Below are 56,652 nucleotides of genomic sequence, written 5' to 3' on the forward strand. Positions count from 1 at the left end.
TACAACGTGTACCCCAGGGAGGTCGAGGAGGTCCTGGTGCGCCACCCCGGCGTCGCCCAGGTCGCCGTCATCGGCCTGCCCGACGAACTGCACGGCGAGGAGGTGTGCGCCGTGGTCGTGCCCGCCGAGGGCGCCGTGCCCGACGCCGCCGGCCTCACCGAGTGGTCCAAGGAGCACCTCGGCCGGCACAAGTACCCGCGCCGCGTGGAGTTCGCCGACGCGCTGCCGCTGGGGCCGAGCATGAAGGTGCTCAAGCGGGAGCTGCGGGCCCGGTACACCGGCCGCTGAGGCCGGCTGGGCCCGGACCCGCCGGAGGCCGGGGCCCGGGAACCGAAGTCCGGCCGACGGATGTGTGCGCATAGCATCGGTCGCCGTATGAACACGATGACGCTGTGGCACATATCCGGCTGGGGGTTCACCGCCCTCGCCCTCGCGGCCCTGCTGGTGGGCTTCTCCAAGACCGCCGTCAGCGGGGCCAACACGGTCAGCCTCGCGGTCTTCGCGGCGGTCCTGCCCGCCCGCGCCTCCACCGGAGTGCTGCTGCCGGTCCTGATCGCCGGTGACGTGCTCGCCGTGCTCACCTACCGGCGGCACGCCCACTGGCCCACGCTGTGGCGGCTGTTCCCGGCCGTCGCGGCCGGCGTGGTGGCCGGCACCGTGTTCCTGCTGTGGGCCGACGACGCGGTCGTGCGGACCTCGATCGGCGCGATCCTGCTGCTGATGGCGGGCGTCACGGTGTGGCGGCGGCGCGGGGCCGGGACGGAGGCCGGGCCGGACGCGGTCGTCGGCCGGGCGGGCCGGATCAAGGCGCGCTCCTACGGCGTCCTCGGCGGGTTCACCACGATGGTCGCCAACGCGGGCGGCCCGGTGATGTCGATGTATCTCCTTTCCGCGGGCTTCCGCAAGCTCGGCTTCCTCGGCACGTCGGCCTTCTTCTTCCTCGTCGTGAACGTCTCCAAGGTGCCCTTCAGCGCCGGCCTCGGCCTGATCGACGGGCGCTCGCTGCTCCTCGACGCAGCGCTCGTGGTGTTCGTCGTGCCCGGCGCGCTGATCGGCAGATGGGCCGTGAACAGGATCAACCAGCGGCTCTTCGAACGACTGGTGATCGCGGCGACGGTCGTCGGCGGCCTGCAGCTGCTGCTGCGCTAGCCCGGACGGCGCCGGGACGTACGCTCGTCCCCATGTCGCAGCACGTCCTGGTCCTCGGCGGCACCACCGAGGCCCGCCGTCTCGCCGCGGACCTCGCCGCGCGCCCCGGAGTCCGGGTCACCACCTCGCTGGCCGGCCGGGTCGCCCGCCCGGCCCCGGTGGCGGGCGAGGTGCGGACCGGCGGTTTCGGCGGGCCCGGGGGTCTCGCCGACTGGCTGCGCGCGCACCGGGTGGACGTGCTGGTCGACGCCACCCACCCCTTCGCCGAGACGATCACGGCCAACGCGGTCCGCGCGGCGGCGGCCACCGGGACACGCGCCCTGGTGCTGCGCCGCCCCGGCTGGTCGCCGGGACCCGGCGACCGATGGCACTCCGTCCGCTCGCTCGACGCGGCCGCCGAGGCGCTGCCCGGCCTGGGCCGACGGGTGTTCCTCAGCACCGGGCGCCTCGGTCTCGCCGCCTTCCGCCACCTCACGGACCTGAGCTTCGTCGTACGCTCGGTCGACCCGCCCGAGCCGCCGCTGCCGCCGGACACGCGGGTGGTCCTCGCCCGCGGCCCCTTCACCGTGGCCGACGAGACCCGCCTGCTGCGCACCCACCGGATCGACGTCCTGGTCACCAAGGACAGCGGGGGCGCGGCGACGGCCGCGAAACTGACCGCGGCACGGGACCTGGGGCTGCCCGTGGTCGTCGTACGCCGCCCCGAACCGCCGGCCGGGGCCACGGTGGTGCCCGACGTGGCCGGCGTGCTGCTGCGGCTGGGCCTCAGCTCTCCGCGGGGTTCCGGCGGAGCAGATACGTGTCCATGATCCAGCCCTTGCGCTCCCGCGCCTCCGCCCGCACCCGCTCGATACGCGGGCCGGCCTCGGCGAGCGGGCCGGAGACGAGGATCTCGTCCGGGGTGCCTATGTACGCCCCCCAGTAGATGTCGATGTCCTGTCCGGCGTACCGCCGGAAGGCCTGGTGCGCGTCCAGCATCACCACCACGTCGTCCACCCCCTCCGGGAAGCCCTCGGCCAGCCGCCGACCGGTGGTGATCTGCACCGGACGCGCCACCCGGTTCAGCCCCGTGCGGTGCCGGGCCACCAGGGAGGAGACGCTGCTGATGCCGGGCACCACGTCGTACTCGAACCCGACCGTGCCCCGGGCCAGCACCTCCTGCAGGATGCCGAGCGTGCTGTCGTACAGCGACGGGTCCCCCCACACCAGGAACGCGCCGGTGCCGTCCTCGCCCAGCTCGTCGGTGATCAGCCGCTCGTAGATGTCCGCGCGCGCGACGCGCCAGTCCTCCACGGCCGGGGAGTACGAGGTCCCGCCCGCCGTGCGGTCCCGCTCCGGGTCACGTGCGGTCACCACCCGGTAGCCGCCCTCGGGCAGGTGCGCGTCGAGCATGTCCCGGCGGAGCCCGGTGAGGTCGCTCTTCACCTCGCCCTTGTCCAGCAGGAAGAACACGTCCGTGCCGCGCAGCGCCTTGACCGCCTGGAGGGTCAGCTGGTCGGGGTCGCCCGCACCGATACCGATGACATGAATCTTTCGCACGCCCCGAGTCTGCCGCATGCCGCCGACGGTGATCCCACCGCCTCCGCGACGGCCGTGCGGAGGCGGTCAGGACGTCAGCCGCGGCGCCTCGGCGGCCGCGTCGACGGGCTCCGGCCCGCTCTCCACCCGCCCGGCCAGCTCCCGCGCCCACGCGGCGAGCCCGGCCAGATCGATCCCGTAGGGCCGGTCCTCGCCCCGCGCTGCCTCCCACTCCTCGACCGCGCCCGCACCCCGCCGCAGCAGCCGCGCCCCGCCGGTGACGTTGCCCCGGGCGGCGTGCGTGAGCCCCACGGCGAGCTGGGCGAGGCCCCGCCACAGCGTCCGCTCGTCCGCGGGCCCCGACTTCCAGGCGTCCTCGAACACCTCGTGGGCGTGGAACGGCCGGCCCGCGTCCAGCAGCGCCTGCGCCTCGGCGACCGTCCCGGCGGCGGTCCGCACGACTCCTTCCGGCTGCCGCTCGACCCCCGCCGTCCCGTACGGCAGCGGCCGGCCCAGCCCGTCCCGGGGCCGGGCGTTGCGCGCCCGCCCGTCCGCGTCCCGGTCCCGGCCGTCCGCCGGCCGTCCCGCCGTCGTGTCCGCGTCTGTCATACGGCCCATTGTCCCGGTCGCGGCCCGGGGCCTCTTCGGCGCACCCCGGTGCGTGGGGTAAAGTGCTGTTCGCGCGATCACGCGGGTCACCGTGAGTGAGCGCACCGGGACGTGGCGCAGCTTGGTAGCGCACTTGACTGGGGGTCAAGGGGTCGCAGGTTCAAATCCTGTCGTCCCGACTTGCGAAGACGCAGGTCAGGGGTCGTTCGAGAGCAGTCTCGTTCGACCCCTTCGCCGTGTCCGGGCCCCGGACGCGTGTCCGCCCGTCGCGGCCCGGTCAGGCCGGGCGCTGCCGCCGGGCCGCCATCACCGCGTAGACGACGATCCCGGCGAACAGGAACAGCACCCCCTGGTACACCGCCGCGTAGCCGGCGCCCGCGACGAGCCACATCGAGAAGGCGGCCGCCACCGCGGTGACCACGGCGTCCCGCAGCAGCCGCGCCCGGTCGACCGACTCGCGCCGGCCGGAGACCAGGTGGAACACCTGGGCCGCGGTGGCCAGCAGGTACGGCACGGTCGCGGTGAACGTGGTGACGAGCACCAGCATGTCGAAGACCTTCGCGGAGCCCGCCGTGTAGTTGTACACGGTGAGCAGCGAGGCGAGGACGACGGTGACACCGACTCCGACGGTGGGCACGCCCCGGCGGCGGCGCGCGAAGGCGGCCGGGAACAGGCCGTCGCGTGCGGCGGCGTAAGGGGTCTGGGCGCTCAGCAGCGTCCAGCCGTTGAGGCAGCCGGTCATCGACACCAGCGCGGCGAGGGCCACGGCCCAGCCGCCCCAGCTCCCGCCGAACATGGCGTTCACGGCGTCCGAGAACGGCGCGGTGGACGCCACCAGACGCCCGTGCCCGACCGTGCCGAAGACCGCCAGGGTGCCCAGCAGGTACACCAGGGCCGCGCCGGCCGTGCCGATCACGGTGGCCCGCCCCACGTTGCGGCGGGCGTCCCTGACCTCGCCCGCGCTGACGGCGGCGGACTCCACCCCGAGGTAGGAGAAGAGCAGCAGGGCGGCGCACGCGGACACCGCGCCGATCGCACCGCCGCCGGTGGCGTTGAACGGCCCGAGCTTCGCCGGGTCGAAGAAGAACAGCCCGCCGACCGCGACCAGCAGCAGCGGTACGAACTTCAGCACGGTGGAGACGAGCTGCACGGCGCCCACGTAGCGGGTGCCGGCGAAGTTGGCGAGCGCGGGCAGCCACTGCAGCGTCAGGGCCGCGAGACACGCGCTCCAGCGGTGGTCGCCCACCGGGACCAGCACGTCGAGGTAGCCGACCGCGGCGACGGCGAGCGCGGCGTTCGACACCCAGGTGGTGATCCAGTACGCCCAGGCGGCGAGGAAGCCGGCGAAGTCGCCGAAGGCCTCGCGGGCGTAGACGTAGGGGCCGCCGGTGCGCGGGTCGCGTTCGGCGAGCCGGCCGAAGACCAGGGCGAGTGCGATGGCGCCGACGGTCAGGACGCCGAAGGCGACCAGGCTGACGGTGCCGTAGGGGGCGACGGAGGCGGGGAGCAGGAAGATGCCCCCGCCGATGATGTTGCCCATGACCAGCGCGGTGGCGACGGGCAGTCCGAAGCGGCGGGCGTGCCGTCCGGTGTCGCCGTTCGGGTCCTCGGCGGGAACGGGGTGGGTTCCCGAGGGGGCCGGAGCCGGCCGCGCAGCGGTCCCGGTGACGTGCATGGGTGGGTGTGCCTCTCGTCGAACGGGTGCTCCCGGGATCGCCGGGGACCCAGCCATGGTCGGGGATGCCCCGACCTGACGCAAAATCGCCGCTTTTTATCTCGTTGAACCCGTTCGATGATGAAAAAAGTGCTCGTGTGACGCCTTCGTACCGCGAGACGTCCGTCAGCCCTTGCCGGAGCCCAGGGTCAGACCGCTGACGAACTGGCGCTGCAGCGCGAAGTAGACGATCAGGGTGGGGACGGCGGTGAGCAGGGCGCCGGCGGCGACCAGGTTGGGGTCGGTGAAGTACTGGCCGGAGAGGTTGTTCAGGGCCGAGGTGATCGGCATGTTCTCACCGGTGGAGATCAGCACCAGGGCCCAGAAGAAGTCGTTGTAGATCCAGATCGACAGCAGGGTCGCCAGCGCCGCCATCGCCGGCTTGCACAGCGGCAGCGTGATCTGCCAGTACAGCCGCCACACCGAGGCGCCGTCGACCAGCGCCGCCTCGGTCAGCTCGTGCGGCAGCGAGCGCATGTAGTTGCTCAGCACGAACGCGCAGAACCCGGACTGGAACGCGACGTGGACGAGGACGAGGCCGAGCGCGGAGTCGTAGAGCTTGCCGCTCGCGGTGACGCCGGGCAGGTCCGTCAGCAGGTACATCCGGTACAGCGGCGTGATGATGACCTGCTGCGGGAGCAGGTTGCCGGCCGTGAAGACCAGCAGCAGCGCCAGGTTGACCCGGAAGTCGAACCGGCTGACGTAGAAGGCGACGCACGAGGACAGGAACAGCGTCAGCAGCACCGCCGGCACCGCGATGAACAGCGTGTTGACGAAGTAGTGCGTCATGTCCGACTGCTGGTACGCGTGGGTGAAGTTGTCCAGGCCGAGCTTGTCCGGCCAGGACACGTACCCCTTGGCGCTGGTCTCGCTGTAGGGGCGCAGGGCCGAGAAGACCGCCCACAGCAGGGGCGCCAGCCACGCCACGGCGGTGACCGAGAGGAAGACGTGCAGCAGGACCCGGGCCGGGCGCACGGGGGCGCGCCGCCTGAGCGCGGCGGTGGGGGCGCTCACGATCGCCGCTCCTTCCGGAAGGTGGCCACCAGGTACGGGACGATCACCGCGAGGGAGACGACCAGCAGGACCACCGCGATGGCGGAGCCGTAACCGATGCGGCTCGACTCGCCGATGATGTTGTTGGTCACCAGGATGGACAGCAGCTCGGTGCCCTGCGCGCCCTTGTTGAAGACGAAGACCAGGTCGAAGGCGCGCAGCGACTCGATGACGGTGACGACCAGGACGACCGTGTTGGTCGGGCGCAGGGTCGGGAAGACGACGTGCCGGAACGACTGCCACTCGCCCGCGCCGTCCAGCGCGGACGCCTCCCGCAGGGACGGGTCGACGCTCTTCAGGCCGGCCAGGTAGAGGATCATCATGTAGCCGGTGTGCCGCCAGGACGCGGCGACGAGCACCGCCCACAGATTGAGGTCGGGGTCGCCGATCCAGTCGATGTAGTGGCCGGGCTCGTTGGCCCCGGCGATGCTGTTGATCAGGCCGGTGTCCGGGTTGTAGACGAGCTGCCAGACGAACCCGATGCACGCCATCGAGATGACGACCGGCAGGAAGAACGCGGTCTGGTAGACCCGGCTGAACCGGATCCGCTTGTCCAGCTGCACGGCCAGGAACAGCCCGAACGGCGTCGGGAGGAGGATCAGGACCGCGAACCAGATGACGTTGTGCTGGACGGCGGGCCAGAACTGCGGGTTGTCGCTGAAGAGCTGCTTGAAGTTCTCCAGCCCCACCCACCGGATCGAGTCGAACCCGATGCCGTCCCAGGTGGTGAAGGCGAGGAGGACCGAGGCGAGCGCGGTGACCCAGACCAGGGCCACGTGCAGGACCGTGGGGACGCCCGCCATGAAGGCGAGCGTGATCCGGTCGCGGCGGGTCAGCAGGCGCCGGTGGCCCCGGGCGGCCCGCGTCGTCCCGGGTGCGGCGCCCGGAGGCGGCACGGCGGCCGCCTCCGGTGTCATCGTCGTCGTGTCGGTGGTCATCGGGCCGCTCACGAGGACGTGAAGATGGTCTTCTTCTGGCGCTCGATCGACGACAGCAGGCCGTCCACGCCCTTGGGGTTCTGGACGAACTTCTGCAGCGCGGGCTGCATCACCGTGGAGGTGAAGTCCGGCCGGCTGTCGCGGTCCATGAACTGGGTGAGGCTCTTGGCGCCGCTGATCATCGTGTACGCCTTCTTCTGCAGCGCGGTGTACGAGGAGGTGTCGGCCTTGCTGGAGGCGGCCACCATGCTGGAGTCGGCCTTGAGGTAGACCGCCTCCGCCTGCGGGGTGCCGAGGTACTCCAGCAGCTTCACCACGCCCGCGTGGTTCTTCGGGGACCTGCTGACCATGAAGCCGTCGGTCGGCGCCTCGACGGTGTCCTGGCCGTAGGCGGGGTTGATCTCGGGGAAGGCGAAGAAGTCGAGGTCGTCCAGGTCCGCCTTGGCCGTGAACTGCTGGCCCACGAACGAGCCGAGGAGGTACATGCCGGCCTTCTTGGCCACCAGGGTCTGCGCGGCGTCCTGCCAGGTGCGGCCCATGGCGCCGTCCTGGTGGTAGGGGAGCAGCTCGCTCCAGTGGTCGAAGACGGCCTTCACCTTCGCGTCGGTCCAGGACGCCTTGCCGGCCATCAGCTCGACGTGGAAGTCGTAGCCGTTGAGCCGGAAGTTGATCTGGTCGAAGGTGCCCATCGCCGGCCAGGCGTCCTTGTCGCCGAAGGCGATCGGGACCAGGCCGTCCTTCTTCATCCGCTTGCACAGGGCGACCAACTGGTCCCAGGTGGTGGGTATCTCGTAGCCGTGCCGCTGGAAGAGGCTCCTGCGGTAGAAGAGCGCCCAGGGGTAGGTGTACAGCGGCACGAAGTAGTACTTGCCGTCCTCGCCCTTGCTGAGCTTCCTCATCGCCTCGGGGAAGTTGCCCTCGATCTTCGCCCACACGTCGTCGATCGGCGTCGCCAGCTTCTTCGCCGCGAAGAACTGCATGCGGTAGCCGGCGAACCAGTTGAACACGTCGTCCGGGGTGCCCTGGAGGTAGGAGTTGATCTGCTCCTGGAAGGTGTTGTGGTCCTTGGTGTTCACGTCGACCGTGATGCCCGACCGTTTTCTGAAGGTCGCGTAGATCTCCGCGAACGCCTTCTTCGGCACGGCGTCGGAGGCGTTGGAGCCGAGGGTGACGGTCTTCGGGTCGGCGGCCGAGCCGCTGCCGCCGCAGGCGGACAGCAGGGGTGCGCCCGCACCGGCGAGGAGCGCGGTACCGCCCGCTCCGCGCAGCAGCGAGCGACGGCTGGGCCCGGGGACGGCGGGGGCGGAGGGGGAGAGGCGCATGGCGGCTCCTGAGGATTGCGGGGTCCGGCCAAGGGGATGAGTCGATCACCGACAGGTCCTCGAAACCGCTCAGAAATCAACTCGACCGAACAGCGTGGGCGTAATGACAGCCCCACCTCCGCCCGGCGTCAATAGGTCCCGCTCGCACCGGCGGTTCTCTTGCCCGAAACGTGACCGCGGCCGAACGGGCGCCTTGAAGTGATGTCTTGACAAAGTATTGACAGCGGACTCCGCAGGGGGGTTGGATCGCGTGCCAGCGCAACAGCGTCCTGTCCCCGTAGCACAGTGAGGTGCACGAACGATGGACCGCTCCGCTCACTTCCGCTCCCGCCGCCTGGTCCCCGTCGTGGCCGTGGCCGCCGCGGCAGCCCTCACCCTCGCCGGCTGCTCCAGCGGGTCCGGGGGGAAGAAGGCCGAGGAGGGCGGTTCGGGCGCCTCCGCGGGCAAGGCGAACACCCCCCGGATGACCGTCGCCCTGGTCACCCACCAGTCGCCGGGCGACACCTTCTGGGACATCGTCCGCAAGGGCGCCGAGGCGGCCGCCGCCAAGGACAACATCAAGCTCGTCTACTCCCACGACCCCGACGCCGGCCGGCAGGCCGGACTCGTCCAGAACGCCGTCGACCAGAAGGTCGACGGCATCGCCGTCACCCTCGCCAAGCCGGACGCCATGAAGGACGTCGTCGGCAAGGCGGGTGCGGCCGGCATCCCCGTCGTCGGACTGAACTCCGGTCTCAGCGACTGGAAGAAGCTCGGCCTGCTGCAGTTCTTCGGGCAGGACGAGACGGTCGCCGGCGAGGCGTTCGGCAAGAAGCTGAACGAGGTCGGGGCCGAGAAGGCCGTGTGCGTCATCCAGGAACAGGGCAACATCGGCCTCACCCAGCGCTGCGACGGACTGCGGAGGACGTTCTCCGGCACGACCGAGAACCTGTACGTGAACGGCGCCGACATGCCGTCCGTGAAGTCGACGATCACGGCCAAGCTGAAGCAGGACAAGTCCATCGACCACGTGGTCACGCTGGGCGCGCCCTTCGCCCTGACCGCCGTGCAGTCGGTGGACGACGCGGGCAGCAAGGCCCGGATCGCCACCTTCGACCTGAACAAGAACCTCACCGCCGCCGTCAAGAAGGGCACCATCCAGTTCGCCGTCGACCAGCAGCCCTACCTCCAGGGCTACCTGGCGATCGACTCCCTGTGGCTGTACAGGACCAACGGCAACTACAGCGGCGGCGGCGAGCAGCCGGTGCTGACCGGTCCGGCGTTCGTCGACAGGTCCAACGTCGACAAGGTCGCCGAGTTCGCCGCGAAGGGCACCCGCTGATGAGCGTGACACCGCACGCCGGGCCGGCCACGGAGCCGGCGCCGGCGCCCGGCCCCACCGCCGGCGACGGCCGCACCGCGCGGCGCCCGCTGGTGCTGCGGCTGCTGGCCCGCCCGGAGGTGGGCGTCCTCCTGGGCGCCCTCGCGGTACTCGTCTTCTTCCTGATCGCGGCGCCCTCGCTCCGCCAGGGCAGCTCGATGGCCACGGTCCTCTACCAGTCCTCCACCATCGGCATCATGGCGATCCCCGTGGCCCTGTTGATGATCGGCGGCGAGTTCGACCTGTCCGCGGGCGTCGCCGTGATCAGCTCCGCGCTCACCGCGAGCATGCTCAGCTACCAGCTCACGGTGAACGTGTGGACCGGAGTCGTCGTCGCCCTGGTGCTGTCGCTGGGCGTCGGGGCGCTCAACGGCTGGATGGTGACGAAGACCGGGCTGCCGAGCTTCCTGGTCACCCTCGGCACCTTCCTGATCCTCCAGGGCGTCAACCTCGCCGTCACCAAGCTGGTCACCGACAACGTCGCCACCGACGACATCAGCGACATGGACGGCTTCGGCCAGGCCAAGAGGATCTTCGCCTCCTCCGTCGGCATCGGCGGCGTCCAGGTGAAGACCACCGTGCTCTACTGGCTCGCCTTCGCGGCCCTCGCCACCTGGCTGCTGCTGCGCACCAGGTACGGCAACTGGGTCTTCGCCGTCGGCGGCAGCGCGCAGAGCGCCCGGGCCGTCGGCGTCCCGGTCACCTTCACCAAGATCACCCTCTTCATGCTGGTCGGCCTCGGCGCCTGGTTCACCGGCATGCACAACCTGTTCTCCTTCAACACCGTGCAGTCCGGCGAGGGCGTCGGCCAGGAGCTGATCTACATCTCCGCGGCCGTCATCGGCGGCTGTCTGCTCACCGGCGGCCACGGCACGGCGATCGGGCCCGTCTTCGGCGCCTTCATGTTCGGCATGGTGAATCAGGGCATCGTCTTCGCCGGCTGGAACCCCGACTGGTTCAAGGCCTTCCTCGGCGTCATGCTGCTCGGCGCCGTCCTGATCAATCTGTGGGTCCGGCGCACGGCCACCCGGAGGTGACCTCCCATGACCACGAACGGAACCGGAACCACCGGCACGGCCCGGCGGGACACCGCGCCCGCCGCGGACGGCCCGATCGTCGAACTGCGCGGCGCGGGCAAGTCCTACGGCAACGTCCGCGCCCTGCACGGCGTCGACCTCAGCGTGCACGCGGGCCGGGTGACCTGCGTCCTCGGCGACAACGGCGCCGGAAAGTCCACCCTCATCAAGATAGTGTCCGGGCTGCACCGGCACACCGAGGGCGAGTTCCTGGTGGACGGCCGCCCGGTGCGCTTCGGCACCCCGCGCGAGGCCCTCGACCGCGGCATCGCCGCCGTCTACCAGGACCTCGCCACCGTCCCCCTCATGCCGGTGTGGCGGAACTTCTTCCTCGGCTCCGAGCAGACCAAGGGGCCCTGGCCGGTGCGGCGCCTGGACATCGCCCGCATGAAGGCGACCTGCGACCGGGAACTGCGCGACATGGGCATCGTCCTGGACGACCTGGAGCAGCCCGTCGGCACCCTGTCCGGCGGCCAGCGCCAGTGCGTGGCCATCGCCCGGGCCGTCCACTTCGGCGCCCGGGTGCTCATCCTGGACGAGCCGACGGCGGCCCTGGGCGTCAGGCAGTCGGGCGTGGTCCTCAAGTACATCGCCGCCGCCCGCGACCGCGGGCTCGGGGTCATCTTCATCACCCACAACCCGCACCACGCCTACATGGTCGGCGACCACTTCAGCGTGCTGCGCCTCGGCACCCTCGAACTCAGCGCCGCCCGCGCCGAGATCACCCCGGAGGAGCTGACCGACCACATGGCGGGCGGCGCCGAGCTCGCCGTGCTGAAGCACGAACTGGCGCAGGTGCGCGGGGTGGACGTCGACGGGCTGCCGGAGGCGGGGGACCGCACCGCCCCGACGGCCGGCGCCCCGGAGGCGGGCGGCTGACGGCGCCGGCACGCGGAACGACGGACCGCTCCCGTGCGTTCATGAGGACGTACGGGTCCGTACGAGCACACGGGGAGACCGAGTTGACGAACGAGACGCACGAGCCCAACGACGCGCACGACCCGGACCGGCCGCACGAGCCGAACGACGCGCACGACCCCAACCGGGCGCACCGGCCGGACGGGAGCGGCGGGCGGCGGACGGCGCACCGGGAGCCGGACACGGCCGCGACCGCGCGCCGTGCCCGGTTCGGCACGCTGCCGGAGCGGGTCCGGCCCGAGGACACCGTGGAGACGCTCCCCGCCGCGCCGAGGGACCCCGCGCGGGACGCCTTCGACCCCGACGAGTGGCTGGTCCGCTACTGCCTCTGAGCGGCGCGGACCTGCTCCGCCGGCCGGGCCGGGCGGCGCCGCGCCCTCAGAGGGCCCGTGCCTCCGCTAGCGTCACCGGGCGGTGCTCGCGCAGGGACAGGGCGCACGCCTCGGCGATCCAGCCCGCCTCCAGGGCGTCCTCGACCGTGCAAGCGGAGGGGCGGGCACCGGCCACCACCTCGGTGAACGCGGCGAGTTCGGCACGGTAGGCGGCGGCGAAGCGGTCCATGAAGAAGCCGTGCGGGGGGCCGGACGGGAAGGTCGCCCCGGGCTCGGCCGACCGCAGCGGCAGTCTGTCCTCCAGGCCCACCGAGAGGGAGTCCTCGAAGCCGAGCAACTCCATGCGGACGTCGTGACCCCGGCCGTTGTGACGGGAGTTGGAGACCACCGCGAGCGTGCCGTCGTCCAGGGTGAGGATCGCGCCGGTGGTGTCCGCGTCGCCCGCCTCCCGGATGTGGGCGGCGCCCCGGTTGCCGCCGGCCGCGTACACCTCGGCGACCTCGCGGCCGGTCACCCAGCGGATGACGTCGAAGTCGTGCACGGAGCAGTCGCGGAAGATGCCCCCGGAGGCGGCGACGTACGCGGCGGGCGGCGGCGCCGGGTCCAGCGTCGTGCAGCGGACGGTGTGCAGCCTGCCCAGCTCACCGCCGCGCACGGCCGCGCGGGCGGCCGTGAACCCCGCGTCGAACCGGCGGTGGTAGCCGATCTGCACCGGCACCTCCGCACCCCGGAGGGCCTTGAGCACCTCCAGACCCTGCGCCATGGTGCGGGCCACCGGCTTCTCGCAGAAGACCGGGACGCCGGCCGTCACCCCGGCCCGGATCAGCGCCGGATGGGCGTCCGTCGCCGCCGCGACGACCAGGCCGTCAACGCCGGCTGCGAGCAGCGCTTCCGGCGAGTCCGCGATCCGGGCGCCGAACCGCTCGGCGGCGGCCTTCGCCGCGGCCGGGAACGGGTCGGCGACGACGAGCGACTCGACCACGTCCAGACCCGAGAGGGTCGCCGCGTGGAAGGCGCCGATGCGGCCCAGACCGAGGATTCCGATGCGCATGAGGCTCTGGCTCCTTAGTGCGGTGGTGCGGTGGTGCGGGGGCGTGCCGGGCGGGGCCGCCCGGTGCGCGTTCCGTCTCAACCCGGGCCGCCCGGTGGTCCGGGAGGCAGATCGACCCACCTGCGGGTCCCGGCCGACAGCACCATGGCGTCGAGCACCGCGGCACCGTGCACCGCGTCCGCGAGGGTGGCGCCGTACGGCCTGCCCTCCGCGACGGAGCGCAGGAAGCGGTAGGCCTCGACGACCTTCAGGTCGTCGTAGCCCATCGCGTTGGCCGCGCTCGGCTGGAACGCGGCGAACTCGCCCGCGCCCGGCCCGACGTACACGGTGCTCACCGGCTGGTCCTGGTACGTCGTGCCGCGGCTCACCGCCAGTTCGTTCATCCTGCGGAAGTCCCAGGAGACCGCGCCCCGGGTGCCGTGCACCTCGAAACCGTAGTTGTTCTGCTCGCCGACCGAGACCCGGCAGGCCTCGAGCACCCCGCGGGCGCCCGAGGCGAACCGCAGCAGGCAGCCGGCGTAGTCCTCGTTCTCGACCGGCCCCGGCTCACCGCCCAGGGCCCGCGCGTGCCCGGCGGTGGCGCCCGCCGGGCGGGCCCGCACGGGCACGAAGACGGCCGTGTCGGCGCTGAGGGAGGCGATGTCGCCGAGCAGGAAGCGGGCCAGGTCGGCGCCGTGCGAGGCCAGGTCGCCGAGGACTCCGCTGCCGCCGCGGGACCGCTCGTAACGCCAGGTCAGGGCAGCGTCGGGGTGGGCGGCGTAGTCGCTGAACAGCCGGAACCGGGCGTGGGTGACCGTGCCGAGCTCCCCGCCCGCGATCAGGTCGCGGGCGGCCTCCACGGCGGGCGCGTTGCGGTAGTTGAAGCCGACCGCGCCCTGGACACCCGCCCCCGCGACCGCGTCGGCGACAGCCCGGGCGTCAGCACCGGTCAGCCCCACCGGCTTCTCGATCCACAGGTGCTTGCCCGCCTCCGCCATCGCCACCCCGATCTCCCGGTGCAGGAAGTTCGGCACGGTGACGCTCACGGCCCGCACCCGCGGATCGGCGGCCACCTCACGCCAGTCGCGGGTGGCACGGGCGAATCCGAAGCGGGCGGCGGCCTCCTCGGCCCGGCCCGGCACCTCCTCGGCGACCGTCAGCAGCTCGGGGCGGAGCGGCAGTTGCGGATAGTGGTGGCCGACCCGGGCGTACGCCCGGGTGTGCACCCGGCCCATCCAGCCGAAACCGACGACGGCGACCCCGAGTGCGTCCACCATGAAGGCACCTCTGCTCATGCCCGGCCCGGCTCAACCCTGTCCGGATCACCTTTGTGCGGACATGGTGAGCGTGTCAACCGGGCCGGCGCACGTGTCGGCCGGACCGGCGGAGCCGGCCCCGCCGGGCGGCCTCCCTCACAGAGTGATCGCGTAGGCCTTGCGGAGCGTCTCGTGCACGGTCCACGTCGTGCGGTCGCCCGCACGCAGCACGGCCAGGTCGCCGGGGCCCACCCGCAGCGTGGGACCGCCCTCGACCTCGATCGTCGCCGATCCGCTGACCACCACGAACAGCTCGTCCGCCTCGGTGTCGGTGACCACGCCCGGCGTGATCTGCCAGACACCGCGGATCTGCCGGCCGTCCGCCGACTCCCACACCACCCTGCCCGTCACCTCCGGGTTCCCGGAGACGATCTGCTCCGGGTCCAGGGGCTCGGGTTCGAGGTCGGCGTCGGGGACGTGGAGAGCGAAGCTGTGCGTCATGCGGCGACCCTAGCCAGGGCGGCCGTCGCGCCGCCGTGGACAGTGTGTGCGGCATCGGTCCCCGCGGACGGACACTTCGTCGCGCCGTCCGCGGCCGGCGCCGCCCGGGCCGCACCGGCCGCCCGGGCCGGGCGACGGGGCGGGCGCGAGCGTCCGCCCGGGTGCGGTAGGGTTGACCTGCGTGATCACGCGGGAGCGCCCGCGTGGGAGGGCAACGGGACGTGGCGCAGCTTGGTAGCGCACTTGACTGGGGGTCAAGGGGTCGCAGGTTCAAATCCTGTCGTCCCGACTCATACGAGTCGCGGCTCAGGGCCGGTTTCGGAGCGATCCGGGACCGGCCCTCGGCCGTTTCTCCGGCGGATGTGCCGCGTGGCCGGGGCTCCGGCCCAGGCCCGGCGTTCCCACGTCACCGTCACAGCCACGTGTGGACCGGGCCGGGCAGGGGCGCCGGGGGCCGTCAGCCCGTCGCGGTCGCGGTCGGGGACGGCGTCTTCCCGGCGAGCACCTGCTGCAGACGCTGGGCGCCCTGCCGTACCGCCGTCTGTGTGGCGGCGTGGTCGACGCCGGACGGGCCGCCGTTGGTGACCACGATCCCGGAGGAGCCGGCCCGTACGGCGGCCACGTCCAGGTCGAGCGTGACGGGCGCACCGCCGGAGGTGCCCTGCACGGTGAGGGTGAGCCCCTGCCGGCCGTCCCCCACGGCGGGCAGCGGACTGCTCACGACCCGCACCGTCCGCTTGCCGCCGTCCGAGCCGGTCACGGTGAAGTGGCCGCAGGTCTGCGCCAGGCTCTTCATCCAGTCCAGGGACTTCTCCAGCGAGCCCTTGCCGTAGTCGCCCACCTGGTACAGCAGCCGGGCGTCGCCGTGCGTGAAGCCGGTGAGCGCCGACGCTCCCACCGGCCGGCCCAGCAGGGTGTCCGAGTACAGGCTGTCCAGCAGCTTCTGGCAGTCCTGGGACCCGGTCCTGCCGTTCAGGAACGAGGCGACGTCGACCTTGCCGGCCAGGAGCTTGTCGCGCCAGCTCGCCGCGTTGTTCACCTGGTTCCACGCGTCCCCGAGGTCGGCCCGGGTGATCAGCGCGGCCTGCGCCCCGCCGGTGGTCAGCGCCCGCGTGGGCCACGGGGAGGGGGACGACGGCGACGGGGAGGCCGGGGACGGCGAGGCCGGGGACTGCTCCGCCGCCGGGGAGACCGGCGCAGCCTCCGGGGTCCCGGTGCCGTCGGCGCAGGCGGCGGTGACGAGCAGGGTCCCCGTCGCCAGCGCCGAGGCGAGAACACGTGCGGGGCGGGACGGACGGTCCATCGCGGCGGCCTCCTCGGAGCGCGGTACGTCCCTCCACATCAGCACCGGCCCGGCCGGTGGACGAGCACAGCGTGGCGTTCGGGTGACCCCCGCGGTGGCTCCGTGCCGGCCCCGCGCCGCCCCCTCGCTCCATGCCGGCCCCGCGCCGGTCCGCCGTACGGACGTCCTCTCGACGTCGTGGTACGCCCGATCGACACTCCGGGAAAGGGAATCCGACGAACGGGCAGGAAATGAGGACGCGCCTCGGGACGGTGGCCGAGCGGCGGGGCCGCTCGGCGGACCGGGGCACGAGCCGCCCCCCCGGGCGCGACGGCGAGGCCGGAGGACGTCTCCCTCCCCCGAAGGCGACGTCCCCCGACCGCTCCCCCCGGTGCCCGGATGTGGCCTGGACCGACAGAGTGCCGTACCCGGCGGTCCGGGCGCCTGAGTCGGGGGGTACTCAAGTCGTCGTGTATCAGACCTGAGCAGGCGCGCTCCTGTTCGTGTGACGACTCACGATCAGGACGCGAAGACGCTGGAACTCCCTTGGCCGTTCACCGGGCGCGAGGACGAACTGGGCCTGGTGCGCCGGGCGTTGTCGGGCGGGCGGCCCGGCGTCGTGGTGACCGGACCGCCCGGCCGGGGCAAGACCCGGCTGATCACGGAAGCCGCCCGGGGCCTGGACTGCGCCCGGGTTACCGGCACTCCCGGGACCCGCGGCCTGCGCTTCGCGGCCTTCGCGCACCTGCTGCCCGACACCGTCTCGCTGCACCGCGCGGTGCGGCTCCTTTCCGGCGTACGCCTCCTCGTCGTCGACGACGCCCATCTGCTCGACGAGGCCTCCGCCGCGCTCGTGCACCAGCTCGCCGTGCAGGGCGGCACCCGGCTGGCGGTGACCGCCACCGACGGCGTGCCCGTGCCCGGCGCGGTCTCCCGGCTGTGGACGGGGGAGTTGCTGCCGCGCCTGCCGTTGCCGCCGCTGCCCCGTGAGGACACCGACCGGCTCCTCGCCACGGCCGGCCTCGAAGCGCTCACCATGAGCCGCCTGCACCGGTTGTGCCAGGGCGATCTGCGGCTGCTGCGGGACCTGCTGGGCGCGCTGCGCGGCTCCCGTGCCCTGATCCGGCTGCCGGGGGGCGGCGGATGGGCGTGGCGCGGTCCGGTCCCGGTCACCGCGGCCGTCCGGGAGCGCCTGGCCGACGTCCTCGACCGGTCCGACGCCGACGAGCGCGAGACCCTGTACCGGCTCGCCTTCGCCGAGCCCCTGCCGCTCGCCCTCCACGGCCTCGGCCCGGAGGTCCTCGAACGGCTCGAGCGGGAGGGGCTGATCGCCGTCGACGGCCACGGCTCGGTCCGCCTCGCCCACCCACTGCACGGCCCGGCCCTGCGCGCCACCGCGGGCCCCCTGCAGGCCCGCCGGCTGGCCCGCACCCCGGACCGGTGCGAACCCGCCCTGGCGGTCGAACGGGCGGCGCTGGAACGCCGGCTGGAGCGGCACGACGTGCGGGCCGTGCCGACACCGGTCGGGGACTGGCTGCTGTCCGAGGGGCTGCCGGTCCCGGGCGGATACGCCGCCGTGCGCGCCCGGTACGCCCGGCTGCGCGGAGAACTGCGCGAGGCGGCCGCCTGGGCGCGCGAAGGCCTGCGCGCGGCGCCGGAGGACACCGGCTGCCGCGTCGAACTCGACTTAGCGGCATGTCAGTCCGGCGACGTCACGGGCACCGGGGTGTGGGCCGCGGCGGCCGGCGGCGACCTCGACGGCGCCCTGGACCGGATCGCCGGGGACGAGGTGCTCGCGCTGTACGACGCCGTGCGGCTCGGGGCGCCGGAGCGGGTCGCCGGGCGGCTGACGGGCGACGGTGTGTTCGCCCGGCACGCCGACGCGCTCGCCCGCGGCGACGGCCCCGCCCTCGACCGGTCCGCCGAGGCGCTGGCGGAGCGCGGCTTCCTGCTGTTCGCGGCCGAGGCGCACGCGCAGGCCGTACCGGTCCACCGCGACCCGCGCGCCGCCCGTCTCTCCCGCACCCGGGCGCTGGCGCTGGCCCACCGCTGCCAGGGCGCCCGCACGCCGGCGCTCGCCGGACTCGTCCTCGGCGAACTCACCGCGCGGCAACGGCAGATCGTCGCCCTCGCCGCGTCCGGTATGAGCAACCGGCAGATCGCCGAGCGGCTGACGCTCTCCGTCCGGACCGTCGGCAACCACCTCTACGGCGCGTACGCCCGCCTCGGCGCCGGCGACCGCACAGCCCTGCCGTGGCTCACGGACGCCGCCACGGCGGAACCCGCCTGACCTGAGGGGGCCCGTACCGCGTGCGGGCCCCCTCCGAACGGCGCACGCGCTCCCGGCCCGGTCGCCCTCATGGCCGTCACGACTCGTCCGACCACCGCGCCGGTCCCCCCGGGGCGGTCGTCCTCTCAGGCCGCCCCGAACGCCCGTCCCCTGACCTGAGGGGGCCCGTACCGCGTGCGGTCCCCCTCCGAACGGCGCACGCGCTCCCGGCCCGGTCGTCCTGACGGCCGTCACAACTCGTACGGCCTCCGCACCGGCCCCCGCGGCCGTCCTGTCAGGCAGCCCCGAACGCCGCGAACGCCCACCCCGTCGCCTGGTGGACCGCGTCGCCCGGCTGGGCGGCGCGGGCGTCGCGCAGGGCCTCGGCGAGGGAGAGGCCCGCGTCGAGGCCCTTGTGCAGGGCCAGCATCAGCGGCACCACGGCCGCGTCGTTGACCGGTGCGCTGCTCGCCACCACCCCGGCCGTGCCCAGCGGCAGCAAAGCGGTGACCAGGCCCAGCAGTTCGTCGGCGCCCACCGAGGCGAGCCGGGCGGTGTCGCAGCTCGACAGGATGATCCGGTACGGGCTGCGGGCCAGGCGCTCGAAGTCGTGGACGATCAGCGGGCCGTCCGCCATCCGCAGCGCGGAGAACAGCGGACTGTCCGCACGGAACGTGCCGTGCGCGGCGAGATGCGCGAGGGCGGCGCCGTCCAGGTGCTCCAGCACCCGGGGCACCTGCGCCCGAGGCCCCTCCAGCACCGTCGCGTCGCCGTACCGGCCCGCCAGTTCGGGCACCTCCGCGCCGCCCGTGGCCAGGCCCGGGCCGCGCACCAGCACATGCCGGCCGCCGCCCGGCGGCGCGGTCTCCCGCGCCCGCAGCCAACTGCCCGCCGACGGCGACACACTGAGCACCCGCTCCCGCAGCGCCGGCAGCAGCGCCCACGGCACGCGGTGCAGCGCGCCCGGCGGCACGATCACCACCGGACCGGACCCGAGACGCGCCGCGGCACCGCCCAGCAGCAGTTCCTCCAGGCGCCGGCCGGCCGCCTCCACCAGCGGCAGCCGCGCCTCGCCGCCCGGGTGCGCCAGCCGGCGCAGCCCGGCCTGCACGTGCTCCGCCTCGGCCACCGCCTCCGCGAGCGGCCCGCCCGCGAACCGGCGGACCCGGCCCTGCCCGCACAGCAGGATGTGCACCCGGCCGTCCACCACGGCGAGTTCGACCAGCCGCGCGTCCCCGAGACGCTCCAGCAGCCGGGCCGTGTCGAAGCGGCCGCCGTCGCCGGGCGCGTCACCGCGCATGTGGTGGGTGCGGGAGCGGATCTCCCTCTCCAGCCGCCGCTGTTCGCGCTCCAGGGCGGGCACCGGCCGGCCCTCCATCCGCGCCTCGTCGGCGCGGGCCGCTATCTCCCGGTAGGCGGTGATCCCGCCGAGCAGCGCCGGGTCGGCCGGCGGCCGGGCGGGCGGCGCGGCCAGCACGGTCGCCCGCCAGCGCTCGCTCCACTCCAGCAGCCGTCGCGGACCGCCCTGCGCCAGGCCCACCTCCTGGGCGAGCGCGGCCAGTTCCGCCCCCTGCGCGGTGACACGGGCCCGCAGCTCGGAGGCGCCCAGGGTCATCCGGTGGTCGTCGAGCACCGCCAGCCCCCGCCGGCAGGCCTGCAGCACGCCGCGCCCGGAACCCGCCGCCCGGGCGCGCAGGGCCTGCGCCACCCAGCCCGTCACCCGGGCCGGCGGCGGACCGGAGTGCCTGCTGCGGGCGGCGGCCGCCAGATGCCGCTCCGCGTCCGCCGTCCGGCCCAGCGCCAGCGCGATCCGCCCGGCGAGCAGCGAGGCCTCCGGCGCGGCGGGCGAACCGAAGGAGGCCAGCCGCTCGGCGACCCGGGCCGCGTCCGCGACCAGCCGGCCCGAGCCGGGCCCCGCCGCCGCCCGCGCCTCGGTCAGCACCAGCCGGGCGTGCGTCTCCCACCAGGTGCGCCGCTGCCTGGCGAACAGCCGTACCGCCTGGGCGGCACGGTCGGTGGCGACGTCCGCCTTGCCGGCCGAGCGCGCGGCGCGCGCCGCGGCCAGCAGCAGCTCGGCCTTGCGCGTGGACTGCCCGCCGATCCGGTCAAGCAGCGCGATCGCGGTGTCCGCCTCGGCGAGCGCCTCGGGCGCGAGCCCGGCGGCCATCAGCACCTCGCAGCGCCGCACCGACAGCATGAAGGTGGGCGTGCCGAGCTTGGCGTACCGCTCCTCCGCCTCGTCCAGCAGGCGCAGCGCGGCCGGGATGTCCCCGGAGCGGAACGCGGCGAGGCCCCGGCTCTCCACCGCGTCCGCCTTGTCGTGCTCCTGGCCGGTGGTGTCCCACAGCCGCTCCGCCGCCGTGAAGTCCGCGACCGCCCGGTCCACCGCGCCGAGCGCCAGGTGCACGGTGGCCCGCAGCGTCAGCGCCCGCGCCGTCCAGATGCCGTCACCGGCCTGCCGCAGGGCCGGCAGCGCCCGGCGCACGTCCTCAAGCGCCTCCCGGTGATGCCCCAGCACCCACCACACATAGGCCCGCCGGTAGCGCACCCGGGCCCTGGTGTGTCCGCTGCCCCGCGCGACCCCCTGCTCGAACGAGGCCAGTCCCTGCCGCGTGCGCCCCGCGTGCACCAGTGCGACCCCCAGTGTCGCCAGCACGTCCGCCTCACGCTCCGCCGACTCGGCCCGCGCGGCCAGGTCACGGGCCCGGCGCAGGTGCCTGAGGGCGATCCGCAGATCGCCGAAGTCCCGCTGCCAGATGCCGAGCACCTGGTGCGCGACGCTGGCGTGCAGCGGCGGCGGGCCGGTGTGCAGCACGTGTTCCGCGCGCGCCCGGGCCTCGCCGGGGTCGGCGAACACCAAGGGCAGCAGTTCGAGGACCGGCTCGCTTCCCGCTGTCACCCCTCGCATGGTAGTGGCCTGCGCAAACCCGTCCCACGGGTTCGCCGTTGTCACCGAGCACCGTACCGGCCGCGCCGGCCGGCTGTATCAATGGGCCGTCGGGCGACTCTGACTGTCGGACACCGTCCCGAGGGGGAGGACACACCATGGCACCTCAGCGATTCCACGAGCAGTTCGGCCACATCCAGCGCGCGATGCCCGGCACCGCGCTGGCGATGGGACCGGACGACGCCGCGGAGTTCCTCTACGAGAAGGGTGTCGTCCTCGCCCGCGACGGTGAGGAGGCGCGGCTGGTCGAGGACACCGTGCGCCGTCACTTCACCGACACCCGGGGCCTGGTCCCGGACCACGTGCGCCGGACCGGCCCGGCGGCCAACCGCACCGGCATCACCCGGATCCGGGTCGGCGACCCCGGTCTCGGCGAGGACGTCGTCCCGCACGCCCTGGGCGCCCTGCGCGAGGCCGAGGGCCGCCAGGGCCGCCGCCTGGTCAGCCGCAACCACGTCGTGCACATCGCGGTCAACGCCTGCCCCGGTGACGAACCTGTCCCCGCGGCGCACGGCGAACCGCCCAACCCGGCCCCGGCCGACGCACCCTACGACCCGGACACCGCCGTCGGCGTCCTCGTCGTCGACACCGGACTGGTGCACGACCACGGCTCCTACCCGCCGCTCGCGCACACCACCGGCGACCCGCAGGTCAGCGAGACCGGCCCCGACGGCGTGCTGCGGCAGTACGTCGGACACGGCACGTTCATCGCCGGGATCGTCGCCGCCGTCGCGCCCAACACCGACGTCACCGTGCGGGGCACGCTCGCCGACGCGGGCGCCGTCCTGGAGTCGGAGTTCGGCGCCAGACTCTTCGATGCCGTCGACCAGGGAGGCTGGCCCGACATCATCAGCCTGTCGGCCGGCACGTCCAACGGCCGCACCGACGGACTGCTCGGTCTCGACGCCTTCATGCGGGAACTGCGCGAGCAGGGCACCCTGCTGGTGGCCGCCGCCGGCAACAACGCCAGTGGGAACCCGTTCTGGCCGGCCGCCTACGCCGCCCTTCCCGAGTACGAGGACTGCGTGCTGTCGGTCGGCGCGCTGCGCGGGGACGGCGAGTCCGGCGCCTGCTTCAGCAACCACGGCCCCTGGGTGCGGGTCTACGCCCCCGGCGAGCGCCTCACCGGCGCCCTCACCGGTTTCCGCACGCCCGTGCCCTACGTCTACCAGCACTCCACCTACGACTCCTGCCGGTACGGCTTCGAGTACGTGTGCACCTGCCAGTACCCCCGGCACTCGGGCGTGCTGAGCGAGACCCCGGACAGCGGCGCCGGCAAACCCGACCAGGTGGTGTTCGACGGCCTCGCGCAGTGGAGCGGCACCTCCTTCGCCACCCCGGTCGTCGCCGGGCTCGTCGCCGCCCACATGACGGCGCACAAGGAACGCGACCCGCGCGCGGCCAGGGCGCAACTGCTCGGCTCGGTCACGGAGTCCGCGGAGGTGCGCGGGGCGCACGTGCCGGTGCTCCGCCCGCCCACCTGGCGACCGACCCCCGTCGCGATCCCGGTCCAGACCGTATGAGGGCCGGAACGCTCCGCTCCACGGCGTACGATGACGTGCCGTACACGAGGGGTGGAGCCGTGGACCGAACAGAGGTCGGCGCGCTGGTCCGGTCCGCTGTCGACGGCGACGCGGCGGCCTGGAAGGCGCTGGTGGAAGGACTGAGTCCGCTGGTGTGGTCGGTGGTGCGCGCACACCGGCTCTCCGACGCCGACGCGCACGAGGTCTACCAGACCGCGTGGTTCCGTTTCGCCCAGCACCTGCACCGCCTCCGGGAACCCGACAAGGCGGGCTCCTGGCTGGCCAGCACGGCCCGGCACGAATGCCTGAAGGTGCTGAAGGGGCTGACCCGGCTGACGCTGACGGACGACCCGCAGGTGCTGGACCGGGCCAGTGAGGAACGGACGCCGGAGCAGTCGCTGATCGACTCCGAGGAGGAGGCCGCGCAGGCCGAGCGGATCCGCCGGCTCTGGCAGGAGTTCGAGGCGCTCGGCGAGCGGTGCCGGCAGTTGCTGCGGGTGCTGATGGCCTCGCCCCCGCCGAGCTATCTGGAGGTCTCGGCCGCGCTCGGCATCGCGGTCGGCAGCATCGGCCCGCTGCGCCAGCGCTGTCTGCGCCGGCTGCGGGCCCGGATGGACGAACGGGGAGCGGCATGAGCGGCGGCGCGCACTACGACGACGGGTTCCCGGAGGAGGGCCTCGACGACGCCGGGTTCGACGGCGCCCTGCTGGAGGAGGAACTCCGCCAGGCGGCCGCCGTGCTGGACCCGGTCCCGGCCGAGCTGTGCCAACTGGCCCTGGGCGCCTACGCGCTGCACGACCTGGACGCCGACATCGCCGAGCTGACCTTCGACTCGCTGGTGGACGCGCTGCCCGTCAGGGGAGTGCCGGACGCGCCCCGGATGCTGACCTTCCGCGCGGGCGCCCTCATCGTCGACGTCGAGGTCACCGGTGAGGGCCTGATCGGCCAGGTACTGCCGCCGGGCCCGGCACGCGTCGAGGTACTGGGCGGCCCGCAGACGGCCCGGCCGGTCACCGTCGACACCCTGGGCCGCTTCACCAGCGACACCCCGCCCACCGGCCCGTTCGCCCTGCGCCTGCGCACCGGCGCCCAGGTGGTCGTCACGGAGTGGCTGCGGGCCTGAGGACACACCCTGCCCGGTCATGCGGGGTCCGCGACGGTGGGGGAGGCGGGGCGGGGGACGGAGCCCGCGGGAGCGTACTGGGCGGCCTGGGCGTCGAACATCGAGGCGTAGCGCCCCCGGGCCGCCATGAGCTCCTCGTGGCTGCCCTGTTCGACGAGCCGCCCGTGGTGCAGGACGTGGATGCGGTCGGCGTGGCGGACGCCGGACATGCGGTGGGTGACCAGGACGACGGCGCGGTTCGGGGCCGCGAGCCGGCGGATGCGGTCGAAGGCGGCGATCTCGGCTTCCGGGTCGAGCGCGGAGGTGGGCTCGTCCACGATGAGCAGGCCGTCGGCGTCCGAGGTGGAGCTGCGCCAGTGGGTGCGGGCCAGGCCGATCTTCTGCCACTCGCCGCCGGAGAGTTCGCTGGCGCCGCGGAAGATCCGCGCGAGCAGGCTGTGCAGGCCGTCGGGGAGCTTGGCGATGACCGGTCCGGCCCCCGCGTAGTCGACGGACGGCCGCAGGTCGTCGGGACCGGCCTCCCGGGCGGGCCGGCCGATCCGGATGTTCATCGCCGCGGTGACCGGCCAGCGCTGGAAGTCCTGGGTGAGCAGCGCGACGCGGTCGAAGACCTGCGAACGGTCCAGGGAGGCGATCTCGGCGTCACCCCACCGCACGGTCCCGCGCTGCGGCAGCAGCAGGCCCGACAGCACTTTCATCAGCGTGCTCTTGCCCGAGCCGTTCTCACCGACCACCGCGGTGACCGAGCCCATGGGCAGTGTGAGCGAGACCTCGTCCAGGGCGGGTGTCTCCCGGTCCGGGTAGCGGTAGCCGACCCGGTCGAGGACGACCTCCGGGACACGTGCCGGAAGGGGGTCGCCCCCGCTGGGAACGGTGCGGCGCGCCGCCTCGCCCAGGAACCGGGAGTGGTCGCGGACGTAGAGGGACTCCTCGTGCAACTGGTTCACGTTCATCACCAGCGCGCCCAGGCCGGCCGAGCCCGACCGGACGGCGATGACGGCGGTCCCGGCCACGGCCAGGCTCATGTGCCCGCCTGTGATCAGCAGGAACATGGCCGTGTACGTCGCCGCCACGGCGAGCCCGGACAGCGCGGCCGCCACCCACTCGGTGACGGCCTTGCCGGCGGCCAGCCGCTCCTGCTCGGCCTCGGCGCTCTCGGCCATGCGCTCGTACCGGCTGAGCAGGAACGGGCCGACGGCGTGGATGCGCACCTCCTGCGCCGCGGTGCGCTCCGTGAGCAGGTTGCCGATCAGGCGGGCGGCGCGCACGTGCTCGATCCAGCTCATCACCGACACGTACCGCTCCTGCGCCACCCGCATCGCGCCCCAGCCGCGCGGCGCCGCGATCAGGATCAGCATCGGCAGGAGCACCGGGTGGAGGATGGTGAGCACACCGGCCGTGGAGATCAGCGAGATGGTCCCGTTCAGGGCGGCCACACAGGCGCTGATCATGCGGCTGGCGGACGCGGCGCCGAACTGGGCGACGTCGATCAGCCGCCGGAACTCCGGGTCCTCGATGGCCTCCAGCTCCACCGAGGCGGACGCGGACAGGTACTGGGTCGTGGCGATCCGCTCGACCAGCGGCTCGAGGCGGCCGGCCCGCGAGGTGGACCACCCGGCCAGGCCGGAGTTGACCACGGCGGCCCCGGCGGCGAGGAGCAGGCCGGGCAGCACCGCGTGCAGCCGCTGTCCGGGGGTGCCCGAGCCGAGCAGCGCGTGCATCACCGAGTTGACCGCGAGGAGCCCGACGGCCGCGGCGAGGCCCTGCCCGATCTCGCTGACCGCCACCGCCACCAGAGCGCGGCGGTCCGCCCGCCACGCCATCCGCAGGGTCGCCCCGACCAGCCCGGGCATGGAGCGCAGCGCCGACGTCATCGTCAGGTCGAGCCGGGCGCCCTCGTGCTGCGACCAGCCGAAGTCGTAGCGCAGGGCGCCGCCGAAGAGCTCCCGCTCGGCGTCGGAGACCTCCGGCTCGGCCGGCCGCACGCGTCCGAACAACCTCTTCATCGGGCGCCTCCCCGCGCGGACCGGCCGGACCCGCGGAGAGCCGGTGCGGCCGGCCGCGGCGTCACGGCGGGCTGTGCCTGTGCGTCGGTCGATTTCAATGCTGTCTCCCCCTTGACGGCTGTCCGGCTGGTTCGTACGGCTCAACGAATCAGCCGGAGTTTCCGAACACATGTGTTTCGGACGCGTCGGCAACCCCGGTATCGGGCGCGCGCCGGAGCGTGCGTACTGCATCGACCGGTGCGGTGCAAGGAGGCGGGCCGGAACAGCCATGGCCGAAACGCCGACCGTCGGGGCGTCGGGGGAGAGGGGGCTGGGCGGGACGGGGTCAGGCGGAACGGGTCAGGACGCGCCGGGCGCGGCCCGCCGCCCGGCGTGCGGGGGCGAGCCCGAGAGCGGCTTCGGCCGGCTCGGCCGCGGCGGGCCGGCGGCAGGGGCCCGGGGCGCGTGCGGCCGGCCCGGTCCGGGTCACCAGGTGACGGGCAGGGTGAGCGGCCCGCGGATCATCGTCCTGTGCCGCCAGCGGACCTCCTCCGGCGGGACGGCGAGGCGCAGGCCCGGCAGGCGGTCCAGGAGCGTGTCGACGAGCAGTTCGGTCTGCAGGCGGGCGAGGACCGCCCCGGTGCAGTAGTGCGGGCCGTTGCCGAAGGCCAGGTGCGGGTTGGGGCACCGGTCGGGATCGATGCGGTCGGGGTCGGGGAAGACGGCCGGATCGCGGTTCGCGGCGAGGTAGGAGACGTAGACGGGCTCGCCGGCCGCGATGCGGTGACCGCCGATCTCCACGTCCTCCAGGGCGATCCGGGCGAGCCCGACCGTGCTGCGGTGCGGGATGTGGCGCAGCAGTTCGTCGAGGACGGAGCCGCGCGCCTCCGGTCGGGTGCGCATGCGTTCCATCAGCTCCGGCCGGGTCAGCATCAGGAACAGCATCTGGCCGCAGTTGTGGGTGACCGCCTCGCCGCCGATCTGCAGCGGCCCGGCGAGGCCGACGGCCTCCTCCTCGCTGATCTCGCCGCGGGACACGGCGGCCCCGAGCAGCGAGTAGACGTCCTCGTCCGTGCTGTGCGCGCGGGCCCGGACGGCGCCGGTGATCCAGCCGTACAGACCGGTCTTGGCGGCCTGCGCGGCCTCGGCGCCGCCGGAGGTGGAGATGATCTGCCCTGTCCAGGCGTGCACCTGGGCGCGGTCGGCGGGCGGTACGCCCATCACCTCGCTGACGACCGTGATCGGGAAGGGCTCCAGCACCCGCTCGACCAGGTCGGCGGGCGGTCCGTCCCGTACGACGCCGGTCACGAGCTCGTCCAGCATGCGCTGCGCGCGGGGCCGCAGCCGCTTCATGGCGCCGACCGTGAAGGCCCCGGCGACCGGCTTGCGCAGCCGGTTGTGCTCGGGCTGGTCGGCCCAGGCCAGCGAGCCCGGCCGCGGCGCGAAGTCCGGGGCGAGCCGCGTCACCTGACGGCGGGTCACCTCGGCCCGGCCGAACCGGGGGTCGTTGGTGACCAGCTTCACGTCCTCGTACCGGGTGGCCAGCCAGGCCCACCCCTCGCCGAACGGCAGCCGGATCCGGGTCAGCGGGCCCTCGCGCATCAGGTCGGCGAGGACCGGGTCGAACTCGGTCCCGTCCAGGTCGGGCGGCAGCCAGTCGCGCACGGGCGGCGGCCAGTCCCGCTCGGGCGGTGCGCCCCGGCCGTTGAGCGTGATCTCCTCCGTCATGCCCACCACCCTCGTACACGCCCCGCCCGCTGTCCTGCCGGAGTGCTCCAGCCGGAGGGCCCGGGCCCGCGCCGGACTCGGCCGCGCCGCTACACGGCGTCCACGAGCGCGGCCAGCGCCCCGGCGAGGTCCTCGAGCCCCGGTCCGGCGGGGCCGCCGGGCTCGGTCATGTAGGTGTCCCGGCGGATCTCCACCATCAGCGCGCTCACCCGCGCCTCGCGCCCGTAGTACTCCAGCGGCACGTAGGTCCCGCTGAACGGGCTGTCCAGCCCCGTCCCCCCGCACCCCGCGAACGCCTCCAGGGCCGCGTCGCGCAGCCGGGACGGGGTGTGGAAGGCGTCCGTGCCCAGGCACACCGGCGGACGCGGGCCCCCTCCGTGCAGCTCGTAGGGCAGCGCCTGGCGCGGGTAGGAGTGCACGTCGACCACGATCGCGCGCCCGGTCGCGGCCAGCCGCCCGGCGACCGCCTCGGTCGTCGCCCGCGCGTACGGCCGGAAGTACCGCCCGAGCAGCGGCTCGGGGTCGGTGTCCGCGGCCCGCAGCGCACCGCGGTGCGTGGTCCCGGTGTACACGGCCCCCATACCCACGGCGAGCATCTCCTCGCGCTCGTCCGGGAACCGCTCCGGGTCCACGACCAGCCGCGACAGCCGGTTGACGAACCGCCAGGGGGCGGTCCCGGCGAGGGCCGCCGCCCGTTCCGCGATCCGTGCGGTGTGCGCGTCGGTGATGTGGTCGAGTTCCCGTTCGAGCGCCGCGTCGTCCAGCACGATGCCCGCGCGGACGTCGTCCGGTATCGCCCGCGACGAGTGCGGCACGTGCAGCAGCACGGGCGACTCGGCGGAACCGGGCAGGAGTTCGAACGAAGGGGCGTGCTGGGGCACGGGCTGCTCCACGGGTGTTGGCGGGACGGTTGACGATCAAGGTGCCACACGGCACTGACAACGCCCCTGGCATCCCGGCGGGCGGGCGGGCGGGCGGGCACGGCCGGCGGGGCGTGCCGGGCCGCCGGTGCCCGGCACGCCTCCGCCCCGGCCGGGGGTACCGGCCGGGGCGGAGGTCTCACTCAGGGCGGCGCCTGGCGCGCCGCGGGCGTCAGCTCAGGGACGCGAGCGCCGAGTTCCAGGTGGCCGACGGGCGCATGACCGCGTCCGCCTTGGCCTTGTCCGGCTGGTAGTAGCCGCCGATGTCCGCCGGCTTGCCCTGCACGGCGATCAGCTCGTCGACGATCTTCTGCTCGTCGGCCGCGAGGGCCTCGGCGAAGGCGGCGAACGCCTTCGCCAGGTCGGCGTCGTCGGTCTGGGCGGCCAGCTCCTGCGCCCAGTACAGGGACAGGTAGAAGTGGCTGCCGCGGTTGTCGATGCCGCCGAGGCGACGGGTCGGGGACTTGTCCTCGTTGAGGAAGGTCGCCGTGGCGCGGTCGAGGGCGTCGGCGAGGACCTTGGCGCGGGTGTTGCCGGTGGTCTGCGCGTACTGCTCGAGGGACGGGACCAGGGCGAAGAACTCGCCGAGGGAGTCCCAGCGCAGGTAGTTCTCCTTGACGAGCTGCTGGACGTGCTTCGGGGCGGAGCCGCCGGCGCCGGTCTCGAACAGGCCGCCGCCCGCCATCAGCGGGACGACCGACAGCATCTTGGCGCTGGTGCCCAGCTCCAGGATCGGGAACAGGTCGGTCAGGTAGTCGCGCAGCACGTTGCCGGTGACCGAGATGGTGTTCTCGCCGCGGCGGATGCGCTCCACCGAGAGCTTGGTGGCCTCCACCGGCGACAGGACCCGGATGTCCAGGCCCTCGGTGTCGTGCTCCGGCAGGTACTGCTCGACCTTGGCGATCAGGTTGGCGTCGTGGGCGCGGGTGGCGTCCAGCCAGAAGACGGCCGGGTCGCCGGTGGCGCGGGCGCGGGTGACGGCCAGCTTCACCCAGTCCTTGATCGGCGCGTCCTTGGTCTGGCAGGCGCGGAAGATGTCGCCGGCCGAGACGGTCTGCTCGATCACGACCTCGCCGGCCTGGTCGACCAGGCGGACGGTGCCGGTGACCGGGATCTCGAAGGTCTTGTCGTGGCTGCCGTACTCCTCGGCCTTCTGCGCCATGAGGCCGACGTTCGGGACCGAACCCATGGTCGACGGGTCGTAGGCGCCGTTGGCGCGGCAGTCGTCGATCACGGCCTGGTAGACGCCGGCGTAGGAGGAGTCCGGCAGCACCGCGAGGGTGTCCGCCTCCTGGCCGTCCGGTCCCCACATGTGACCGGAGGTGCGGATCATGGCCGGCATCGAGGCGTCGACGATGACGTCGGACGGCACGTGCAGGTTGGTGATGCCCTTGTCGGAGTCGACCATCGCCAGCGCCGGGCCCTCGGCCAGCTCGGCGTCGAAGGAGGCCTTGATCTCGGCGCCCTCGGGCAGCGCCTCGATGCCCTTCAGGATGCCGCCCAGGCCGTCGTTCGGGGTCAGGCCGGCGGCGGCGAACGTCTCGCCGTACTTCGCGAACGTCTTCGGGAAGAAGGCGCGCACCACGTGACCGAAGACGATCGGGTCGGAGACCTTCATCATCGTGGCCTTCAGGTGCACGGAGAACAGGACGCCCTCTTCCTTGGCGCGGGCGACCTGCGCGGCCAGGAACTCGCGCAGCGCGCCGACACGCATCACGGAGGCGTCGACGACCTCGCCCTCGAGCACGGGCACCGACTCGCGCAGGACGGTGGTCGAGCCGTCGTCGCCCTTGAGCTCGATGCGCAGCGAACCGGCCTCGGAGATCACCACGGACTTCTCAGTGGAGCGGAAGTCGTCCACGCCCATCGTCGCCACGTTGGTCCTGGAGTCGGAGCTCCAGGCGCCCATGCGGTGCGGGTGGGTCTTGGCGTAGTTCTTCACGGACGCGGGGGCGCGGCGGTCGGAGTTGCCCTCGCGCAGGACCGGGTTCACGGCCGAGCCCTTGACCTTGTCGTACCGGGCGCGGATCTCGCGCTCCTCGTCGGTCTTGGGGTCGTCCGGGTAGTCGGGCAGCGCGTAGCCCTTGCCCTGCAGCTCGGCGACGGCGGCCTTGAGCTGCGGGATGGACGCCGAGATGTTCGGCAGCTTGATGATGTTGGCCGCGGGCGTCTTGGCCAGCTCGCCCAGCTCGCTCAGCGCGTCGGGGATGCGCTGGTCCTCGTTCAGGTACTCCGGGAACACGGCGATCAGGCGCCCGGCCAGCGAGATGTCCCGGGTGTCCACCGGCACACCGGCCTGCCCGGCGTACGCCTGGACGACCGGAAGGAACGAGTGCGTCGCGAGGGCCGGGGCCTCGTCTGTGTACGTGTAGATGATGGTCGAGTCAGTCACCGGGTGCTCCGCTCCACGTCTGCAACATTGCTCGACATCAAGATATCTCGTGACCGGGTCCGGCTCGACAGGGGTCCCGGCCGGAAATTCCTGCCGCGCCGGCGCAACCGAACCCCGCCTTCATGTGGTCATGACAAACGATCACCACTGACCACGCGTGATCGCCTCCGACCGGCGGCCGGACCGGACCACCCGGCCGCCCGAACGAAAGCGGACCATGAGATATCGCACCAGAGTGACGGCCCCGGCGGCCGCCCTGATCGGCACGGCCGCGGCACTGACGACGGGCGCCCCGGCCCACGCGCGCCCCGCCGGCCCCGACGCGGCGGCGCGCGGGGCGGCCCGCACGGCGGCCGTCCTGGGCCCGGAGACCCTCGGCGACCCCGTCTTCCCCACCCTCGGCAACAAGGGCTACCGCGCCACGTCCTACCACCTGGACCTCGCCTACGACGCCACGGCCAGGACGGTCGACGCCGAGGCCACCGTGCGCATACGCGTCGACCGCCCGCTCAGCCGCTTCTCGCTGGACGCCCTCGGCCTGGACATACGCACCGTGTGCGTCGACGGCGCCGCCGCCTCCTTCACGCAGGCCGACGAGAAGCTGCGGATCACGCCCGCCACGGCCCTGACGCCCGACGCCCTGGCCACCGTGACCGTCGCCTACTCCGCCGACCCGCGCCGCGCCCTCGCCCACACGGCCTGGGTGCCCACCCCCGACGGCTTCGCCACCTGCCCGCAGCCGAACTCGGCGCACACCGTCTTCCCGTGCAACGACCACCCCTCGGACAAGGCGGACTTCACCTTCCGCATCACGGTCCCGAACGGGCTGCGCGCGGTGGCGAACGGCCTGCTCACCGGCACCGAGACGCTGAGCGGCGACCGCACGGCGTACTCCTACCGCTCGGCGTCCCCGATGGCCACCGAACTGGTGCAGATCACCGTCGGCGACTACGTGGTCAAGGACCGCCAGGGGCCGCACGGCCTGCCGCTGCGCGACGTCGTGCCGGCCGCCCGCGCCACCGCCCTGGAACCCGCCCTCGCCCTCACCCCCGGGCTGGTGACCTGGCTGGAGGAGCGGCTGGGCGCGTACCCGTTCGAGACCTACGGCCTGCTGCCGTGCAACTCCGACGACCCCGCGGCCTTCGACTTCACCGGCCTGGAGACGCAGACCCTCACCCTGTACAAGCCGAACTTCCTGCTCCAGCCGGAGAGGAGCATCGGCTCGCACATGATGCACGAGCTGGTCCACTCCTGGTTCGGCAACCTGGTCAGCCCCGCCACCTGGGCCGACCTGTGGCTGAACGAGGGCCACGCGGACTACTACGGGCTGCTCTACCGCTACGAGCGCGGCTGGGCCGACTCCCTCGGCCTGACCACCATGGAAGCCCGGATGAAGGACACCTACGCGCGCGGCGACCAGTGGCGCCACGACTCCGGCCCGGTGGCGTCCCCGAACGCGGCCAACCTCTTCGACAGCCAGCGCTACCTGGGCGGCGTCCTCGTCCTGTACGCCTTCCGGCAGCTCGTCGGCGAGCAGGTGTTCAGCGCGGTCGAGCGCACCTTCCTGGAGCGCTTCCGCGACTACTCGGCGACGACCGCCGACTACATCGACGTCGCCTCCGAGGTCTCCGGACAGGACCAGTCCGGCTTCCTGCGCGACTGGCTCTACGGGACGAAGACCCCGCGGATGCCCGGCCACCCCGACTGGACGGTGAACCCGGTCGCCTCGTCCCTCGCGGCCCCGCACAGCAAGCGCGGCGGCCACTGGCACGAGAACTCGGCCACGCTCTGATCAGCCGTGGCGGGCGGCGCCCGGCCCGGCGCCGCCCGCCACCTCGCGCTCGATCCACCGGCAGATCACGTTCACGACGTACACGTGCTCGGCGCGGCTCAGCTCACGGCCCCGGGCGATGCCGTGCCAGCGCTCAAGACAGCCGCGGCAGCAGGTCGCGGTGGCGTGCTGGGCGACGAACACCGGATGTCCACGGTAGGGCGTCTGTCTGCCGTCCTTGCGCGGCCGCGCCGGGGCGAGCCGCTCGGCGGTCAGGTCGTAGGCGTGCCACCGGATCGTGGCCGGCCCCTTCTCCCGGGCGAGGGCCAGTTCGCGCCCGCGCAGGTGGAACCTCGCCCGGAACGGCTGGCGCGCGATCGCGTCGAGCCGTTCGTCGAGGGAGCGGGCGGCGGGGTCCGGCGGCGGGGAGGTCATGACCCTTCGAGGGTATGCCGACCGCCGCTGCCCGGTCCTGCCCGGCCTGTGCCGGGCCCCGGTGCTGCTGGGCTTGTGCGGGTGCCCGGCCTGTGCCGGCCCCGGTTCCGCCCAGCCTGTGCCGGCCCGGGTCCCGCCCGGCCTGGGCGGGGGTCCGGTCCTGCTCGGGCACCAGCGTTCCGGGTCTACTCGGGCACCGCCGGGGCCGCGTCCAGCGCGCCGCGCTGCTGCGGTATCACCACCGTGCCCTGCTGCAGGGCCACCGTCCTCGTCGGGGACGGGATGTGGATGCCCTCCTCGCGGTAGCGGCGGTGCAGGCGCTTGATGAACTCGTGCTTGATGCGGTACTGGTCGCTGAACTCGCCGACGCCGAGGATCACCGTGAAGCCGATGCGCGAGTCGCCGAAGGTGTGGAAGCGGATCGCGGGCTCGTGGTCCGGGACGGCGCCGGTGGTCGAGGTCATGGTCTCGGCGATGACCTCGTGGGTGACGCGCTCGACGTGGTCGAGGTCGCTGTCGTAGCTCACGCCCACCTGCACCAGGATCGTCAACTGCTGCTCGGGACGCGTGTAGTTGGTCATGTTGGTCTTGGCGAGCTGGCCGTTGGGGATGACCACCAGGTTGTTGGAGAGCTGGCGGACCGTCGTCTGGCGCCAGTTGATGTCCACCACGTACCCCTCCTCGCCGCTCGTGAGCCTGATGTAGTCACCCGGCTGCACGGTCTTGGAGGCGAGGATGTGGATGCCCGCGAAGAGGTTGGCGAGGGTGTCCTGCAGGGCCAGCGCGACCGCGAGACCGCCGACGCCCAGGGCGGTGAGCAGGGGCGCGATGGACACGCCGAGCGTCTGCAGCACGACCAGGAAGCCGATCGCCAGCACCAGCACCCGGGTGATGTTCACGAAGATGGTGGCCGAGCCGGCCACCCCCGAGCGGGACTGGGTCACCGAACGGACCAGACCCGCGATCACCCGGGCCGCGGACACGGTCACCACGAGGATCAGCCACACCTCGAGGAACTGGTCGGCGTGGTGCCGGACGGTTCGGGTCAGCGGCAGCACCGCGGCGGCCGCCGCCGCGCCGCCCGCGATCGCCGCCCACGGGACGACGGAGCGCAGCGCGTCCACGATGACGTCGTCGCCGCTCCAGCGGGTCCGCTCGGCGTGCCCCGCCAGCCAGCGCAGCACCATGCGGGACAGGAACGCCAGCAGCAGGCCCGCGGCCAGGGCGATGCCGGCGAGGACCAGGTCGTCCAGGGTCAGCGAACGGTTCACCGGTCACCCCCGGGGCGCGAGAGGGCGGCGCGGAGCCTGGAGTGAAGTTGCGTCACGTTGTCACCTGTCCGATGTCGTGCATGTGCGATCGCGCCGGCCGCCGACGACGTCGGCGAGCGGCGCGACCGCACATCCTGCCGTATCCGGCGGCGGGGCCGGCACCGGGACGGCGCGGATCAGACGATGCCCTCGGCGAGTTCGGCCTGATCGCGGTCGTCGCCGTAGGCGGCGGTGGTGGGCGTGCCGTACGAACGGCGGGCCACGTACCACCAGACGCTGGCCAGCAGCAGCACGACCACCAGCGCCACGGCCGCGTAGTTCATCGTGTCGGCGGTGACCGGCGAGGACTGCGGCAGGCAGAACAGGACCGTCACACAGGCCACCCAGATCACCGCGATCCAGCCGATTGGCCTGCTCCACCGGCCCAGGCTCCACGGCCCCGGCCGGAACCGGTCGCCGGCCCGCAGCCGCAGCAGGACGGGGATGGCGTACGCGGGCGTGATGCCGATGACGTTGATGGCGGTGACCGCGCCGTACGCCGTCGCCGAGTACAGGGACGGCAGCGCGAGCACACAGGCGACGATCACCGACAGCCACACCGCGGCGACCGGCGTCTGGGTGCGGCTGCTGACCTTGCGCCACAGGTGCGAGCCCGGCAGGGCGCCGTCCCGGCTGAACGCGAACACCATGCGGCTGGCCGCGGCCACCTCGGCGTTGCCGCAGAACAACTGGGCGACGATCACGACGAGGAGCAGCGCGCTCGCCCCGTCGGCGCCGAGGCCGTCGAGCAGGATCTGCGCGGGCGGCACCCCGGTGTCCGTGGCGCGCGTGGCGTCGTAGTCCTGGATGGCGAAGGTCAGCCCGGCCAGCAGGACGAAGCCCGCGATCCACGACACCCAGATGGCCCGCACGATGCCCTTGGCGGCGGACACCGAGGCGTTGGAGGTCTCCTCGGACAGGTGCGCCGAGGCGTCGTAGCCGGAGAAGGTGTACTGGGCGAGCAGCAGGCCGATCGCCGCCACGTACAACGGGCTCGACCACCCGGTGTCGTTCACGAACTCGGTGAACACGAAGGACGGCGACTGGTGGTGGTCGGGGACGATCGCCAGCGCGCCGACGATCAGCGCGACACCGGCCAGGTGCCACCACACGCTGACCGAGTTGAGCAGGCTGACCAGGCGGACGCCGAACAGGTTCAGCACGGCGTGCAGCAGCAGGATGCCGCAGAAGATCAGCATCGTCCTGCCGGGGGTCGGCTCGAAGCCCCACTGGAGGTTGGCGAACGCGCCGGCGAACAGCGCGGCCCCGTAGTCGATGCCGGCGATCGCGCCGAGCAGCCCGAGCAGGTTCAGCCAGCCCGTGTACCAGCCCCAGCGGCGGCCGCCGAGCCGGTCCGCCATGTAGTACAGGGCGCCGGAGGTCGGATAGGCGCTGGTGACCTCGGCGAGCGCCAGGCCGACGCAGAGCACGAACAGGCCGACGCCCGCCCAGCCCCACAGCATCACGGCCGGACCGCCGGTGCCGAGGCCGAAGCCGTACAGGGTCATGCAGCCGGACAGGATCGAGATCACCGAGAAGCTGATCGCGAAGTTGCCGAAGCCGCCCATGCGGCGGGCCAGCACGGGACGGTAGCCGAGCTCGCGCAGCCGCTGCTCCTCGTCGTGCTGCGGCCGGGCGGGGGAGGGCGACGGATCGGGGGCGGGGGACATGCGGGAAACCTCCGGGAAAGGGGGGGCCAACGAGGGGGAGCGTCAGGAGCGGGTGCCGGGGTCCTCCCCGGCCGCGCGGCAGCGGTCCCTGGCCCGCAGGAACACATCCACCGCGGGGCCGCGGTCCGGGGAGCGGTACATCCAGGGCGGCGGTGTGAAGTACGGGCCGATCGCCTCGAACACCCGGCCCGCCTCGGCGAACAGCTGCGCGCCCCACAGCGCGTGCGCCAGGTGGTTGAGGTCCAGCAGCGAGCGCTCGGCGCGGGGCGCGTGCCAGAACCAGGAGCGGTAGGCCCGCACAGCCTCACGGGCGGCGTCCTCCGCCACCCAGTGCAGGTCGAGTGCCATGTCGTGGCCGCCGGCCCGCCGGTAGCGCTCGACCCGGACGTACAGCGGCAGCACGTGCAGCGCGGAGCCGGACGGCGCCGAGGCGGCGGCCCACTGGGCGTAGCCGGCGGCCTCGGCCAGCCGGTCGGAGGCGGCGGTGGCGTACAGGAACTGCAGCATGCGGTGGTGCGCCTCGCGGTTGTGCGGGTCGCGCTTGCCGGCCTCGGCCAGCAGCCCCCAGGGGCCCGGCGGCAGCAGGGGTTCCGGCGGCGGCGTCCGGTGCTCCGGCCAGCGCTGCTCCGGGTCGAGCTGGGCCAGCGCCAGCAGGCACACCCAGGGCACCGGGTCCTGCGGGGCGACCTGGGTGGCGGACTGCGCGGCGTCCCACGCCTCGATCCACAACTCGTGTGCCTTCAGGTGCCGTTCGCGCTGCGCACGCAGGGCGCGCTCCACGCCGACCCGGGCGTGCATCACCGCGGCCGGCACACTGTGCGGCTCCTCCGAGAGCCAGGCCCGCACCACGTCGGTGCCGGCCGCCGCGGCCGCGAGGATCTGGGTGCGCTGGGTCCACTGCAACCAACTCGTGGTGTCCGCGAGCAGCGTGCGCATCGCCATCCAGCGGCCGGTGCGCAGATCCTGCAGGGCGCCGCGCAGGGCGCCGTCGTGACCTGCGGGATCGTAGGAGGGGCGGGCGCCCTCTCTGGCCATCAGCCACCCGCCCCGGTCCGCGAGCGGACGGGAAGGGTGACGCGGTGCGCTAGCAACAGCCCTCCTCGGGGCGGTGGTCGAGGGGCACGTACGGGGTCGGCGGTCACTATAGGGGTGTCCTCCACGGCGTGCCATCGCCGCCAACTCAACCTCCACAAAACGCTGTTGATCAACGCACGGCCCGGCTTGACGCCGGACGCCGCCCGGCGGCAGGCTGTTCGCGCCGATCTTCGAAAGGCCGGACGGACGCGCGGGAGGATGCGATGACGGGGCCGGTGCTCGCCGTCGACCAGGGCACGTCCGGCACCAAGGCACTGGTGGTCTGCCCCGAACGCGGCGTCGTCGGGACCGGGTTCGCCGCGGTACGGCCCCGGCACCTGCCCGGTGGACTGGTCGAGGTGGACCCCGAGGCGCTGTACGCCTCCGTGCTCGAGGCCGGCCGGGCCGCACTGGCCGAGGCGGGCGAGGGCGTGGTGGCGATGGGCCTGGCCAACCAGGGCGAGACCGTGCTCGCCTGGGACCCCGCGACCGGCCGCCCGCTCACCGACGCCCTCGTCTGGCAGGACCGGCGCGCCGAGACCGTGTGCGCCCGGCTGGCCGGCCGGGCCGAGGAGCTGCGGCAGCTCACCGGCCTGCCCCTCGACCCGTACTTCGCGGCGCCCAAGATGGCCTGGATCCGCCGCCACCTCACCCGCGAGGGCGTCGTCACCACCTCCGACGCCTGGCTGGTGCACCGGCTCACCGGCGCCTTCGTCACCGACGCCGCCACCGCGGGCCGCACCCAGCTCCTGGACCTGGACGGCGCCCACTGGTCGGCGCGGGCGCTGGAGACGTACGGACTGCTCGGCGAACGGCTCCCGGAAATCGCCGACAACGCCCAGACCGTGGGCACGACACGGGCGTTCGGGCCGGAGATTCCCCTCACCGGCCTGATCGTCGACCAGCAGGCCGCCCTGCTCGCCCAGCGCGTCACCGGCCCCGGCGGCGCCAAGTGCACCTACGGCACCGGCGCGTTCCTGCTCGCCCACACCGGCGGCGCCCCACGGCGCGGCGACTCCGGCCTGGTGAGCTGTGTCGCCTGGCGGCTCGCCGGCGACACCGGCTACTGCCTCGACGGACAGGTGTACACGGCCGCCTCCGCCGTGCGCTGGCTCACCGACCTCGGCGTCATCTCCTCGGCCGCCGACCTCGACCCGGTCGGCGGCGCCGTCCCCGACAGCGGCGGCGTCACCTTCGTGCCCGCCCTCGCCGGGCTCGCCGCCCCGTGGTGGCGCGGCGACCTGCGCGGCTCCCTGACCGGGCTCGGCCTCGACACCGGGCCCGGGCACCTGGTGCGCGCCCTGTGCGAGGGCCTCGCCGCGCAGGTGACCGAGCTGGCCCGGGCGGCCGCCACCGACCTCGGCGCCCCACTGGAAACGCTGCGCGTCGACGGCGGCCTGACCCGCTCCGCCCTGCTCATGCAGACCCAGGCCGACCTGCTGCAACGCCCCGTCGAGGTGTCCGCCCTCCCCGACGCCACCGCGCTCGGCGCCGCCGCCCTGGCCCGGCTCGGCGCGGACCCCGCGCTGAGCGTGTCCGAAGCCCTCCCCGACTGGAAGCCCGCCGCCGTGTACGAGCCCCGCATCCCGGCCGACCTGGCCGCCGAACGCCTGGCCGGCTTCCGCACCGCGGTCGCCGCGCTGCTCGGCTCATGACGGTCACCGCCGGGGGGCCGTTGCCCGCACACCTCTACGACGTCGCGATCGTGGGCGCCGGGGTCGTCGGCTGCGCCGTCGCCCGCGAACTCGCCCGCCACCCCGGTCTGCGCGTCGCACTCGTCGAGGCCCAGGACGACGTCGGCCAGGGCACCTCCAAGGCCAACACCGCCATCCTGCACACCGGTTTCGACGCCACCCCGGGCACCCTGGAGGCCACGCTGGTGCGCGAGGGCTCCCGGCGCCTGGCCGCCTACGCCGCCGAGTCCGGCATCCCCCTGGAACGCACCGGCGCACTGCTCGTCGCCTGGGACGAGGAGCAACTCGCCACCCTGCCCCGGCTGGCCGAGAAGGCCGGGCGCAACGGCTGCCCGGACACCTGGGTCCTGGACGCCGGCGAACTCTACGCCCGCGAACCGCACCTCGGCCCCGGCGCGCTCGGCGCCCTGCACGTGCCCGGCGAGAGCGTCATCTGCCCCTGGACGACCACCCTGGCCTACGCCACCCAGGCGGTCCGTGCGGGCGTCCACCTGCACCTGAACACCCGGGTGTCCCGCTCCGACCGGCGCGACGGCACCCATCTGCTGACCACCTCCCGGGGCACGCTGCGCGCCCGGTACCTGGTCAACGCGGCCGGACTGCACGCCGACACGCTCGACCGGACGCTCGGCCACGACGACTTCACGGTCACCCCGCGCCGCGGCCAGCTCATCGTCCACGACCGGTTCGCCCGCCCCCTGGTCCGGCACATCCTCCTGCCCGTCCCGACCGCTGCCGGCAAGGGCGTCCTGATCGCGCCGACCGTGCACGGCAACGTCCTGCTCGGCCCCACCGCCGAGGACCTGGACGACAGACGGGCCACCCAGTCCACCGCCGAGGGCCTCGCCCTGCTGCGGGAGAAGGGCCGCCGCATCCTGCCCGCGCTGCTCGACGAGGAGGTCACCGCCGTCTACGCGGGGCTGCGTGCCGCGACCGGGCACGACGACTACCGGATCGCCGCCCACCCCGGACAGGCGTACGTCACGGTCGGCGGCATCCGCTCCACCGGCCTGACCGCGTCGATGGCGATCGCCGCCCACGTCGTGGAACTGCTGACCGGCACCGGGCTCGACCCCGGTCCGCGGCGCGAACCGGAACCGGTGCGGATGCCCGGCATCGGCGAGGACTCCCCCCGTCCCTGCCTGCGACCCGAACTCGTCGCCGCCGACCCGGAGTACGGCGTGCTGGTCTGCCACTGCGAACGGGTCTCGCGCGGCGAGATCCGCGACGCCCTGGCCGGCCCGATCCCGCCGCGCACCCTGGAAGGCCTGCGCCGCCGCACCCGCGCCCGGGCGGGCCGCTGCCAGGGGTTCCACTGCGGCGCGGCGGTACGGCAGCTGTTCGAGGAGGCACGCCCATGACCGTGAACGCGCCGGTGCGCCACGTCGACGTCCTCGTCGTCGGCGCCGGCCCCGCCGGCCTCGCCGCCGCGGCACGCCTGGCCGCGGCCGGCGCCGGCCGGGTGGAGGTGCTGGAGCGGGAGGCGCGGCCCGGGGGAGTGCCCCGGTACTGCGGGCACGGCGGCTTCGGCACCTGGACGCGTCCGCTCACCGGCCCCGGCTACGCCCGGCTCCTCACCGGGGCCGCGGTGCGCGCGGGCGCCGTGGTGCGCACCGGGGTGACGGTTCTGGAGTGGACGGACGCCGGGTCCGCGAGCCGGACGACGCCGGGCACCGCGGGCGCTGCGGGAGCCGGCGCCACGGCGACGGCGCTCCCGGACGGCGGGGCACGGCCCCCGGAGGCGACGCGGGCCGGCGCGACGGCCGCCGGGGACGCGGCAGCGGTGGACGCGGCCGGCGGCCCCGAGGCACGGCGTGTCCCTCCGGCGGGCGGGACCTTCGGGCCGGGCGGCGACGCCCCCTCGGCGGCCGTGACTGTGTCCGGGGCCGGGCCCACGCCCGGGAGGCCCGCCGGTGCCGTACCCGGCGCCGTGACGGACGGCGACCGGCCGGGACCGGTCCTCACGCTCGTCGGGCCCGGCGGGCCGGAGCGGGTCACGGCCCGCGCCGTCGTGCTCGCCACCGGCGCCCGGGAACGCCCCCGCGCGGCCCGGCTGGTCCCCGGCACCCGTCCGGCCGGTGTCTACACCACCGGCGAACTCCAGCAGGCGGTACACCTGTTCGGCCAGCCGATCGGCACCCGCGCGGTGGTGGCCGGCGCCGAGCCGGTCTCGTACGCCGCGGCCGGCACGCTGCGCGCGGCCGGGGTCACGGTCGCCGCCCTGGTCACCGAGGAGGACCACGCCCAGGTGCCGCAGGCCCGTGCCCAGTCGGCGCGCCTGGTCCACCGCATCCCGCTCCTCACCGGCACCGCGGTCGCCGAACTCCTCGGCCACGGCCGCCTGTCCGGGGTCCGCCTGCGCCGCCGCGACGGCCGCACGGCAATCCTGCCCTGCGACACGATCGTCTTCACCGGCGACTTCGTGGCCGACAACGAACTCGCCCGCACCGCCGGCGTCCGGATGGGCGCGAGCCCCTACACCTCGCACCCCGGCGTCTTCGCCGCAGGCGGTCTGCTGCACCCCGGGCAGCGCGCCCAAGCGGCGTCCCGGGACGGGGCGGCGGCGGCCGGAGCGGTGCTGCACTGGCTGGCGGGCGCGCCCTGGCCCGGCGCCTGATCGCACCGGCCGGTCCCGTGAGCCGCGGTCCCGCGGTCCTCAGAGTCCCGTGAAGGTCCCGTGCCGTCCCGCGCCCCCGGCGAACCGCGCCGCGCCCTCCAGGCCCTCCGCGAGCACGGCGACGCCGTGACGGAGTTCACCGCGCATCGCCGTCTCCTCGTCCTGTCCCTCCTGGTCCAGCACCGAGGCCCGGTCGCCGCGCAGGCAGGCCTGCGGGAAGCGGGCGACGGCCGCCGCGAGTTCCTCGGCCTCGGCGCGGGCGCGGCCGGCCGGCACCACACGGTTGGCGAGGCCGATGTCGTAGGCCTCGCGCGCCGGGACCGGACGGCCGGTCAGGATCATGTCCATGGCCCTGCCGGCACCGATCAGCCGGGGCAGGCGCACCGTGCCGCCGTCGATCAGCGGAACGCCCCAGCGGCGGCAGAACACCCCGAACACGGCGTCCTCCTCGGCGACCCGGAGATCGCACCACAGGGCCAGTTCGAGGCCGCCCGCGACGGCGTGCCCCGCGACGGCCGCGATCACCGGCTTCGACAGCCGCATCCGGGTCGGCCCCATCGGCCCGTCGCCGTCCTCCGCGACCCGGTTGCCGCGCTCCGTGCCGACCGCCTTCAGGTCGGCGCCCGCGCAGAACGTGCCGCCCTCGCCCCACAGCACCGCCACCCGCGCGGTGTCGTCCGCCTCGAAGGCCCGGAAGGCGGCGGCGAGTTCGGCGGCCGTCGGGCCGTCGACCGCGTTGCGGGCCTCGGGCCGGGACAGCACGACCGTGGTGACATGCTCCCTGCGCTCCACGCGGACCGGCATGGGACCCCTCTCGATGTGGTGAGGCCTGGCAGGGTACTCCCGGCGCGCAGGCGCCGCCGACCTCCGGGAAGCCCCGCCGTGGACCGCCGGCGCGGACTCCCGCGTCGGCCGCGTCAGGGACGCCCGCGAGCCGGCGGCGCCGTGCGGAGCGCCGTTCAGATGACCTTCAGCCGCACCAGCGCCCCCAGCGTCAGCGCCCCCGGCAGCAGCGGCAGCCACACGGTGATGACCCGGTAGGCCAGCACCACCGCCGTGGCCACCGCGGCCGGGCCGCCAGCCGCGACCAGCGCCACGACCAGGGCCGCCTCCACCGATCCGAGGCCGCCCGGCGCCGGCACCAGCGCGACCGCGACCGTCGCCGCGAGGTAGGCGAGCGCGATGTGCGCGGGCGGCACCGGCAGGTCCAGCGCCCGGCCCACCGCGGCCAGACCGGCCGCCTGGCAGGCCGGGAAGGCCAGCGAGCCGCCCCACAGGGCCAGCGCCCGGGCCGGACGCGTGTGCACCGACCGCGCCTCGGCCAGCGCGTCCCGCAGGAGGGCGAACACGGCCGTGCGCAGCCGCCGCACCAGGGTCAGCGCGGCCGCCGCCAGCAGCACCAGCGCGCCCGCGCCGGCCAGCAGCGCCGGCGCGCCACCGTCGGGCAGCGGCGTGCCGGGCCGCAGCGCGTCCGGGAAGGCGACCAGCAACGCGGCCAGCAGACCGAGCCGGCCCGCGCTCTCCGCCAGCAGATAGAGGGCGAGCGCGGCCGAGGACCGGGCCGCCGGCACCCCGCACACACTCATGAAGCGCAGGTTCACCGCGCTCGCCCCGAGCCCGGTGGGCAGCAGGTGGTTGGCCGCGCCCGCCGCGAACTGGGTGGCCAGCAGCCGTCCCTTCGGCAGCGGCTGCACCACCGCGCCCTGCCGGGTGAACGCGGCCGCCACCCAGGTCAGGCAGGTCGCGCCGGCCGCCGCCAGCAGCCACGGCCAGGAGGCGGTGCGCAACTGGCCGAAGCCCTCGGCGACCACCGAGCGGTGCCGCACCGCGGCCACGGCGAGCAGCACGAGCGGCACGGCGCACAGCACCTGCCGGACCGGGAGACGCCGGGGGAGGCGGCCCCGGGGGACGTCGGGGAATCGGAGTGCTGTCACACCGGGAGAGGTTCTCCGCGCCACGCCAACGGCGGATGGCGCGGGCGCGGACGGCGGCTTACGGACGGGCAGCGGATGAGCGGAAGGAGCCATGGGGCCCTCCGGACGCGGGGGAGACCGGCGGAATCCAGGAGGCGCGGACATTGACCTCAACGACGCTTGAGGTCCTACGTTCTCTCCATGAGCATGGAGACCACCGCCTGGACGCAGCTGCACAGCGTCATGAACGCGCAGGCCGACCGCCGCCCCCTGGCCCGCGCCACGCTGCGCCGCATCGCCGCCTTCGCCCGCCCGCACCGCGCGGGCATCGTCCGCTTCGTCCTGCTCGGGGTGGTGACGGCACTGCTGGCCGTGGCCACCCCGGTGCTGGCCGGCCACGTCGTCGACGCGATCGTGGCGGGCCACGACTCCCGTACCGTCGTACGGCTGTCCCTGCTCATCGCGCTGGTCGCGCTCGCGGAGGCGGGACTGGGCATCCTCGGCCGGCGCCTGTCGGCGTCGCTCGGGGAGGGGCTCATCCTCGACCTGCGCACGGCCGTGTTCGATCATGTGCAGCGCATGCCCGTCGCGTTCTTCACACGTACCCGTACGGGAGCGCTGGTCAGCCGTCTCAACAACGACGTGATCGGCGCCCAGCGCGCGTTCGCCAACACCCTCTCGGGCGTGGTGACCAACCTCGTCACGCTGCTGCTCACGCTCGCGGTGATGCTCACCCTGTCCTGGCAGATCACCCTGCTCGCGCTGGTGCTGCTGCCGGTGTTCGTGCTGCCCGCACGCCGCATGGGCAGCCGCATGGCCCGCATGCAGCGGGAGGCCGCGGCCCTCAACGCGGCCATGGGCACCCGGATGACCGAACGCTTCTCCGCGCCCGGCGCCACCCTGGTGAAGCTGTTCGGCCGTCCGGAGGAGGAGTCGGCGGAGTTCGCGGCCCGCGCCCGGCGGGTGCGCGACATCGGGGTGCGCACGGCCACCGCCCAGTCGGTGTTCATCACCTCCCTCACCCTGGTCTCCGCCCTCGCCCTGGCCCTCGTCTACGGCCTCGGCGGCTGGTTCGCGCTGCACGGCACCCTGGAGGCCGGCGCGGTCGTCTCCCTGGCCCTGCTGCTCACCCGCCTGTACGCCCCGCTCACCGCGCTCGCCGGGGCCCGCGTCGAGGTGATGTCCGCCCTGGTCAGCTTCGAGCGCGTCTTCGAGGTGCTCGACCTCAAGCCGCTCATCCAGGAGAAGCCCGGCGCCGTCGAGGTCCCGTCCGGGCCGGTCGCCGTGGAGTTCGACGACGTCCGGTTCGCCTACCCGTCCGCCGACCAGGTCTCCCTCGCCTCCCTCGAGGAGGTCGCCGCCCTGGACACCCGAGGCGGCACCGAGGTCCTGCACGGCGTCTCCTTCCGCGCCGAGCCCGGACAGACCGTCGCCCTGGTCGGCTCCTCCGGCGCCGGCAAGTCGACCATCGCGCAGCTCCTGCCGCGCCTTTACGACGTGGGCTCCGGGGCCGTGCGGATCGGCGGGGCCGACGTGCGGGACCTGACCGCCGCCTCGCTGCGGGCCACCCTCGGGATGGTCACCCAGGACGGCCACCTCTTCCACGACACCGTCCGCGCCAACCTGCTGCTGGCCGGCCCGGACGCCACGGACGAGGAGCTGTGGGACGCGCTCGGCCGTGCCCGCCTCGCCGACGTGGTGCGCGCCCTGCCGGACGGTCTCGACACGGTCGTCGGCGAGCGCGGCTACCGGCTCTCCGGCGGCGAACGCCAGCGCATGACCATCGCCCGGCTGCTGCTGGCCCGCCAGCGGGTGGTCATCCTCGACGAGGCCACCGCCCACCTGGACAACACCTCGGAGGCGGCGGTGCAGGAGGCCCTCACCGAGGCGCTGGAGGGGCGCACCGCCGTGGTGATCGCCCACCGGCTGTCCACCGTGCGGGCCGCCGACCAGATCCTGGTGGTGGAGTCCGGCCGGATCGTCGAACGCGGCACGCACGAGGAACTGCTCGCGGCGGACGGGCGGTACGCCGAGCTGCACCGCACCCAGTTCGCCCGCCGCGACGGCGAGCCGCACCGCACCCGGTCCGTCCGCCGCGACGGCGAGGTGCCCGCGGTCTGACGGCCGCGCGTCCCCGCGGCGAGCCCTACCGGCAGGCCGCGGGGCGCCGGGTCGCGCACCGGGTCCGTCCAGATCCGTGACCGCTGTCCAACCCCTTGACGCCTGTGGTCCGGACCTTTAACTTCACGCCTTAAACAAAGACGCCGTGCGCTCCGGACCCGCGGCCCCCGCCGGGGTCCCGGTCCCGCGTCCGGCCACCCCCCACGTGAAAGGGCCGGATCCCACATGGCCAGACCGCTCAGCGCGGCCGTACCGCTCGCCGCCCTGTCCCTCGCCACCGGGCTGCTCACCGCCGCCCCCGCCCAGGCCGCCACCGGCACCGTCACCGGCCTCGCCGGCAAGTGCCTCGACGTCGCCGGGGCCGCCTCCGCCGACGGCACGCCCGTGCAGCTCTACGACTGCAACGGCACCGCCGCCCAGCAGTGGACGGCCGGCGCCGACGGCACCCTCCGCGCCCTCGGCAAGTGCCTGGACGTGACCGGGAACTCGACCGCCGACGGCGCCAAGGCGCAACTGTGGTCCTGTACCGGCGGCGCGAACCAGAAGTGGACCGTCACCGCCGCCCACGACATCGTCAACCCGCAGGCCGACAAGTGCCTGGACGTCACCGGCAACAACTCCGCGAACGGCACCCGCGTGCAGATCTGGAGCTGCGGCGGCGGCGCCAACCAGAAGTGGAACGCCCCCGCGGCGGGCGGCACCACCCCGTCCGCGCCGATGGCCGTCGCCCCCTACCTGTACAACGGCTGGGGCAGCCCGCCCAGCCCCACCACCATCACCCAGGCCACCGGCGTGAAGTGGTTCACCCTCGCCTTCGTGCTCAGCAACGGCTACTGCAACCCCCAGTGGGACGGCAGCCGCCCGCTGACCGGGGGCGTCGACCAGCAGACGGTGAGCACCGTGCGGGCGAACGGCGGTGACGTCATCCCGTCCTTCGGCGGCTACAGCGGCAACAAGCTGGAGAGTTCCTGCTCCAGCGCGGGCGAACTCGCCGCCGCCTACCAGAAGGTCGTCAACGCCTACGGCCTGAAGGCGATCGACGTCGACATCGAGGCCGACGCCTACAGCAACCCCACCGTGCAGCAGCGGACCGTGGACGCGCTGAAGACCGTCAAGGCCGCCAACCCCGGCCTGAAGGTGTACGTCACCATCGGCACCGGGCAGAGCGGCCCCGACACCAGCCTCATCAACCGGGCCGCCTCCTCCGGACTGACCGTCGACGCCTGGGCCATCATGCCGTTCGACTTCGGCGGCGCCGGACAGAACATGGGCAACCTCACCACGCAGGCCGCCGAGGGCCTGAAGAACGCGCTGAAGAACGCCTACCACTACAGCGACGACCAGGCCTACCGGGACATGGGCATCTCGTCCATGAACGGCGTCACCGACGACAACGAGACCGTCACGGTGAACGACTTCCGGACCATCCTGGCCTACGCGCAGGCACACCACCTGGCCCGGCTCACCTTCTGGTCCGCCAACCGCGACCGCCCGTGCACCGGCGGCCCGGCCGACAGCTGCTCCGGCGTCTCCCAGTCCGCCTGGGACTACACCCGCGTCCTCGCCGGCTACACCGGCTGACCCCGCCCGTGCCCCGACCCCCGCCGCCGCGGCCCCACCGGCCGGCCGGCCCGGCGGCGGGGGCCGCGCGGGTCCCTGGAGTGGCCGGTAAGTGTGAGGCGTCGCAGCCTGGATACGCGGTGTGCCGGACACCGCGGCCCGTCCGGAAGGCCCTTCCCGCCATGACCAGAGAAGACCGGCTCGACCCGCACTCGGAGATCACCCTCCGGGTGAACGGCAAGCCGCACACCCTGCTCGTCGACCACCGGCGGGTCCTGCTGGACCTGCTCCGCGAGGACCTGGGGCTCACCGGCTCCAAGAAGGGCTGCGACCACGGTCAGTGCGGCGCCTGCACCGTCCTGGTGGACGGGCGGCGCGTCAACGGCTGTCTGCTGCTCGCCGTCACCCTCGACGGCAGCGAGGTCACCACCGTCGAGGGGCTCGGCGGCGACGGCGAGGAGCCGCACCCCCTGCAGCGGGCCTTCCTCGAACGCGACGCCTTCCAGTGCGGCTACTGCACGCCCGGGCAGATCTGCTCGGCCGTGGGCATGATCGCCGAGGCCGCGGCCGGCCACCCCTCCCACGTCACCGACCCCGCGGAGCCCTCCGGCCGGCCCGTGCCGCTGGACCGGACCGAGATCCGCGAACGGCTCAGCGGCAACCTGTGCCGCTGCGGCGCCTATCCGCGCATTGTCGAAGCGGTGGAGGACGTGATCGGGTGAAGAGCTTCGGATACCTCAGGCCCACCGGCGTCCAGGAGGCCGTCGAGGCCCACGCCGCCCACCCAGGCGCCCGCTACCTCGCCGGCGGCACCAACCTCGTCGACCTGATGAAACTCGGCGTGGAGAGCCCCGGCGTCCTCATCGACGTCGGCCGGCTGCCGCTGGACGCGGTCGAGGAGCTCCCGGACGGCGCGCTGCGCGTCGGCGCCACCGTCCGCAACAGCGACCTCGCCGCCCACCCGCTCGTCCGCGACCGCTACCCGGTGCTCTCCCAGGCGCTGCTCGCGGGCGCCTCCGGCCAGCTCCGCAACGCCGCCACCACCGGCGGCAACCTGCTCCAGCGCACCCGCTGCCCGTACTTCCAGGACCTGGACAAGCCCTGCAACAAGCGCGAGCCGGGCAGCGGCTGCGGCGCCCTGGAGGGCGTCCACCGCGACCACGCCGTGCTCGGCCACTCCGCGCACTGCATCGCCACCAACCCCTCCGACATGGCCGTGGCCCTCGCGGCCCTCGACGCCCGGGTCGAGCTGTACGGCGCCGAGGGCGGCCGCAGCATCCCGGTGGCCGACTTCCACCGACTGCCCGGGGTGCGTCCGGAGCGGGACACCGAGATCCGCCCCGGCGAGCTGATCACGGGCGTGCTGCTCCCGGCCGCCCGGGCCGGCGCGCCCTCCGCCTACCGCAAGGCCCGGGACCGGGCCTCGTACGCCTTCGCCCTGGCTTCCGTGGCCGTCGTGCTGCGGGTCGCGGACGGCGTCGTGGACCAGGTGGGGCTCGCCTTCGGCGGCCTGGCCCACCGGCCCTGGCGGGCCCACCACGCGGAGACGGCCCTGCTGGGCGCGGCGGCCACCCCCGAGGCCTTCGAGGGCGCCGTCGCCCTGGAACTGGACCGCGCGGAGCCGCTGCGCGACAACGCCTACAAGGTGCCCCTCGCCCGCAACCTCGCACTGGACGTCCTGAACCGCCTCGCGCCCGCCCCCGCGACGGCCTGACCCCCGGACCCGGCCGACCCCAGGAGAACCCGATGGCGAACGACCCACTGGCGCACGGCGGCCCGCTGCCCGGGACCGGGCTGCCGCACGACGACCCGATGGCCGCCACCGGGCTGCCGCGGGACGACCCGACGACCGGGACGGGGCTGCCGCACGACGACCCGATGGCCGCCACCGGGGCGCCCCGGGACGACCCGGTGGCCGGGACCGGGCTGCCGCACGACGACCCCCTCGCCCGCACCGCCGCCGCCCGCGAAGCCGCCCCCGGCCGGCGCCCCGGCACGGGAGCCCTGGAGCAGGACCCCCTCCCCACCCCGCGGACCGGCACCGCCCTCGGGGCGCCCGCCGGGCGGCGGGAAGGACGGGAGAAGGTCACCGGGAAGGCTCGCTACGCCGCCGAGTATCCGCTGCCCGGCCGCGTCCACGCCTGGCCCGTGCCGGCGGCCGTGGCCCGGGGCCGGGTCACCGGCGTGGACACCTCGGCCGCGCTCGCGCTGCCCGGCGTCCTCGCCGTGCTGACCCCCGGCGACGCCCCGCGCCTCGGCGAGACGGACGACGCCACCCTCGCCGTCCTGCAGAACCGCCACGTGCCGCACCGGGGCTGGTGCGTCGCCCTGGCTGTCGCCGAGACCCTGGAGGCGGCCCGCGCCGCCGCCCGGGCCGTCCGCGTCGGCTACGCCACCGAGCACCACGACGTCGTACTCCGCCCCGACCACCCGGACGCCTACGAGCCCGAAGGGGGCGCTCAGCCGGGCCGCCTCGAACACGGCGACCCGTACGGCGCCTTCGCCGCCGCCGACGTCCGCCTGGACACCGAGTACCGGGTGCCGCCCCTGCACAACCACCCCATGGAACCGCACGCGAGCACCGCGCACTGGGACGGCGACCGGCTGATCGTGTACACCTCCAGCCAGGGCAGCACGACCGTCCGGTCTGTGCTCGCCGGTCTCTTCGACCTGCCCGAGGAGCACGTCACCGTGGTGGCCGAGCACGTCGGCGGCGGCTTCGGCTCCAAGGGCACCCCGCGCCCCGATGTCGTCCTCGCCGCCATGGCCGCACGGCACACCGGCCGGCCGGTCACGGTGGCCTACCCCCGCCGGTACATGCCCACCGTCGTCGGCCACCGGGCCCCCACCCTGCACCGGCTGCGCCTGGGCGCCACCGCCGACGGACACCTCACCGCGGTGCTGCACGAGGTCACCACGCACACCTCGCACGTCAGGGAGTTCGTGGAGCAGGCCGCGGTGCCCTCCCGGGTCATGTACGGCGCCCCGCACCTGCTCAGCACCCACAGGGTGGTGCCGCTGGACGTGCCCAGCCCGTCCTGGATGCGCGCCCCCGGCGAGGCCCCCGGCATGTACGCCCTGGAGTCGGCGGTCGACGAGCTCGCCGACGCCCTGCGCCTTGACCCGGTGGAACTGCGGATCCGCAACGAGCCGGACGCCGAACCCGGCAGCGGCAAGCCGTTCAGCAGCCGGCACCTCGCCGAGTGCCTGCGCGAGGGCGCCCGCCGCTTCGGCTGGGACCGGCGCGAGCCGCGCCCGCGCTCCCGGACCGAGGGCCCACTGCTCATCGGCACCGGAGTGGCCGCGGCGACCTACCCGGTCCTGATCCGGCCGTCGACCGCCACCGCCCAGGCCCTGCCCGACGGCACCTTCCTCATCAGGGTGAACGCGGCCGACATCGGCACCGGCGCGCGCACCGTCCTCGCCCAGGTCGCCGCCGACGCCCTCGGCGCGCCCCTGGACCGGGTGCGCACCGAGGTGGGCCGCAGCGATCTGCCCCCGGCGTCGCTGGCCGGCGACTCCTCCGGCACCGCCTCATGGGGCTGGGCCGTGCACGAGGCGTGCGCCGGCCTGGCGGCCCGGCTCGCCGAGCACCCTGGTCCGCTGCCCGCCGAGGGTCTCCTGGTCCGTTCCGACACCGCCGGCCGGGCGGACGCCGACTCCCCGTACGCCCGACACGCCTTCGGCGCCCACTTCGCCGAGGTCGCCGTCGATACCGTCACCGGCGAGGTACGGGCCCGCAGGATGCTCGGCGTCTTCGCCGCCGGGCGGATCCTCAACGCCCGCACCGCGCGCTCCCAGTTCGTCGGCGGCATGATCATGGGCCTGGGCATGGCCCTGACCGAGGGCAGCACCATGGACGCCCCGTTCGGTGACTTCCCCGAGGCCGATCTCGCCTCCTACCACGTGGCCGCCCACGCCGACGTCCCCGACCTGGAGGCGCACTGGATCGAGGAGGACGACCCGCACCTCAACCCCATGGGCAGCAAGGGCATCGGCGAGATCGGCATCGTCGGCACCGCCGCCGCACTCGGCAACGCCGTCCACCACGCCACCGGGATCCGGTTCCGCGAACTGCCCCTGACCCCGGACCGGATCCTGTCCGGACTGCTGTCCGAACGGTGACGGCCACGGCGGGGGACCCGGAGAGGGGGACCGCCCAGGTGCCGGGACTGCTGTGGGAGTACGACGGTTACGACCCCGCCGAGGAACGCCTGCGGGAGTCCCTGTGCACCCTGGGCAACGGCTACTTCGCCACCCGCGGCGCGCTGCCCGAGTGCGCCGCGGACGACGTGCACTACCCGGGCACCTACGCGGCCGGCGTCTACAACCGGCTCACCTCCGACGTCGCCGGCCGCCGGGTCGAGAACGAGGACATGGTCAACCTCCCCGACTGGCTGCCGCTGCGCATCCGCCCCGCCGGCCACGACTGGCTCGGGCCCGACACCGCCCCGGTCACCGAGCACCGGCAGATCCTCCACCTGGACCCGGGCGTGCTGGAACGCCGCACCCGGTACCGGCTGGACGGCGGCGGCACGCTCCTGGTGCGGCAACTGCGGCTGGTCCACATGAGCGACCCGCACCTCGCCGCCCTGCGCACCGACCTCACCGCCGAGGACTGGACCGGCGAGATCGACGTCGAGGCCGCGCTCGACGGCGGAGTCACCAACTCCGGAGTGGCCCGCTACCGCGACCTGGACGGCCGCCACCTCACCCAGGTCGAGACGGGCAGCGCCGGGTCCGGCGCGATGTGGCTGCGCTGCCGCACCCGCACCTCGGACATCGCCGTCGGGCTCGCCTGCCGGCTGACCGCCGACGCCCCCGCGGCCGACGCGCACGAGCCGACCCGGGCCGTGCGGCGCCTGCGCCTGGGACTCGCGCCGGGTCTCACGGTCACCGTCGACAAGTGCGTCGCCCTGCACACCTCCCACGACCCCGCCATCGGCGACCCGCTGTGCGCCGCCGTCGACCGGGCCGGTACCGCGCCCGACTTCGACGACCTGCTCACCTCGCACGCCACGGCCTGGGAGCAGCTGTGGCGGCGGACCGAACTCGACGTCCCGGGCGAGCCCGGCAGCATCCTGCGCCTGCACCTCTTCCACGTGCTGCAGTGCCTCTCCCCGCACACCGCCGACCTCGACGTCGGCGTTCCCGCCCGCGGACTGCACGGCGAGGCGTACCGGGGACACGTCTTCTGGGACGAGCTGTTCGTGCTGCCCTACCTCAACCTCCACCTGCCCGAAGTCTCGCGGGCGCTGCTCCGCTACCGCCACCGCCGCATGGACGCCGCCTGCCACGCGGCCCGCCAGGCCGGCCTGCGCGGGGCCCTGTATCCGTGGCAGAGCGGCAGCGACGGCCGGGAGGAGACCCAGGAGCTGCACCTCAACCCGCGCTCGGGGCGCTGGCTGCCGGACGACTCCCGGCTGCAGCGGCACGTCGGCTCGGCGGTGGCGTACAACGTGTGGCGGTACTGCGAGGCCACCGGCGACACCGAGTTCCTGCACACCGAGGGCGCCGAGATGCTGCTCCAGATCGCCCGCTTCTGGGCCGACTCGGCCACCTACGACGAACACCTCGGCCGGCACCGCATCCTGGGCGTGGTCGGCCCCGACGAGTACCACGACGCGTACCCCGGCGCCGACCGGCCCGGCCTGGACGACAACGCGTACACGAACGTGACCGCAGCCTGGGCGCTGCTGCGCGCGCTCGGCCTGCTGCGCGACCTGCCCGAGCCGCGCCGCCGCGAACTCGCCGAGCTCATCGGCCTGGAGGAGGACGAACTCGCCCGCTGGGAGGAGGTGTCCCGGACCCTCCACGTGCCCCACCACGAGGGCGTGATCAGCCAGTTCGAGGGCTACGGCGACCTCGCCGAACTGGACTGGCAGGGCTACCGCGACCGGTACGGCGACATCCGGCGCCTGGACCGGATCCTGGAGGCGGAGGGCGACACCGTCAACCGCTACAAGGCGTCGAAGCAGGCCGACGTGCTGATGCTGGGCTACCTGTTCTCGCCCGCCGAACTCCAGTCGCTGTTCCGGCGGCTGGGGCACCGCCTGGACGAGGACATCTGGTCCGCGACGGTCGACCACTACCTGCACCGCACCTCGCACGGCTCCACCCTCAGCGGTCTGGTGCACGGCTGGATCCTGGCCCGCGCCCGCCGCGCGGACGCGTGGGGCTTCGTCCAGGAGGCGCTGCGCGGCGACATCGCCGACGTCCAGGGCGGCACCACCGGCGAGGGCATCCACCTGGGCGCCATGGCCGGCACCCTCGACCTCGTACAGCGCTGCCTCACCGGCCTGGAGACCCGCGACGGCGCCCTCTGGCTCGACCCGGTGCCGCTGCCGGAACTCTCCTCCTACGGCTTCTCCCTGCGCTACCAGGGCCTTTGGGGCGTACGGCTGCGGCTGCGCGCGGGCATGCTGGAGGCCGTGGTGCCGGCCGCCTCCGGCCGCCCGCCCATCGACTTCCGCCTGCCGGACCGGGTGGTGCGGGTCGGGCCCGGGGAGAGGGTGCGCATGCGGCTGCCGGACTGACGGCGCGCGGTGCCGGCCGGCTTCTCGACGGCCGCGGTACCGACGGGCGAGGATGCCTTCGGGCGGACGCGCGCGCGTACGCCGGTGCGGGGACCGGAGGTCCGGCGCGGGACGAGAGGGCAGGGGACGAGGAGATGCGGGACATGGACGCGGCCGGACGGCCCGGGCCGCGGGCCGGCGACGGGCAGGAGCCGCTGCGCGCGCTCGCGGTGGACGACGAGGAACCCGCGCTCGGGGAACTGCTGTACCTCCTGGGGGAGGACGAGCGGATCGGCAGCGTGGTACCCGCCCTGGACGCCGCCGCCGCGATGCGCCTGCTGGAGCGCGCCACGGCGGCGGGCCCCGACGGCCCGGACGCCTTCGACGTCGTGTTCCTCGACATCAACATGCCCGGCCTGAGCGGCCTGGACCTGGCCGGTCTGCTCGGCGGCCACCCGGACCCGCCGCTGATCGTCTTCGTCACCGCCCACGAGGACTTCGCGCTGCGGGCGTTCGACCTCAAGGCCGTCGACTACCTGCTCAAGCCCCTGCGCAAGGAACGCTTCGCGGAGGCCGTACGGCGGGTCGCCGAACTGACCAGGGCCGGGCAGGGACCCCGGCCGCCCCGGCTCCCGTCGTCCGGCCCCGCCCCGGCAGGCGGCCCCGGCGACCAGGTCCCCGTGGAACTCGGCGGGGTGACGCGGTTCGTGCCCGTCGCCGACATCACCTACGTCGAGGCCCAGGGCGACTACGCCCGCCTGCACACCCCGCACGGCAGCCATCTGGTGCGCGTCCCGCTGACCGCCCTGGAGGAGCAGTGGCGCCCGCGCGGCTTCGTCCGCATCCACCGCAGCCGCCTGGTGGCCCTCGGCCGCATCGAGGAACTCCGCCTGGACGGCGGCAACCTGACCGTCAGGATCGGCGACCGGATCCTCGCCGTGAGCCGCCGCAACGCCCGGGAACTGCGGGACCTGCTGGCCGCGCGGGCCCGGGGGACGGTACGCGGACGGCGGTGACGCGGGCGGTCGCGGGGAGCCGCGCGCGGCGGCCGCGGCGGCCCGGCGGCGATCCGCGTCCGGTGTCTACCTGACCGCCCCCGTGCTGCGTACACTCGCGGCAACAAGGTGATCACCGCGGTGCCGGGGAGTGCGTGATGGGTGCGGAATCCGTCCCTCGCAGGGAGGTGGTCACCGGACGCCCCCGCACCGACCGCGCCCGCCTCCCCCCGCCCCGGGCCGCAGCCCCGCCCGGCGGCCGCGCCGCCGCCCCGGGCGACGACGCCCCCGTCCGTTCGCTGATGCGCCGTCAGCTCCGTGCCGCTCTCACCACGACGGCCCTGCTCGCCGCGTCCCTGGGACCGCTCCCCGTACTCCTGCGGCTCGTCCCCGGCGGCGCGCGGCACGACGTCCCGCCGGCCGTCTGGCTGCTGCTCGGCGTGGCGCCGTACCCGGTCCTGCTCTGCGCCGGGGCCTGGTACGTCCGCCGGGCCGAGCGCAACGAGGGTGACGTGACCGGGCGTTGAACCAGACGTACGGAATCGCCGGGGTGTCGGCCGTGGTCCTGGCCACGGTGCTGGTCGGCGCGCTGGGCCTGCGCGTCTCGCGCACCACCTCCGACTTCTACGTCGCCTCGCGCAGCGTCCGGCCGCGGCTCAACGCCTTCGCCGTCAGCGGCGAGTACCTGTCCGCCGCCTCCTTCCTCGGCGTCGCCGGACTGCTCCTCTCCCAGGGCGCCGACATGCTCTGGTTCCCCATCGGCTACACCGCGGGGTTCCTGGTCCTGCTCGCCTTCGTCGCCGCCCCGCTGCGCCGGTCCGGCGCCTACACCCTGCCGGACTTCGCGGAGGCCCGCCTGGAGTCCCGCGCCGTGCGGCGGATCGCCGGGGTGCTCGTGGTCGGCGTCGGCTGGCTCTACATGCTGCCCCAGCTCCGCGGCGCCGGGCTGATCCTGCGGCTGCTCACCGGCGCGCCCGGCTGGTCCGGCGGCCTGGTCGTCGCCGCCGTGGTCACCGTGGCGGTGGCCGCCGGCGGCATGCGCAGCGTCACCTTCGTCCAGGCGTTCCAGTACTGGCTGAAGCTCACTGCCCTGCTGGTGCCCGCGGTGTTCCTGCTCATCGCCTGGCGCGCCGACCAGGCCCCGGCGCCCGCCTGGGACGAGCGGCCCGTCTTCCAGCGCTCCACCCGGGTCACCGTGGACCGGCCGCTGACCCTCACCGTCCACGAGCCGGTGCGCGTCACCGTCACCGGAACGGTCGACGGACGGCCCCTGGAGGGCGGCCCGCTCACCCTCGGCGCGGGCGCCCACCGGATCGGCCCCGGCACCGCCCTTAGCTTCCCGCCCGGCGCCCCCGTGCCGCTGCCCGGCGACGGCGGACCCGACGCGGCCCCCGCCGGCTGGACGCAGCCGCTGTCGGCGGGCCGCGAACAGCACGGCCTGTACGCCACCTACGGGCTGATCCTCGCCACCTTCCTCGGCACCATGGGCCTGCCGCACGTCGTCGTCCGCTTCTACACCAACCCCGACGGCCGGGCCGCCCGCCGCACCACCGTCGTCGTGCTCGGCCTGCTCGGCGCCTTCTACCTGCTGGTCCCGCTCTACGGCGTGCTCGGCCGGCTCTACGCCCCCGACCTGCTGCTGACCGGCGACACCGACGCGGCGGTGCTCGTCCTGCCGCAGCGGCTGATCGGCGGGCCCGGCGGCGACCTGCTGGGCGCCCTGGTCGCGGGCGGCGCCTGCGCGGCCTTCCTGTCCACCGTCTCCGGACTGACCATGTCCGTAGCCGGGGTGCTCGCCCAGGACGTGCTGCCCACCCTCGGCATCCGCGACTTCCGGCTCGCGACCCTGCCCGCCATCGCGGTGCCCACCGCCGCCAGCGCCGTCGTCAGCGACCTGCCGGTGGCCGACGCGGTCGGCCTCGCCTTCGCCGTGTCCGCCTCCTCGTTCTGCCCGCTGCTGCTCCTCGGCATCTGGTGGCGCGGCCTGACCCCGCCGGGCGCGGTCGCCGGGCTGCTCCTCGGCGGCGGATCC

Annotated in this window: 45 protein-coding genes and 2 tRNA genes (2 of these 47 cut by a window edge); 26 read left to right on the forward strand and 21 right to left on the reverse strand. The window is 74.3% G+C overall.

What is annotated here, in order from left to right; all coding sequences use genetic code 11:
* The 3 genes from ACFQ9Z_RS10165 to ACFQ9Z_RS10175 form a co-directional block, all read left to right on the forward strand.
* Window positions 1–288 carry the 3' end of a long-chain fatty acid--CoA ligase gene (locus ACFQ9Z_RS10165; protein WP_383013786.1) on the forward strand. It extends 1,224 nt beyond the left edge of the window, so only the last 288 of its 1,512 coding nucleotides appear in the window; its start codon lies off the left edge, out of view; the stop codon is at window positions 286–288.
* 87 nt (window positions 289–375) lie between these two features.
* A complete protein-coding gene (locus ACFQ9Z_RS10170; RefSeq protein ID WP_383013789.1) occupies window positions 376–1,149 on the forward strand; it encodes a sulfite exporter TauE/SafE family protein in 774 nt (257 codons plus the stop codon).
* A 32-nt stretch (window positions 1,150–1,181) separates the two neighbouring features.
* Window positions 1,182–1,958, forward strand: a complete 777-nt coding sequence (locus ACFQ9Z_RS10175) for a cobalt-precorrin-6A reductase (RefSeq protein WP_383013792.1) — start codon at window positions 1,182–1,184, stop codon at window positions 1,956–1,958.
* Here ACFQ9Z_RS10175 and cobF read toward each other — a convergent pair.
* Both cobF and ACFQ9Z_RS10185 read right to left on the reverse strand, forming a co-directional pair.
* Window positions 1,915–2,688, reverse strand: a complete 774-nt coding sequence (gene cobF, locus ACFQ9Z_RS10180; RefSeq protein ID WP_383013795.1) for a precorrin-6A synthase (deacetylating) — start codon at window positions 2,686–2,688, stop codon at window positions 1,915–1,917. The genes ACFQ9Z_RS10175 and cobF overlap by 44 nt on opposite strands.
* 66 nt (window positions 2,689–2,754) lie before the next feature.
* On the reverse strand, window positions 2,755–3,276 hold the full coding sequence (locus tag ACFQ9Z_RS10185) for a DUF309 domain-containing protein (protein WP_383013798.1): 522 nt from the start codon (window positions 3,274–3,276) through the stop codon (window positions 2,755–2,757).
* Between the two features lie 105 nt (window positions 3,277–3,381).
* On the opposite strand from ACFQ9Z_RS10185, the gene ACFQ9Z_RS10190 reads away from it, so the two are divergent.
* Window positions 3,382–3,455 (forward strand) — tRNA-Pro (locus ACFQ9Z_RS10190).
* 98 nt (window positions 3,456–3,553) lie between these two features.
* On the opposite strand, the gene ACFQ9Z_RS10195 is transcribed toward ACFQ9Z_RS10190, so the two are convergent.
* The 4 genes from ACFQ9Z_RS10195 to ACFQ9Z_RS10210 all read right to left on the reverse strand — a co-directional run bounded on the left by ACFQ9Z_RS10195 (window position 3,554) and on the right by ACFQ9Z_RS10210 (window position 8,303).
* Window positions 3,554–4,951 carry an amino acid permease gene (locus ACFQ9Z_RS10195; protein WP_383013801.1) on the reverse strand — a complete coding sequence of 466 codons (1,398 nt, stop codon included), beginning with the start codon at window positions 4,949–4,951 and terminating at the stop codon, window positions 3,554–3,556.
* 165 nt (window positions 4,952–5,116) lie between these two features.
* Entirely contained in the window at window positions 5,117–6,004 is an 888-nt protein-coding gene (locus tag ACFQ9Z_RS10200; protein ID WP_383013804.1) for a carbohydrate ABC transporter permease, read from the reverse strand.
* Window positions 6,001–6,981 (reverse strand): carbohydrate ABC transporter permease, encoded by a 981-nt coding sequence (locus ACFQ9Z_RS10205; protein ID WP_383013807.1) that lies wholly within the window; start codon window positions 6,979–6,981, stop codon window positions 6,001–6,003. Before ACFQ9Z_RS10205 ends, ACFQ9Z_RS10200 begins: the two co-directional genes overlap by 4 nt.
* Before the next feature lie 8 nt (window positions 6,982–6,989).
* Window positions 6,990–8,303, reverse strand: coding sequence for an ABC transporter substrate-binding protein (locus ACFQ9Z_RS10210; protein WP_383013810.1), 1,314 nt, complete (start codon window positions 8,301–8,303; stop codon window positions 6,990–6,992).
* 301 nt (window positions 8,304–8,604) lie between these two features.
* On the opposite strand from ACFQ9Z_RS10210, the gene ACFQ9Z_RS10215 reads away from it, so the two are divergent.
* The 4 genes from ACFQ9Z_RS10215 (at window position 8,605) to ACFQ9Z_RS10230 (ending at window position 11,989) form a co-directional block, all read left to right on the forward strand.
* Entirely contained in the window at window positions 8,605–9,624 is a 1,020-nt protein-coding gene (locus ACFQ9Z_RS10215; RefSeq protein ID WP_383013813.1) for a sugar ABC transporter substrate-binding protein, read from the forward strand.
* Complete coding sequence (locus ACFQ9Z_RS10220; RefSeq protein WP_383013816.1) at window positions 9,624–10,700, forward strand: ABC transporter permease; 1,077 nt, start codon at window positions 9,624–9,626, stop codon at window positions 10,698–10,700. The genes ACFQ9Z_RS10215 and ACFQ9Z_RS10220 overlap by 1 nt, the downstream gene beginning before the upstream one ends.
* Window positions 10,701–10,706: 6 nt before the next feature.
* Entirely contained in the window at window positions 10,707–11,618 is a 912-nt protein-coding gene (locus ACFQ9Z_RS10225) for an ATP-binding cassette domain-containing protein (RefSeq protein WP_383013819.1), read from the forward strand.
* Window positions 11,619–11,701: 83 nt separating this feature from the next.
* Entirely contained in the window at window positions 11,702–11,989 is a 288-nt protein-coding gene (locus tag ACFQ9Z_RS10230; protein WP_383013822.1) for a hypothetical protein, read from the forward strand.
* Window positions 11,990–12,035: 46 nt separating this feature from the next.
* Here the strand turns inward: ACFQ9Z_RS10230 and ACFQ9Z_RS10235 are convergent, their stop codons facing one another.
* From ACFQ9Z_RS10235 to ACFQ9Z_RS10245, 3 genes are all read right to left on the reverse strand, one after another.
* The gene (locus ACFQ9Z_RS10235) at window positions 12,036–13,040 is read right to left on the reverse strand and encodes a Gfo/Idh/MocA family oxidoreductase (protein ID WP_383013826.1); all 1,005 of its coding nucleotides are present in this window, start codon (window positions 13,038–13,040) and stop codon (window positions 12,036–12,038) included.
* A 77-nt stretch (window positions 13,041–13,117) separates the two neighbouring features.
* Complete coding sequence (locus ACFQ9Z_RS10240; protein ID WP_383013829.1) at window positions 13,118–14,296, reverse strand: Gfo/Idh/MocA family protein; 1,179 nt, start codon at window positions 14,294–14,296, stop codon at window positions 13,118–13,120.
* Window positions 14,297–14,431: 135 nt separating this feature from the next.
* Window positions 14,432–14,776: a cupin domain-containing protein gene (locus ACFQ9Z_RS10245; RefSeq protein WP_383013832.1), complete on the reverse strand. Its 345-nt coding sequence runs from the start codon at window positions 14,774–14,776 to the stop codon at window positions 14,432–14,434.
* Window positions 14,777–14,991: 215 nt separating this feature from the next.
* On the opposite strand from ACFQ9Z_RS10245, the gene ACFQ9Z_RS10250 reads away from it, so the two are divergent.
* Window positions 14,992–15,065: transfer RNA gene (locus ACFQ9Z_RS10250), tRNA-Pro, on the forward strand.
* 168 nt (window positions 15,066–15,233) lie between these two features.
* Here ACFQ9Z_RS10250 and ACFQ9Z_RS10255 read toward each other — a convergent pair.
* Window positions 15,234–16,079: a hypothetical protein gene (locus ACFQ9Z_RS10255; RefSeq protein WP_383013835.1), complete on the reverse strand. Its 846-nt coding sequence runs from the start codon at window positions 16,077–16,079 to the stop codon at window positions 15,234–15,236.
* A gap of 484 nt (window positions 16,080–16,563) precedes the next feature.
* Here ACFQ9Z_RS10255 and ACFQ9Z_RS10260 point away from each other — a divergent pair, with 484 nt between their 5' ends.
* Window positions 16,564–18,348: a LuxR C-terminal-related transcriptional regulator gene (locus tag ACFQ9Z_RS10260; RefSeq protein WP_383013837.1), complete on the forward strand. Its 1,785-nt coding sequence runs from the start codon at window positions 16,564–16,566 to the stop codon at window positions 18,346–18,348.
* Window positions 18,349–18,622: 274 nt separating this feature from the next.
* Here ACFQ9Z_RS10260 and ACFQ9Z_RS10265 read toward each other — a convergent pair whose 3' ends face one another.
* Window positions 18,623–21,235 carry a CHAT domain-containing protein gene (locus ACFQ9Z_RS10265; protein ID WP_383013844.1) on the reverse strand — a complete coding sequence of 871 codons (2,613 nt, stop codon included), beginning with the start codon at window positions 21,233–21,235 and terminating at the stop codon, window positions 18,623–18,625.
* 137 nt (window positions 21,236–21,372) lie between these two features.
* On the opposite strand from ACFQ9Z_RS10265, the gene ACFQ9Z_RS10270 reads away from it, so the two are divergent.
* From ACFQ9Z_RS10270 to ACFQ9Z_RS10280, 3 genes are read left to right on the forward strand one after another with little or no spacing between them, the layout of a single operon-like run.
* Window positions 21,373–22,797 carry a S8/S53 family peptidase gene (locus tag ACFQ9Z_RS10270; protein ID WP_383013849.1) on the forward strand — a complete coding sequence of 475 codons (1,425 nt, stop codon included), beginning with the start codon at window positions 21,373–21,375 and terminating at the stop codon, window positions 22,795–22,797.
* Window positions 22,794–23,432 (forward strand): RNA polymerase sigma factor, encoded by a 639-nt coding sequence (locus ACFQ9Z_RS10275; protein WP_383013852.1) that lies wholly within the window; start codon window positions 22,794–22,796, stop codon window positions 23,430–23,432. The genes ACFQ9Z_RS10270 and ACFQ9Z_RS10275 overlap by 4 nt, the downstream gene beginning before the upstream one ends.
* On the forward strand, window positions 23,429–23,920 hold the full coding sequence (locus ACFQ9Z_RS10280; protein WP_383013855.1) for a hypothetical protein: 492 nt from the start codon (window positions 23,429–23,431) through the stop codon (window positions 23,918–23,920). Before ACFQ9Z_RS10275 ends, ACFQ9Z_RS10280 begins: the two co-directional genes overlap by 4 nt.
* 17 nt (window positions 23,921–23,937) lie before the next feature.
* Here the strand turns inward: ACFQ9Z_RS10280 and ACFQ9Z_RS10285 are convergent, their stop codons facing one another.
* The 4 genes from ACFQ9Z_RS10285 to ACFQ9Z_RS10300 form a co-directional block, all read right to left on the reverse strand.
* Window positions 23,938–25,926 carry an ABC transporter ATP-binding protein gene (locus ACFQ9Z_RS10285; protein ID WP_383013858.1) on the reverse strand — a complete coding sequence of 663 codons (1,989 nt, stop codon included), beginning with the start codon at window positions 25,924–25,926 and terminating at the stop codon, window positions 23,938–23,940.
* Window positions 25,927–26,391: 465 nt separating this feature from the next.
* On the reverse strand, window positions 26,392–27,633 hold the full coding sequence (locus tag ACFQ9Z_RS10290) for a cytochrome P450 (protein ID WP_383013861.1): 1,242 nt from the start codon (window positions 27,631–27,633) through the stop codon (window positions 26,392–26,394).
* An 89-nt stretch (window positions 27,634–27,722) separates the two neighbouring features.
* A complete protein-coding gene (locus tag ACFQ9Z_RS10295; RefSeq protein ID WP_383013865.1) occupies window positions 27,723–28,514 on the reverse strand; it encodes an N-formylglutamate amidohydrolase in 792 nt (263 codons plus the stop codon).
* 211 nt (window positions 28,515–28,725) lie between these two features.
* Window positions 28,726–30,945: an NADP-dependent isocitrate dehydrogenase gene (locus tag ACFQ9Z_RS10300; RefSeq protein WP_383013868.1), complete on the reverse strand. Its 2,220-nt coding sequence runs from the start codon at window positions 30,943–30,945 to the stop codon at window positions 28,726–28,728.
* Between the two features lie 217 nt (window positions 30,946–31,162).
* On the opposite strand from ACFQ9Z_RS10300, the gene ACFQ9Z_RS10305 reads away from it, so the two are divergent.
* Complete coding sequence (locus ACFQ9Z_RS10305; RefSeq protein WP_383013871.1) at window positions 31,163–32,737, forward strand: M1 family metallopeptidase; 1,575 nt, start codon at window positions 31,163–31,165, stop codon at window positions 32,735–32,737.
* Here ACFQ9Z_RS10305 and ACFQ9Z_RS10310 read toward each other — a convergent pair whose 3' ends face one another.
* The 4 genes from ACFQ9Z_RS10310 to ACFQ9Z_RS10325 all read right to left on the reverse strand — a co-directional run bounded on the left by ACFQ9Z_RS10310 (window position 32,738) and on the right by ACFQ9Z_RS10325 (window position 37,166).
* Window positions 32,738–33,151 (reverse strand): DUF4186 domain-containing protein, encoded by a 414-nt coding sequence (locus ACFQ9Z_RS10310; protein ID WP_383013874.1) that lies wholly within the window; start codon window positions 33,149–33,151, stop codon window positions 32,738–32,740.
* A 185-nt stretch (window positions 33,152–33,336) separates the two neighbouring features.
* On the reverse strand, window positions 33,337–34,422 hold the full coding sequence (locus ACFQ9Z_RS10315) for a mechanosensitive ion channel family protein (protein WP_383013877.1): 1,086 nt from the start codon (window positions 34,420–34,422) through the stop codon (window positions 33,337–33,339).
* A 176-nt stretch (window positions 34,423–34,598) separates the two neighbouring features.
* Window positions 34,599–36,131 (reverse strand): amino acid permease, encoded by a 1,533-nt coding sequence (locus tag ACFQ9Z_RS10320; protein ID WP_383013880.1) that lies wholly within the window; start codon window positions 36,129–36,131, stop codon window positions 34,599–34,601.
* Between the two features lie 42 nt (window positions 36,132–36,173).
* Window positions 36,174–37,166: a hypothetical protein gene (locus tag ACFQ9Z_RS10325; protein WP_383013883.1), complete on the reverse strand. Its 993-nt coding sequence runs from the start codon at window positions 37,164–37,166 to the stop codon at window positions 36,174–36,176.
* 263 nt (window positions 37,167–37,429) lie between these two features.
* Here ACFQ9Z_RS10325 and ACFQ9Z_RS10330 point away from each other — a divergent pair, with 263 nt between their 5' ends.
* The 3 genes from ACFQ9Z_RS10330 to ACFQ9Z_RS10340 are packed head-to-tail and all read left to right on the forward strand — an operon-like array spanning window position 37,430 to window position 41,516.
* The gene (locus ACFQ9Z_RS10330; protein WP_383013886.1) at window positions 37,430–38,860 is read left to right on the forward strand and encodes an FGGY family carbohydrate kinase; all 1,431 of its coding nucleotides are present in this window, start codon (window positions 37,430–37,432) and stop codon (window positions 38,858–38,860) included.
* Window positions 38,857–40,260 carry an FAD-dependent oxidoreductase gene (locus ACFQ9Z_RS10335; RefSeq protein ID WP_383013889.1) on the forward strand — a complete coding sequence of 468 codons (1,404 nt, stop codon included), beginning with the start codon at window positions 38,857–38,859 and terminating at the stop codon, window positions 40,258–40,260. The genes ACFQ9Z_RS10330 and ACFQ9Z_RS10335 overlap by 4 nt, the downstream gene beginning before the upstream one ends.
* A complete protein-coding gene (locus ACFQ9Z_RS10340; RefSeq protein ID WP_383013892.1) occupies window positions 40,257–41,516 on the forward strand; it encodes an FAD-dependent oxidoreductase in 1,260 nt (419 codons plus the stop codon). Before ACFQ9Z_RS10335 ends, ACFQ9Z_RS10340 begins: the two co-directional genes overlap by 4 nt.
* Before the next feature lie 39 nt (window positions 41,517–41,555).
* Here the strand turns inward: ACFQ9Z_RS10340 and ACFQ9Z_RS10345 are convergent, their stop codons facing one another.
* Window positions 41,556–42,320 carry a crotonase/enoyl-CoA hydratase family protein gene (locus ACFQ9Z_RS10345; protein WP_383013895.1) on the reverse strand — a complete coding sequence of 255 codons (765 nt, stop codon included), beginning with the start codon at window positions 42,318–42,320 and terminating at the stop codon, window positions 41,556–41,558.
* A 155-nt stretch (window positions 42,321–42,475) separates the two neighbouring features.
* On the reverse strand, window positions 42,476–43,543 hold the full coding sequence (locus ACFQ9Z_RS10350; protein WP_383013898.1) for a YbhN family protein: 1,068 nt from the start codon (window positions 43,541–43,543) through the stop codon (window positions 42,476–42,478).
* Window positions 43,544–43,636: 93 nt separating this feature from the next.
* Here ACFQ9Z_RS10350 and ACFQ9Z_RS10355 point away from each other — a divergent pair, with 93 nt between their 5' ends.
* The 9 genes from ACFQ9Z_RS10355 to ACFQ9Z_RS10395 form a co-directional block, all read left to right on the forward strand.
* Window positions 43,637–45,550 carry an ABC transporter ATP-binding protein gene (locus ACFQ9Z_RS10355; protein WP_383014469.1) on the forward strand — a complete coding sequence of 638 codons (1,914 nt, stop codon included), beginning with the start codon at window positions 43,637–43,639 and terminating at the stop codon, window positions 45,548–45,550.
* 225 nt (window positions 45,551–45,775) lie between these two features.
* Window positions 45,776–47,131 carry a lectin gene (locus ACFQ9Z_RS10360; RefSeq protein WP_383013900.1) on the forward strand — a complete coding sequence of 452 codons (1,356 nt, stop codon included), beginning with the start codon at window positions 45,776–45,778 and terminating at the stop codon, window positions 47,129–47,131.
* A 161-nt stretch (window positions 47,132–47,292) separates the two neighbouring features.
* Window positions 47,293–47,832, forward strand: coding sequence for a (2Fe-2S)-binding protein (locus ACFQ9Z_RS10365; protein ID WP_281293838.1), 540 nt, complete (start codon window positions 47,293–47,295; stop codon window positions 47,830–47,832).
* On the forward strand, window positions 47,829–48,824 hold the full coding sequence (locus ACFQ9Z_RS10370) for an FAD binding domain-containing protein (RefSeq protein ID WP_383013903.1): 996 nt from the start codon (window positions 47,829–47,831) through the stop codon (window positions 48,822–48,824). The genes ACFQ9Z_RS10365 and ACFQ9Z_RS10370 overlap by 4 nt, the downstream gene beginning before the upstream one ends.
* Before the next feature lie 32 nt (window positions 48,825–48,856).
* A complete protein-coding gene (locus ACFQ9Z_RS10375; protein ID WP_383013906.1) occupies window positions 48,857–51,235 on the forward strand; it encodes a xanthine dehydrogenase family protein molybdopterin-binding subunit in 2,379 nt (792 codons plus the stop codon).
* 38 nt (window positions 51,236–51,273) lie between these two features.
* Complete coding sequence (locus tag ACFQ9Z_RS10380) at window positions 51,274–53,646, forward strand: glycoside hydrolase family 65 protein (protein ID WP_383014472.1); 2,373 nt, start codon at window positions 51,274–51,276, stop codon at window positions 53,644–53,646.
* A gap of 143 nt (window positions 53,647–53,789) precedes the next feature.
* On the forward strand, window positions 53,790–54,641 hold the full coding sequence (locus ACFQ9Z_RS10385) for a LytR/AlgR family response regulator transcription factor (RefSeq protein ID WP_383013909.1): 852 nt from the start codon (window positions 53,790–53,792) through the stop codon (window positions 54,639–54,641).
* A gap of 137 nt (window positions 54,642–54,778) precedes the next feature.
* Window positions 54,779–55,147 (forward strand): hypothetical protein, encoded by a 369-nt coding sequence (locus tag ACFQ9Z_RS10390; RefSeq protein ID WP_383013914.1) that lies wholly within the window; start codon window positions 54,779–54,781, stop codon window positions 55,145–55,147.
* On the forward strand, window positions 55,144–56,652 hold the 5' portion of the coding sequence (locus tag ACFQ9Z_RS10395) for a cation acetate symporter (protein ID WP_383013917.1). The gene runs 255 nt beyond the window's last position; only the first 1,509 of its 1,764 coding nucleotides appear in the window; the start codon lies at window positions 55,144–55,146; its stop codon lies off the right edge, out of view. The genes ACFQ9Z_RS10390 and ACFQ9Z_RS10395 overlap by 4 nt, the downstream gene beginning before the upstream one ends.

Source organism: Streptomyces sp. NPDC056580, from assembly GCF_042793175.1.
Lineage (GTDB): Bacteria > Actinomycetota > Actinomycetes > Streptomycetales > Streptomycetaceae > Streptomyces.

What these genes read in the sequence shown, in the direction of transcription:
- ACFQ9Z_RS10170 (WP_383013789.1), top strand. Translation starts at nt 376, where the DNA reads ATGAACACGATGACGCTGTGGCACATATCCGGCTGGGGGTTCACCGCC.
- ACFQ9Z_RS10175 (WP_383013792.1), top strand. Translation starts at nt 1,182, where the DNA reads ATGTCGCAGCACGTCCTGGTCCTCGGCGGCACCACCGAGGCCCGCCGT.
- ACFQ9Z_RS10185 (WP_383013798.1), bottom strand. Translation starts at nt 3,276, where the DNA reads ATGACAGACGCGGACACGACGGCGGGACGGCCGGCGGACGGCCGGGAC.
- ACFQ9Z_RS10195 (WP_383013801.1), bottom strand. Translation starts at nt 4,951, where the DNA reads ATGCACGTCACCGGGACCGCTGCGCGGCCGGCTCCGGCCCCCTCGGGA.
- ACFQ9Z_RS10205 (WP_383013807.1), bottom strand. Translation starts at nt 6,981, where the DNA reads ATGACCACCGACACGACGACGATGACACCGGAGGCGGCCGCCGTGCCG.
- ACFQ9Z_RS10210 (WP_383013810.1), bottom strand. Translation starts at nt 8,303, where the DNA reads ATGCGCCTCTCCCCCTCCGCCCCCGCCGTCCCCGGGCCCAGCCGTCGC.
- ACFQ9Z_RS10215 (WP_383013813.1), top strand. Translation starts at nt 8,605, where the DNA reads ATGGACCGCTCCGCTCACTTCCGCTCCCGCCGCCTGGTCCCCGTCGTG.
- ACFQ9Z_RS10220 (WP_383013816.1), top strand. Translation starts at nt 9,624, where the DNA reads ATGAGCGTGACACCGCACGCCGGGCCGGCCACGGAGCCGGCGCCGGCG.
- ACFQ9Z_RS10225 (WP_383013819.1), top strand. Translation starts at nt 10,707, where the DNA reads ATGACCACGAACGGAACCGGAACCACCGGCACGGCCCGGCGGGACACC.
- ACFQ9Z_RS10235 (WP_383013826.1), bottom strand. Translation starts at nt 13,040, where the DNA reads ATGCGCATCGGAATCCTCGGTCTGGGCCGCATCGGCGCCTTCCACGCG.
- ACFQ9Z_RS10240 (WP_383013829.1), bottom strand. Translation starts at nt 14,296, where the DNA reads ATGGTGGACGCACTCGGGGTCGCCGTCGTCGGTTTCGGCTGGATGGGC.
- ACFQ9Z_RS10245 (WP_383013832.1), bottom strand. Translation starts at nt 14,776, where the DNA reads ATGACGCACAGCTTCGCTCTCCACGTCCCCGACGCCGACCTCGAACCC.
- ACFQ9Z_RS10255 (WP_383013835.1), bottom strand. Translation starts at nt 16,079, where the DNA reads ATGGACCGTCCGTCCCGCCCCGCACGTGTTCTCGCCTCGGCGCTGGCG.
- ACFQ9Z_RS10265 (WP_383013844.1), bottom strand. Translation starts at nt 21,235, where the DNA reads ATGCGAGGGGTGACAGCGGGAAGCGAGCCGGTCCTCGAACTGCTGCCC.
- ACFQ9Z_RS10270 (WP_383013849.1), top strand. Translation starts at nt 21,373, where the DNA reads ATGGCACCTCAGCGATTCCACGAGCAGTTCGGCCACATCCAGCGCGCG.
- ACFQ9Z_RS10275 (WP_383013852.1), top strand. Translation starts at nt 22,794, where the DNA reads ATGAGGGCCGGAACGCTCCGCTCCACGGCGTACGATGACGTGCCGTAC.
- ACFQ9Z_RS10280 (WP_383013855.1), top strand. Translation starts at nt 23,429, where the DNA reads ATGAGCGGCGGCGCGCACTACGACGACGGGTTCCCGGAGGAGGGCCTC.
- ACFQ9Z_RS10285 (WP_383013858.1), bottom strand. Translation starts at nt 25,926, where the DNA reads ATGAAGAGGTTGTTCGGACGCGTGCGGCCGGCCGAGCCGGAGGTCTCC.
- ACFQ9Z_RS10290 (WP_383013861.1), bottom strand. Translation starts at nt 27,633, where the DNA reads ATGACGGAGGAGATCACGCTCAACGGCCGGGGCGCACCGCCCGAGCGG.
- ACFQ9Z_RS10305 (WP_383013871.1), top strand. Translation starts at nt 31,163, where the DNA reads ATGAGATATCGCACCAGAGTGACGGCCCCGGCGGCCGCCCTGATCGGC.
- ACFQ9Z_RS10310 (WP_383013874.1), bottom strand. Translation starts at nt 33,151, where the DNA reads ATGACCTCCCCGCCGCCGGACCCCGCCGCCCGCTCCCTCGACGAACGG.
- ACFQ9Z_RS10320 (WP_383013880.1), bottom strand. Translation starts at nt 36,131, where the DNA reads ATGTCCCCCGCCCCCGATCCGTCGCCCTCCCCCGCCCGGCCGCAGCAC.
- ACFQ9Z_RS10325 (WP_383013883.1), bottom strand. Translation starts at nt 37,166, where the DNA reads ATGGCCAGAGAGGGCGCCCGCCCCTCCTACGATCCCGCAGGTCACGAC.
- ACFQ9Z_RS10330 (WP_383013886.1), top strand. Translation starts at nt 37,430, where the DNA reads ATGACGGGGCCGGTGCTCGCCGTCGACCAGGGCACGTCCGGCACCAAG.
- ACFQ9Z_RS10335 (WP_383013889.1), top strand. Translation starts at nt 38,857, where the DNA reads ATGACGGTCACCGCCGGGGGGCCGTTGCCCGCACACCTCTACGACGTC.
- ACFQ9Z_RS10340 (WP_383013892.1), top strand. Translation starts at nt 40,257, where the DNA reads ATGACCGTGAACGCGCCGGTGCGCCACGTCGACGTCCTCGTCGTCGGC.
- ACFQ9Z_RS10345 (WP_383013895.1), bottom strand. Translation starts at nt 42,320, where the DNA reads ATGCCGGTCCGCGTGGAGCGCAGGGAGCATGTCACCACGGTCGTGCTG.
- ACFQ9Z_RS10350 (WP_383013898.1), bottom strand. Translation starts at nt 43,543, where the DNA reads ATGGCTCCTTCCGCTCATCCGCTGCCCGTCCGTAAGCCGCCGTCCGCG.
- ACFQ9Z_RS10355 (WP_383014469.1), top strand. Translation starts at nt 43,637, where the DNA reads ATGGAGACCACCGCCTGGACGCAGCTGCACAGCGTCATGAACGCGCAG.
- ACFQ9Z_RS10360 (WP_383013900.1), top strand. Translation starts at nt 45,776, where the DNA reads ATGGCCAGACCGCTCAGCGCGGCCGTACCGCTCGCCGCCCTGTCCCTC.
- ACFQ9Z_RS10365 (WP_281293838.1), top strand. Translation starts at nt 47,293, where the DNA reads ATGACCAGAGAAGACCGGCTCGACCCGCACTCGGAGATCACCCTCCGG.
- ACFQ9Z_RS10375 (WP_383013906.1), top strand. Translation starts at nt 48,857, where the DNA reads ATGGCGAACGACCCACTGGCGCACGGCGGCCCGCTGCCCGGGACCGGG.
- ACFQ9Z_RS10385 (WP_383013909.1), top strand. Translation starts at nt 53,790, where the DNA reads ATGGACGCGGCCGGACGGCCCGGGCCGCGGGCCGGCGACGGGCAGGAG.
- ACFQ9Z_RS10390 (WP_383013914.1), top strand. Translation starts at nt 54,779, where the DNA reads ATGGGTGCGGAATCCGTCCCTCGCAGGGAGGTGGTCACCGGACGCCCC.